Source organism: Fenollaria sporofastidiosus, from assembly GCF_943169635.2.
GTDB lineage: Bacteria > Bacillota > Clostridia > Tissierellales > Peptoniphilaceae > Fenollaria > Fenollaria sporofastidiosus.
On record NZ_OW968186.1, the window covers coordinates 173,014 to 230,684 of the forward strand.

56 protein-coding genes (2 of these 56 only partly in view) are annotated in these 57,671 nt (G+C 37.1%); 8 read left to right on the forward strand and 48 right to left on the reverse strand.

The features are described 5' to 3' along the window. The 8 genes from KO172_RS00915 to KO172_RS00950 all read right to left on the reverse strand — a co-directional run. A protein-coding gene (locus tag KO172_RS00915) for an ABC transporter ATP-binding protein (protein ID WP_215491717.1) crosses the window boundary here: on the reverse strand, positions 1–755 show its 5' portion. The gene continues 265 nt to the left of window position 1, outside the view; 755 of the gene's 1,020 nt are visible here — the first part of the coding sequence; its start codon is at positions 753–755; its stop codon lies off the left edge, out of view. Beyond that, the gene (locus KO172_RS00920) at positions 755–1,780 is read right to left on the reverse strand and encodes an ABC transporter ATP-binding protein (RefSeq protein ID WP_215493357.1); all 1,026 of its coding nucleotides are present in this window, start codon (positions 1,778–1,780) and stop codon (positions 755–757) included. The genes KO172_RS00915 and KO172_RS00920 overlap by 1 nt, the downstream gene beginning before the upstream one ends. A 10-nt stretch (positions 1,781–1,790) precedes the next feature. Then, on the reverse strand, positions 1,791–2,723 hold the full coding sequence (locus KO172_RS00925; protein WP_215491718.1) for an ABC transporter permease: 933 nt from the start codon (positions 2,721–2,723) through the stop codon (positions 1,791–1,793). Positions 2,724–2,736: 13 nt separating this feature from the next. After that, positions 2,737–3,666: an ABC transporter permease gene (locus KO172_RS00930; RefSeq protein WP_215491719.1), complete on the reverse strand. Its 930-nt coding sequence runs from the start codon at positions 3,664–3,666 to the stop codon at positions 2,737–2,739. Between the two features lie 77 nt (positions 3,667–3,743). Then, a complete protein-coding gene (locus tag KO172_RS00935; RefSeq protein WP_215491720.1) occupies positions 3,744–5,522 on the reverse strand; it encodes a peptide ABC transporter substrate-binding protein in 1,779 nt (592 codons plus the stop codon). A 171-nt stretch (positions 5,523–5,693) separates the two neighbouring features. After that, the gene (locus KO172_RS00940) at positions 5,694–7,130 is read right to left on the reverse strand and encodes a 4-alpha-glucanotransferase (RefSeq protein WP_215491721.1); all 1,437 of its coding nucleotides are present in this window, start codon (positions 7,128–7,130) and stop codon (positions 5,694–5,696) included. An 11-nt stretch (positions 7,131–7,141) separates the two neighbouring features. Beyond that, complete coding sequence (locus KO172_RS00945; RefSeq protein WP_215491722.1) at positions 7,142–11,308, reverse strand: AAA domain-containing protein; 4,167 nt, start codon at positions 11,306–11,308, stop codon at positions 7,142–7,144. A gap of 13 nt (positions 11,309–11,321) precedes the next feature. Further along, positions 11,322–12,467, reverse strand: coding sequence for a CD0519/CD1768 family membrane protein (locus KO172_RS00950; protein ID WP_215491723.1), 1,146 nt, complete (start codon positions 12,465–12,467; stop codon positions 11,322–11,324). Positions 12,468–12,925: 458 nt separating this feature from the next. Here KO172_RS00950 and KO172_RS00955 point away from each other — a divergent pair, with 458 nt between their 5' ends. Beyond that, entirely contained in the window at positions 12,926–14,569 is a 1,644-nt protein-coding gene (locus tag KO172_RS00955) for a tryptophanase (RefSeq protein WP_215491724.1), read from the forward strand. 99 nt (positions 14,570–14,668) lie between these two features. Here the strand turns inward: KO172_RS00955 and KO172_RS00960 are convergent, their stop codons facing one another. From KO172_RS00960 to KO172_RS01030, 15 genes are all read right to left on the reverse strand, one after another. Next, positions 14,669–14,872 (reverse strand): DUF951 domain-containing protein, encoded by a 204-nt coding sequence (locus tag KO172_RS00960; RefSeq protein ID WP_215491725.1) that lies wholly within the window; start codon positions 14,870–14,872, stop codon positions 14,669–14,671. Continuing rightward, a complete protein-coding gene (locus KO172_RS00965) occupies positions 14,872–15,087 on the reverse strand; it encodes a putative Se/S carrier protein (protein ID WP_215491726.1) in 216 nt (71 codons plus the stop codon). Before KO172_RS00965 ends, KO172_RS00960 begins: the two co-directional genes overlap by 1 nt. Beyond that, positions 15,087–15,662 (reverse strand): sulfurtransferase-like selenium metabolism protein YedF, encoded by a 576-nt coding sequence (gene yedF / locus KO172_RS00970; RefSeq protein WP_215491727.1) that lies wholly within the window; start codon positions 15,660–15,662, stop codon positions 15,087–15,089. The genes KO172_RS00965 and yedF overlap by 1 nt, the downstream gene beginning before the upstream one ends. An 83-nt stretch (positions 15,663–15,745) precedes the next feature. After that, positions 15,746–16,831 carry a hypothetical protein gene (locus KO172_RS00975; RefSeq protein ID WP_215491728.1) on the reverse strand — a complete coding sequence of 362 codons (1,086 nt, stop codon included), beginning with the start codon at positions 16,829–16,831 and terminating at the stop codon, positions 15,746–15,748. Position 16,832: 1 nt separating this feature from the next. After that, positions 16,833–17,891 carry an S-methyl-5-thioribose-1-phosphate isomerase gene (locus KO172_RS00980; protein ID WP_215491729.1) on the reverse strand — a complete coding sequence of 353 codons (1,059 nt, stop codon included), beginning with the start codon at positions 17,889–17,891 and terminating at the stop codon, positions 16,833–16,835. Beyond that, a complete protein-coding gene (locus KO172_RS00985) occupies positions 17,878–18,519 on the reverse strand; it encodes a class II aldolase/adducin family protein (protein WP_215491730.1) in 642 nt (213 codons plus the stop codon). Before KO172_RS00985 ends, KO172_RS00980 begins: the two co-directional genes overlap by 14 nt. Then, positions 18,520–19,410, reverse strand: coding sequence for a PSP1 domain-containing protein (locus KO172_RS00990; protein WP_215491731.1), 891 nt, complete (start codon positions 19,408–19,410; stop codon positions 18,520–18,522). A 4-nt stretch (positions 19,411–19,414) separates the two neighbouring features. Beyond that, positions 19,415–20,332, reverse strand: coding sequence for a DNA polymerase III delta subunit-related protein (locus tag KO172_RS00995; RefSeq protein ID WP_215491732.1), 918 nt, complete (start codon positions 20,330–20,332; stop codon positions 19,415–19,417). Between the two features lie 10 nt (positions 20,333–20,342). After that, positions 20,343–20,669 carry a cyclic di-AMP receptor DarA gene (darA, locus tag KO172_RS01000; protein WP_215491733.1) on the reverse strand — a complete coding sequence of 109 codons (327 nt, stop codon included), beginning with the start codon at positions 20,667–20,669 and terminating at the stop codon, positions 20,343–20,345. Between the two features lies 1 nt (position 20,670). Then, positions 20,671–21,297 (reverse strand): dTMP kinase, encoded by a 627-nt coding sequence (gene tmk / locus KO172_RS01005; RefSeq protein ID WP_215491734.1) that lies wholly within the window; start codon positions 21,295–21,297, stop codon positions 20,671–20,673. Then, a complete protein-coding gene (locus KO172_RS01010) occupies positions 21,297–22,709 on the reverse strand; it encodes an aminotransferase class I/II-fold pyridoxal phosphate-dependent enzyme (protein ID WP_215491735.1) in 1,413 nt (470 codons plus the stop codon). The genes tmk and KO172_RS01010 overlap by 1 nt, the downstream gene beginning before the upstream one ends. Positions 22,710–22,719: 10 nt before the next feature. Next, on the reverse strand, positions 22,720–23,397 hold the full coding sequence (locus tag KO172_RS01015; RefSeq protein WP_215491736.1) for a hypothetical protein: 678 nt from the start codon (positions 23,395–23,397) through the stop codon (positions 22,720–22,722). A 9-nt stretch (positions 23,398–23,406) separates the two neighbouring features. Beyond that, on the reverse strand, positions 23,407–24,216 hold the full coding sequence (gene ispE, locus KO172_RS01020; protein WP_215491737.1) for a 4-(cytidine 5'-diphospho)-2-C-methyl-D-erythritol kinase: 810 nt from the start codon (positions 24,214–24,216) through the stop codon (positions 23,407–23,409). Between the two features lie 345 nt (positions 24,217–24,561). Beyond that, positions 24,562–24,792, reverse strand: coding sequence for a Veg family protein (locus KO172_RS01025; RefSeq protein WP_215491738.1), 231 nt, complete (start codon positions 24,790–24,792; stop codon positions 24,562–24,564). A 112-nt stretch (positions 24,793–24,904) separates the two neighbouring features. Continuing rightward, positions 24,905–26,482 (reverse strand): S1C family serine protease, encoded by a 1,578-nt coding sequence (locus tag KO172_RS01030; protein WP_215491739.1) that lies wholly within the window; start codon positions 26,480–26,482, stop codon positions 24,905–24,907. A gap of 94 nt (positions 26,483–26,576) precedes the next feature. Here KO172_RS01030 and KO172_RS01035 point away from each other — a divergent pair, with 94 nt between their 5' ends. From KO172_RS01035 to KO172_RS01045, 3 genes are all read left to right on the forward strand, one after another. Next, positions 26,577–27,332 carry an exodeoxyribonuclease III gene (locus tag KO172_RS01035; RefSeq protein WP_215491740.1) on the forward strand — a complete coding sequence of 252 codons (756 nt, stop codon included), beginning with the start codon at positions 26,577–26,579 and terminating at the stop codon, positions 27,330–27,332. Between the two features lie 69 nt (positions 27,333–27,401). Then, positions 27,402–28,235, forward strand: coding sequence for a G5 and 3D domain-containing protein (locus KO172_RS01040; RefSeq protein ID WP_215491741.1), 834 nt, complete (start codon positions 27,402–27,404; stop codon positions 28,233–28,235). After that, positions 28,232–28,801 carry a YdcF family protein gene (locus KO172_RS01045; RefSeq protein ID WP_215491742.1) on the forward strand — a complete coding sequence of 190 codons (570 nt, stop codon included), beginning with the start codon at positions 28,232–28,234 and terminating at the stop codon, positions 28,799–28,801. The genes KO172_RS01040 and KO172_RS01045 overlap by 4 nt, the downstream gene beginning before the upstream one ends. Before the next feature lie 102 nt (positions 28,802–28,903). On the opposite strand, the gene KO172_RS01050 is transcribed toward KO172_RS01045, so the two are convergent. Further along, entirely contained in the window at positions 28,904–30,559 is a 1,656-nt protein-coding gene (locus KO172_RS01050) for an ATP-binding cassette domain-containing protein (protein WP_215491743.1), read from the reverse strand. A 189-nt stretch (positions 30,560–30,748) separates the two neighbouring features. Next, entirely contained in the window at positions 30,749–30,994 is a 246-nt protein-coding gene (locus KO172_RS01055) for a GlsB/YeaQ/YmgE family stress response membrane protein (RefSeq protein WP_215491744.1), read from the reverse strand. A gap of 116 nt (positions 30,995–31,110) precedes the next feature. Here KO172_RS01055 and KO172_RS01060 point away from each other — a divergent pair, with 116 nt between their 5' ends. The 3 genes from KO172_RS01060 to KO172_RS01070 all read left to right on the forward strand — a co-directional run bounded on the left by KO172_RS01060 (position 31,111) and on the right by KO172_RS01070 (position 34,650). Then, positions 31,111–32,688 carry an ATP-binding cassette domain-containing protein gene (locus KO172_RS01060; protein ID WP_215491745.1) on the forward strand — a complete coding sequence of 526 codons (1,578 nt, stop codon included), beginning with the start codon at positions 31,111–31,113 and terminating at the stop codon, positions 32,686–32,688. A gap of 131 nt (positions 32,689–32,819) precedes the next feature. Then, positions 32,820–33,317: a free L-methionine (R)-S-oxide reductase MsrC gene (gene msrC, locus KO172_RS01065; protein WP_215491746.1), complete on the forward strand. Its 498-nt coding sequence runs from the start codon at positions 32,820–32,822 to the stop codon at positions 33,315–33,317. Between the two features lie 124 nt (positions 33,318–33,441). Then, positions 33,442–34,650, forward strand: a complete 1,209-nt coding sequence (locus tag KO172_RS01070; protein ID WP_215491747.1) for a glycosyltransferase family 4 protein — start codon at positions 33,442–33,444, stop codon at positions 34,648–34,650. Between the two features lie 50 nt (positions 34,651–34,700). Here KO172_RS01070 and KO172_RS01075 read toward each other — a convergent pair whose 3' ends face one another. The 7 genes from KO172_RS01075 to KO172_RS01105 all read right to left on the reverse strand — a co-directional run bounded on the left by KO172_RS01075 (position 34,701) and on the right by KO172_RS01105 (position 41,594). Next, on the reverse strand, positions 34,701–35,864 hold the full coding sequence (locus KO172_RS01075) for a Fic family protein (RefSeq protein WP_215491748.1): 1,164 nt from the start codon (positions 35,862–35,864) through the stop codon (positions 34,701–34,703). 221 nt (positions 35,865–36,085) lie between these two features. Continuing rightward, positions 36,086–36,892 carry an Mrp/NBP35 family ATP-binding protein gene (locus tag KO172_RS01080; RefSeq protein WP_251320102.1) on the reverse strand — a complete coding sequence of 269 codons (807 nt, stop codon included), beginning with the start codon at positions 36,890–36,892 and terminating at the stop codon, positions 36,086–36,088. A 7-nt stretch (positions 36,893–36,899) separates the two neighbouring features. After that, positions 36,900–38,009: a M20/M25/M40 family metallo-hydrolase gene (locus KO172_RS01085; protein ID WP_309557696.1), complete on the reverse strand. Its 1,110-nt coding sequence runs from the start codon at positions 38,007–38,009 to the stop codon at positions 36,900–36,902. Next, the gene (locus tag KO172_RS01090) at positions 38,009–38,905 is read right to left on the reverse strand and encodes a DUF7916 family protein (protein WP_215491750.1); all 897 of its coding nucleotides are present in this window, start codon (positions 38,903–38,905) and stop codon (positions 38,009–38,011) included. Before KO172_RS01090 ends, KO172_RS01085 begins: the two co-directional genes overlap by 1 nt. A 77-nt stretch (positions 38,906–38,982) precedes the next feature. Beyond that, positions 38,983–40,461, reverse strand: a complete 1,479-nt coding sequence (locus tag KO172_RS01095; protein WP_215491751.1) for an ABC transporter transmembrane domain-containing protein — start codon at positions 40,459–40,461, stop codon at positions 38,983–38,985. Between the two features lie 227 nt (positions 40,462–40,688). Beyond that, a complete protein-coding gene (locus tag KO172_RS01100; protein ID WP_309557697.1) occupies positions 40,689–40,835 on the reverse strand; it encodes a hypothetical protein in 147 nt (48 codons plus the stop codon). Between the two features lie 189 nt (positions 40,836–41,024). Continuing rightward, positions 41,025–41,594, reverse strand: coding sequence for a redoxin domain-containing protein (locus KO172_RS01105; protein ID WP_215491752.1), 570 nt, complete (start codon positions 41,592–41,594; stop codon positions 41,025–41,027). A gap of 133 nt (positions 41,595–41,727) precedes the next feature. Between KO172_RS01105 and KO172_RS01110 the strand changes: the two genes are divergently transcribed. After that, the gene (locus KO172_RS01110; RefSeq protein WP_215491753.1) at positions 41,728–42,990 is read left to right on the forward strand and encodes a DUF1576 domain-containing protein; all 1,263 of its coding nucleotides are present in this window, start codon (positions 41,728–41,730) and stop codon (positions 42,988–42,990) included. 66 nt (positions 42,991–43,056) lie between these two features. On the opposite strand, the gene KO172_RS01115 is transcribed toward KO172_RS01110, so the two are convergent. The 16 genes from KO172_RS01115 to KO172_RS01190 form a co-directional block, all read right to left on the reverse strand. Continuing rightward, positions 43,057–44,640: an ATP-binding cassette domain-containing protein gene (locus tag KO172_RS01115; RefSeq protein ID WP_215491754.1), complete on the reverse strand. Its 1,584-nt coding sequence runs from the start codon at positions 44,638–44,640 to the stop codon at positions 43,057–43,059. Positions 44,641–44,745: 105 nt separating this feature from the next. Further along, complete coding sequence (locus KO172_RS01120) at positions 44,746–45,702, reverse strand: heterodisulfide reductase-related iron-sulfur binding cluster (protein ID WP_215491755.1); 957 nt, start codon at positions 45,700–45,702, stop codon at positions 44,746–44,748. Continuing rightward, positions 45,692–46,378: a TIGR04283 family arsenosugar biosynthesis glycosyltransferase gene (locus tag KO172_RS01125; RefSeq protein WP_215491756.1), complete on the reverse strand. Its 687-nt coding sequence runs from the start codon at positions 46,376–46,378 to the stop codon at positions 45,692–45,694. Before KO172_RS01125 ends, KO172_RS01120 begins: the two co-directional genes overlap by 11 nt. Then, positions 46,350–47,024 carry a TVP38/TMEM64 family protein gene (locus KO172_RS01130; RefSeq protein WP_215491757.1) on the reverse strand — a complete coding sequence of 225 codons (675 nt, stop codon included), beginning with the start codon at positions 47,022–47,024 and terminating at the stop codon, positions 46,350–46,352. The genes KO172_RS01125 and KO172_RS01130 overlap by 29 nt, the downstream gene beginning before the upstream one ends. Beyond that, positions 46,993–47,688, reverse strand: a complete 696-nt coding sequence (locus KO172_RS01135) for a TVP38/TMEM64 family protein (protein ID WP_215491758.1) — start codon at positions 47,686–47,688, stop codon at positions 46,993–46,995. The genes KO172_RS01130 and KO172_RS01135 overlap by 32 nt, the downstream gene beginning before the upstream one ends. After that, a complete protein-coding gene (locus tag KO172_RS01140; RefSeq protein WP_215491759.1) occupies positions 47,666–48,382 on the reverse strand; it encodes a TIGR04282 family arsenosugar biosynthesis glycosyltransferase in 717 nt (238 codons plus the stop codon). The genes KO172_RS01135 and KO172_RS01140 overlap by 23 nt, the downstream gene beginning before the upstream one ends. A 77-nt stretch (positions 48,383–48,459) precedes the next feature. Then, entirely contained in the window at positions 48,460–49,155 is a 696-nt protein-coding gene (locus KO172_RS01145; protein ID WP_215491760.1) for an HAD family hydrolase, read from the reverse strand. Then, positions 49,145–50,551, reverse strand: coding sequence for a CehA/McbA family metallohydrolase (locus KO172_RS01150; RefSeq protein WP_215491761.1), 1,407 nt, complete (start codon positions 50,549–50,551; stop codon positions 49,145–49,147). Before KO172_RS01150 ends, KO172_RS01145 begins: the two co-directional genes overlap by 11 nt. Before the next feature lie 55 nt (positions 50,552–50,606). Further along, positions 50,607–51,962 (reverse strand): ABC transporter substrate-binding protein, encoded by a 1,356-nt coding sequence (locus tag KO172_RS01155; RefSeq protein WP_070600515.1) that lies wholly within the window; start codon positions 51,960–51,962, stop codon positions 50,607–50,609. Positions 51,963–51,986: 24 nt separating this feature from the next. Next, positions 51,987–52,814 (reverse strand): carbohydrate ABC transporter permease, encoded by an 828-nt coding sequence (locus KO172_RS01160; RefSeq protein ID WP_019214085.1) that lies wholly within the window; start codon positions 52,812–52,814, stop codon positions 51,987–51,989. 5 nt (positions 52,815–52,819) lie between these two features. Further along, the gene (locus tag KO172_RS01165; protein ID WP_215491762.1) at positions 52,820–53,752 is read right to left on the reverse strand and encodes a carbohydrate ABC transporter permease; all 933 of its coding nucleotides are present in this window, start codon (positions 53,750–53,752) and stop codon (positions 52,820–52,822) included. After that, positions 53,739–54,821 (reverse strand): ABC transporter ATP-binding protein, encoded by a 1,083-nt coding sequence (locus KO172_RS01170; protein ID WP_215491763.1) that lies wholly within the window; start codon positions 54,819–54,821, stop codon positions 53,739–53,741. Before KO172_RS01170 ends, KO172_RS01165 begins: the two co-directional genes overlap by 14 nt. 230 nt (positions 54,822–55,051) lie before the next feature. Then, positions 55,052–55,519, reverse strand: coding sequence for a rhodanese-like domain-containing protein (locus KO172_RS01175; protein WP_215491764.1), 468 nt, complete (start codon positions 55,517–55,519; stop codon positions 55,052–55,054). Positions 55,520–55,617: 98 nt separating this feature from the next. After that, positions 55,618–56,088: a 2-C-methyl-D-erythritol 2,4-cyclodiphosphate synthase gene (gene ispF / locus KO172_RS01180; protein WP_309557788.1), complete on the reverse strand. Its 471-nt coding sequence runs from the start codon at positions 56,086–56,088 to the stop codon at positions 55,618–55,620. Between the two features lie 5 nt (positions 56,089–56,093). After that, positions 56,094–56,822, reverse strand: a complete 729-nt coding sequence (ispD, locus tag KO172_RS01185; RefSeq protein ID WP_215491766.1) for a 2-C-methyl-D-erythritol 4-phosphate cytidylyltransferase — start codon at positions 56,820–56,822, stop codon at positions 56,094–56,096. Positions 56,823–56,835: 13 nt separating this feature from the next. Further along, positions 56,836–57,671, reverse strand: partial view of a PIN/TRAM domain-containing protein gene (locus KO172_RS01190; RefSeq protein WP_215491767.1) — the 3' portion only. Its footprint extends 229 nt past the window's final position; only the last 836 of its 1,065 coding nucleotides appear in the window; its start codon lies off the right edge, out of view; the stop codon is at positions 56,836–56,838.

Here is a 57,671-nt window from a genome sequence, read left to right on the forward strand (position 1 = left end):
AAAGCTTGTGTATATGGATGAAGTGATGCTTCATAAATTTGTGAACTTTCTGCAAGTTCAACGATTGAACCAAGGTACATTACTGCGATTCTGTCAGAAATGTGCTTAACCATGGACAAGTCGTGAGAGATGAACATGTATGTTAAGCCAAGTTCGTCTTGAAGCTTGTTTAGTAGGTTAACGATTTGCGCTTGTATAGATACGTCAAGAGCTGAGATAGGTTCGTCGCAGACAATGAATGATGGCTCTACAGCAAGTGATCTTGCTATACCAACTCTTTGTCTTTGTCCACCTGATAACTCGTGTGGATATCTAAGAGCATGTTCCTTGTTAAGACCTACCTTATCAAGTAACTCATTTATCTTTGCTTGTCTTTCTTCTTTACTATAGTGGAAGTGAACATCCATACCTTCAGCAATGATGTCACCAACAGTAATTCTTGGGTCAAGTGATGCATATGGGTCTTGGAAGATGTATTGAGCATTCTTCTTAAAGTCAATAGCTTCCTTACCTCTAAGTGAGTGTATGTCCTTACCATTAAATAAAGCTTCGCCTTTAGTAGCTCTGTACATACCAAGAACTGTTCTACCGCAAGTTGTCTTACCGCAACCAGATTCACCTACAACGCCGAATGTCTCGCCTTTGTAGATATCAAAGCTAACATTATCAACAGCTTTAAGAGTTTTACCCTTACCAACATTGAAGTGTTTACTTAAGTTTTTAACTTCTATAAGTTTTTCAGTAAATTTAGCCATTAATATGCTCCTCCTCTCATTGCATCCCAGTCAATATCTCCAGCTAATTCGTGTTCTAGCCAGCACCAGTTGTGGTGTGTTGGAGAAAGTTCAGTCTTTGGAGGGTGTACCTTTCTACAGATTTCCATTGCTCTTGAGCATCTTGCTGCAAATGGGCAACCTGGTAGTGGTAACAATAAGTCTGGTGGTGTTCCACCTAGAGCTCTTAGTTCAACGTTTTTAGCGTGAACCTTTGGTATAGAGTTAAGTAGTGCCCATGTGTATGGGTGTCTTGCATTGTAGAAGATTTCATCAGTTGTACCTTCTTCAATTATGTCACCAGCATACATTACTTGTATTCTTTCAGCGAAGTTGGCAACAACACCAAGGTCGTGAGTTACAAGTATGATAGCAGTATTTAATCTAGTCTTAAGGTCTTGAAGTAAGTCAAGTATTTGTGCTTGAATAGTTACGTCAAGAGCTGTTGTTGGTTCGTCAGCTAACAATAACTTTGGATTACAAGAAAGTGCAATCGCAATCATAACTCTTTGTCTCATACCGCCTGATAACTCGTGTGGATATGATTTAAGTCTGTTCTTTGCTTCTGGTATTTGAACAAGTTCAAGTAAGTCAGTAGCAACCTTGTCAGCTTCTGTGCCATTTAAGTGTCTGTGTATTCTTAATGCCTCTTTGATTTGGTCACCTATACGCATAGTTGGGTTCAAAGAAGTCATTGGGTCTTGGAATATCATAGATATGTCGTTACCTCTAAGGTCAGTTAACTCTCTAGAGTTCATAGCTAGGACATTCTTACCGTTAAACATTATTTGTGATTCTTTTTTTATTTCACTACTTCCCTTAGGTAGTAGTCTCATTAGTGATTTTGCTGTAACGCTCTTTCCGCATCCACTTTCACCTACGAAAGCCAATGTTTCACCTGGATAAAGGTGGAAGTCTAAACCTCTAACAGCCTTTACTTCTCCAGCGTAAGTATGGAAAGAAACGTTAAGATTTTTAACATCTAATAGTTTTTCTCTATTTTCCATCATTAGCCTCCTACTTTCTTAGTTTTGGATCAAGTGCGTCTCTAAGTCCGTCGCCAAGTAGTGTGAAGCATAACATAGTTATAGCTATCATTAGCGATGGGAAGAACATTTGATGTGGTAAATACATGAAGGTAGTTGTTGCTTCAGAGCACATAATACCCCATGAAGTTGCAGGTGGTTTCAAACCTATACCTAAGTATGATAGGAAGGCTTCTGAGAATATAAAACCTGGCACGTCAAATGTAATACCTACTATAAGTATAGGCATAGCATTTGGTATCAAGTGCTTAGTAATTATCTTCCAGTTGCTAACACCCAAAGTCTTAGCTGCAAGAACGAACTCTTGAGCCTTTATTCTTAGTACTTCGGCACGAACTATACGAGCAGTACCTGTCCAACCTGTTATAGTTAGTGCAAGTAGTAGTGTTGAGAGGCTTCTTGAGTTAAGTCTGATTTGTAGTATGATAACTACAAGTAGATAAGGTAGTGATGCAAGAATTTCTAGAATTCTCATCATTACAATATCCACAGCTCCACCAAGGTAGCCTGAAACAGCGCCATATAGTAGACCAACTACTGTTGAAATCAAAGCACCAGAAAGTCCTATGAATAAAGAAGTTCTTCCTGCATAGAAAACTCTAGTGAATATATCACGGCCGGAACCATCGGTACCGAACCAGTATTGTGCATTTGGTAATATGTCTTTTGTTTTTGATGATATCTTTGTAGGACTGTAACCATTAAAGTATGGTCCGAATAAAATCAAAAATACAAGTAGTCCAAGTAATATAAGTGCTAACATAGCAACTTTATTTTCTTTTAATCTTCTCCATGCGTCTTGCCAAAAAGATATTGAAGGTCTAGCTATTAATTCAGCTTCTTCATCGTTTTTTGGTATCCTTTTGAACATCTCAGGAGTAAGTTTTAAATCTTTTTCTTCCATTTTTACCTCCTGATTAATCGTCTGTTAATTTAATTCTTGGGTCGATGAATACATATAGAACGTCTACAACTAATGTAGCAACTATAAATAAGAACGCAAAGAATATAGTTGATGAAATTATCATTGGATAGTCTCTGTCGTTAATTGATGATACTAAGAAGAATCCTAAACCTGGTATAGAGAAAATCTTTTCTATAACGAAGGAACCTGCGAAGATACCACCAATTTGTGGTCCAAGTATTGTTAGTGACGGAATGAATGCATTTTTAAACACGTGCTTTCTTACGATATTAAACTCGCTTACACCTTTAGCTCTTGCTGTAAGGATGTAGTCTGAGTTTACAACTTCTAGTACAGATGATCTCATGTACCTTGCGTATGTTGCTATAGTACCAAAGCTTAACGCGATTACCGGCATAACAGCATGTTTTACTGTTCCCCAGCCCATAACTGGTAGTATTGCTAACTTGTTAGCAAAAACATATTGTAGTAGTGTAGCCAATACGAATGAAGGTAGTACTATACCTATGATTGCTAGGAACATTACTAAGTAATCTGGCCACTTTCCTCTGTTTAAAGCTGCTATAATACCAAGGGTCATACCTAGTACGAAGCCTATAACAAGTGCGCTTCCACCTAAAGAACCTGATATTGGCGCATTTTGGAATATTCTGTCCGCTATCTTTACACCTGGATATGTAATTGATTCACCAAAATCTCCATGGACAGCATTTTTTAAGAACAATGCATATTGCTCTCCTACCGGCTTATTTAATCCATACTTTTCCTCGTAGTTTTTTCTAACTTGTTCAGGTAAGTTCTTTTGTACTCTGGCAGTTAAAGGGTCTCCTGGGATAGTATGCATTAGATAAAATGTTGCCGTAGTTATGATAAAAAGAGTAAGCATTAAGTAAATGACTCTCTTTACGATATACTTTATCATAATATCCTCCTATATCTTCTATCTAATTTAAGAAAAGGGGAAGATTCCCCTTCCCCTAAATTAAATTTTGCAAGTAATTATTTTCTTCCGCTAGTGTATATTCTAGACATACCCATAGAGTCGAAGAAACTGTAAGCTGCGTTTCTAATGTAAGCTCTTCTGAATGTTTGAGAAATTCTGTGAACTACTGGCATTAGAGCTGGATCATCATGAACTACAACTTTTTCTGCGTTGTGAAGTATTTCAGCACGTTTGTCTGGATCTTGTTCAACTTTAGCTTGTTCGATTAGAGAGTCGAATTCATCGTTCTTGTATTCAACTGCTGGATAAGCTAATGTCTTTGAGTAGCATGTTTCTAGGAAGTTAGATGGGTCGTTGTAGTCAGCGTTCCATGCTAACCATGCTAAGTCAAAGTCCTTACCAGTTTTAACGATGTTGATGAATTGTGACCATTCTTGGTTATCAACTTCAACGTTACATCCTAAAACTTCTTGGAAGTTTTGTTGAACGAATTCTGCTGATGTTCTAGCATCTTGGTCAGTACCTGAACCAAGTAATCTTACTGTTACTTTTGATGGATCATCACCAAGATTTGCTTCTTTCATACCTTCGATGAATAGAGCCTTAGGATCTGGATTTTCGTCCATTAATGTCTTAACCCAACCTTCACCAAGTTTGTTGAATTCTTTACCTTGGCAAGTAAGTGCTGGTGGTACAAAGTCATAAGCTGGTGTAGGAACACCGTTGTAGCATGCATCAATTAATTCTTGTCTGTCAAGAGCTATTGATAAAGCTTGTCTCATCTTAGCACTTGGTATATGAGAGTCTGAACTTAAGTTAAACATCATATAAGTTGTGTCTGGTCTTGATCTAACTAGTGAGTAGTAATCTGGATTGTCAAGGAATTGAGATTTCCACTTAGGGTCACTTACGTTAGCGTAGTCGATTTCACCTGTCTTAAGTGCGTTATAAACAGTGTTTGTGTCTTGGATTATAGATACTTTATATTTACTTAATTTTACTTCGTCTTTATCCCAGTAATTTTCATTCTTTTCGTAGTTTTGTTCTGAGTTAACTACCCAGCTCTTAAGGATGAATGGTCCACATTGTGGAGATGTTTCTGGGCTTGTTGCATATGTGTCTCCATATTTTTCAACCCAGTCTTTTCTTTGTGGGAAGAAAACTCTTTGAGTTACGATGTCTAAGAAGAATGCTGTTGGGCTTTCTAGAGTTACTTCTAGAGTCTTATCATCTAAAGCTTTTACGCCTACTTTTGAGAAGTCTGGTTCTTGACCGTCAGCTAATTTTTGATTGTTAGCTGCTTCTGCACCCTTGATGTAGTAGCAAAGGTTTGCATATGGACAAGCTGTTCTTGGGTCGATACTTCTTAAGATACCATATTCGTAATCTTTAGCAGTAACTGGCTCTCCGTCATTCCACTTGTTTCCTTCTCTGATGTGGAATGTATAAGTAAGTCCGTCTTCTGAAAGATCCCAGCTTTCAGCTCCTGCTGCGAAGTATTCAGTTTCGCCTTGTTTTCCTTCAACGTCTTGAACTCTGATAAGTGGTTCAACGATGTTAGTAAGGATTGTGTTACCGTACATATCACTACCCTTTGATGGGTCTAGTGTGTTTGGATGAGAGTTATCAAATGTGTTGATAAATTGATCAGCATCTGGTTCTCCACCTGTAGGTATTTCGTCTGAACTTGCAGTTTCAGCTGGTTTTTCAGCTTCTTTGCCTTCTTCAGTCTTAGCTGGTTCTTCAGCTGGTTTTTCAGCTGGTTTACAACTTGCTAGTACGCTTATAGCCATTACTAATACAAGTAATAAAGCTAAAAACTTTTTGTTTTTCATTTTAATTTCCTCCTTAAAATAAAATTAGTATCTACAATTACTATTATAAGCTTTCTTATTATAAAAGTCAAGTTATTTGATTAATAAGCTTATAAATAGGCCTCGACGTTGAACATCTCTGTTCACATATCAAGGCCTTAAAGACGTATATATGCTATTATTATTTTTTACTTAACGCGAGAACTGCACCATGTATTGTTTCAATATCGTTTCTAAATTCTCTCCTAGTTCTTCTATATCTACTTCATCTGTCTTCTTAGTAATATCATTTACTAAGTCCCATATAGCTACTACTACCTTAGATGCGTTGGAGCTATACATCCTCTCAACTATGTCAAGCGTTGTAAAGTCTTTCTTGTTTGTGTAGTCTTGCACTCTTAGTTTCATATCGCTTGACGAGTTTAAATACTTATCAAGCTCTTTCATATCGAAGTCTGAACTGTAATATATGGTCATCTTGTCAAGGTTCAGTGGCAAGCTCTTGTTGTTTGGATTGATATCAAAGGCGTCTTGTATAGTTCTTGCTTCCATAATTTTATTGTCCTTCACTATCTTTCTAATGACTTTCGAGTTGCAAGTAATATAATCAGTGAAGACTTTATCCACTACAGAGTTCTCTTTTAGCACGGCAAATATTTCTTCGATAGGGTTCTTTTGCGCGCTTATCGTATCTTGATCTAGAGTCTTAGCATCAACTTTGATTGTTGTCTCGTAGTCTTCTATATCGACTAGTCTTATATAGTCAAAGAGCCTTGCATAATAAAGATACTTTTCTTTTACATACTCATAGTTATCAAAGGCTATGAAGTCAAAACTATACACCAATCTCTTGTCAATTTTACTTAAATCTCCATCTTGATCCTTAGCATTAATTGCGTAATTAAGTGGTCTTAGCTTGTTATCAACTTCGAAGTAGTCCTTCTTTGCCCACACGTCTGAAGAAAATTCACTTGCGTACAATGGCACGTCGCAAAGCACTTTCACGCCAAGACCATTGGCATAGTTCTTTAAGTTTAGATACTGTCTATATAAAAGGAACTGAACAAACTCTTGAAACTTCACTTCGTCCTCTACTTCTTCTGTGATGCTCTCCTTATATATATTTATATTAATCTCATTAGCATCAAAATCTTCGAAGGCTTTCTTGTCTTTGGCTAGGCTCATAAATAGCGCGAAGTCCTTTAGCCAATATGCGTTATCCTTTATAAAGTCTTGGTATATGGTCTCTTTTGTGAAGTCTTGGTAGGCTCTCTTATATACAAGGCGAAGTGCTTTAAGTTTTTCTGACTTGATTAGCTCTTTGTCGTGCATTTCAAACTTTTTCTCTGCTTCTTCGTCAAGCTTAAATATCTCTGCTGTACTAAGCAAGCCCATATTTATAAACTCATCTAGGTCTGCATATATTGGGTCAAGTGCAAAGTGTGATAGCACCTTGTATGGATTAAAGTCCTCGTCCATATACATAATTGGTTCTATATGCCAAATTTTTTGTTTTGACTTGTGCAAAAAGTCTACTGCCTTCATCGCATCTTTAAAGGAGCCATGTTTATGCTTGCTCTTTAAGATCCTAATTGGTAAAAGCACACCTGCTTCTCTAAGTGTATCCAAAAAATCACCTTCTACTTCATATCGTTTAGTAAATCATCTATCGCTTTAGATGGGTCGAAGTAATACTTCGTACTTCTGATGCTAGCAAAGTTCCAGCCAACTCTTTCCAAAATATCTCTCTTTTCCATCTGATTAATGATTGTCTCGTCATCTATATCAAATTCTGATCCTTCCGCCTCAACTATGAACTTCTTATCGTCCTTTATAGCAAGTAGGGCTATGTTATAAAGACCTGCTTCTACGTTAGTCTTTACTTCTACATCCCTTGCTTCAAGCTCTTTCTTGATGTCTTCTTCAAAGGATGATAGCTCGTATCTGTTTAACTTATCAAAGACCATCTTGTCCTCGGGATTTATAAAGAACTCGATTAAAGTTCTCCTAATATCGCCAAGCTTTAGGTCCTTCTTGTAATCAAGTGATGTTACTAGTACGACTTGGTCCTTCGCTCTTGAAACTGCAACATTGTACTTTTTCTTGTTCACATCGTAGGCACCCTCATTTAAGACCTTAAGTGCTTCGTCCTTGTCGTTCGAATCAACTGTTGTTAAGAAAATGATGTCTCTTTCGTCTCCTTGGAAAGCTGCGGGTCTACCGCATAGTATGTTGAGCCTGTCATAATCTTGCAAGCTTAACTTTTCTATAAGAAGCTTATCTATAAACTTAGCTTGATCTTCGCTAGCTAGCGATATCACGCCTATGGTCTTGCCTTCGTAATCAGGCTCGTCCTTTATCCTTACAATTTCATCTACTATATAATTTGCTTCAGCTTCGTTGACTCTATCTTCATCTTTTGTGCCATCAAGTTCAACTAATTTAAGTGCAGGCTGAACCTTGGTAGATGAAGACTCTCTAAGCGGCTTTATAATGCCGTCGTATGAAATAAAGTTTGAATAGGCGGCTATCATTGGCACGCTTCTAAAGTGTTCTTTTAGAGTGAGTACTGGGAAGCTTGTCTTAAGTATATCGTACAAGGATGAGTTCAAGTCATATAAGTGGCTGTTTGCAACCTTGTCCTTGATATACATATCGATAAGCTTGTTTTGTTTGTCTTGGTCAATACCGACTGCTTGCGGACTAACTTGCTCATCGTCACCGACTATGATGGCCTTCTTTGCTAATTGCAAGATAGGTATAGAAGATATATCTGCTTGCGATGCCTCATCAATGATTAAGTAGTCGAACTTTTGATTGTAATCAAGACTTTCAAGCGCCTTGTCTATGGTCATAATCCACGCAGGTACACATCTTTGGCACTTCTTCATAAGCTCTTTTGCTTTCTTCTTTAAGCCAACAGCTTGCTTACCTGTGCCCTTGCCTATCTTCTTCATAGTTAACTGCCAGCCTTGTAAGGCTTGCTTCTTCTCTATATCGTCCTTGATCTTAAGCATAAACGAGTGCCATGCCATGTTTGAAGCAAGCTCTTTTGTGATGTCGTAGAGCTGCTTTTTGTACCAAGTCATCATCTTTTGATACTTTTCATATGGCGTTCTATTTATCTTAGAGATGATACCATCAAATTGCTTGTAATACCAGTTCTCTTCGATGTTTTCAGGTGCATCCTTAAGCCCATGTATATCAAAGCGGTTGTATATAAATTCCTTCCATGTAGGTGCTACTTCAGCTAATTTATCAAGTAGCTCATTTCTCTTTCTAAGTATCTTAATCTTCTCGTAAGTCTTTTTAAGATTTTCAAAGCTGTCCCTGTAGCTCTCGTAGTACTTAGTCTCTATCGCAGTGTTCATTAGTAAGAGCAAGTCGGACTTATTATCTTCATCTACTTTAAGTTTTTCAAGTGTATCATCAAGCTTTTCTTTCGCAGGAATATATTTTAAGTCATACTCATCAACTAGCTCGATGTACTTTCTTAAGTCGTTTTTAATAAGTGTCATCTCTTTAATGAAGGCGTCCTTAGGAGCTAATACCTTGTTATTAACAAAGATGCTGTTTATATTGAAGCCCTTGTCTTGCATTAGCTTAAATAATGCTTGAACGTTCTCATCGTAGAACTTCATAAGCTTAGTTATAAGTGGTAAGTAGCTTAGTAGCTCTTTACCCTCAATAAGCTTTTCTCTGTCGAAGTCATATCCTGTTTTATATATAAGTTCGTCAAAGAGTGCCTTTAGCTCAGATATCTTGATATCTAAGTTAATATTAACTATCGCGTCATCCATATCCTCAACCGTAACAAGTCCTTGTCCGTTTATGCTAACGCTCGCAAGTACCTTCTTCCACGCGTTCTTAAACATTGCCGAAATGCCTTTGATCTTCTTGCCTTCAACAAGTCTTGCTCTCATCTCTTCAAGTGACTGTCTTAGCTCTTTTTGATTCATCTCAGCTGGGTAGATAAGTCTTTTGCCTCTTAAGTGTTCGATGTTTCTATCGTAGTACTCGTCAAGGTCAGTAATCAGTTCAGCAAGTCTAATGTAGCTCTTCTTATCCGCATTACCTGCCTTGGCACTAACTATGACCTTAATTTGCCAATCCTCTAGCTTGTCGAGACTATTAAGGTAGTCAATCTTTTCGTATATATCTCTAAAATCTTCATCTTGCTTACCACTGTAAAGAGCATTTTGATCAAGGTAGACCTTCTCCTTCAAAGTGATGTTGCGTCTGATCTCTTCCTTAAGAGTCTTTGCTCTAAGTAGCGCTGCGTCCATTGCCTCCACTGTCTTCTCTAAATCCTCTGGATTGAGTATGGAGTTTGGATCAGGTAGACCAATGTTTAGCTCCTTCTCGTCCTCTCTAGTAAGCGCCTCGTTTGAGTAGTACAAAAAGTCTATGTCGCCTTTTGATATAGGCAGCTTCTCATACAGTTTTACCTCGCCAGGTATCTTGTTTAAGCCGTCATGGTCGTGAAGAAATCTCGCCGCGTCTATGGGACTGAAGACTTCCTCGCCTATAGTAATGCTCTTTAGCTCGGATGACTTGATGCTAAAGATCTTCTTTCTTGTTTCGTTAAGTCTCTCTAGCAATATGTTTCTGTCCATATTGAGCTTTTGTATCTTTTCTTTAAGCTCTTCTATGGAGTGATTGCTTATATAATCAGTAATTGAGTCGATGGACTTCTCCATGTCCTCGTTGTTGTCGTCTATAGTCGATACGCAAAGTGCTCTGATCTCTTCTTGAGTCATGCTCTTAAGTACCGAAAGCGCCTTCTTCGTTTGCGAAGCGACCAAAACAGTCTTGCCTCTTGCTAAGATATCTCCCAAAAGGTTCGCTATAGTGTGCGTCTTACCTGTGCCAGGAGGTCCTTGTACCAAGACAGTGTCGTAGTTTGCAATTCTCTGTGCTACTTCAAGCTGCTCCTTGTTCGCTTCCTTTGTGAATAAAACGCTTTGTGAGATGCCTTCGATGTTTCTAATCTTGTCTTCGATAGTCTCGGCTCTCTCTTCTGTTTCCTTCTCTTTGATGTTGACGCCGCATAAGTTAAGTAGGCTCTTGTTTACTTCAGAACCCTTTTCTATGGACTCAATCATCTCGTCAAGGTTTTGTATAAAATCAGTTTCTTTATTTCTTAAGTATAGTAGTGGTCTATTGATTATGGTGAAGGCCTTGTCGGTTTCGCTCACATTTGCTTCTTCGTATGAGGAGTCTGTATGCAGCCTCTTCGCCATGGACTTCATAAGCTCAGCCATTGACACCGTATCGAATGGATGGTAGTAGTTCATAGAGATGTGCTCCATGATGTTCTTAAGCTCTAAGTGGTTAACGTTCTCAATTAGAGATATTAGCTTTATGTCAAGCGTCATATCCCTGTTTGTATCGCGTATTGCTATGCTGTCCTTTCTTGAATCAAAATCAATAGATGCCCTCTTTATTAGTATAGGATGGTAGATACTTGGGTCGTACTTTGAGATCAAAATACCATTGGCAAAGACTAATTCATAAAGGTGAGACTCGTTCTCAAGCTTGTAGAAAAGCTCTCTAAACTCCTTAAATAAATTTTGCACTCTAATATCTTCTTGCGTCTTTTGCGAGTAAGGTCTTGTAATCCTAAGAATCACATCACTTGTTGAGTCGCTGCCGCAAGAAAAGTAGAGGAATTTATTATTAAGGTTGATATCGTCAAGGTACTTTGTCCATAACTCGTCCTTAACATTTAATATAGGCTTGTACTTGTCGTCAATAGTTTGCCTAATATACTTAAATAATGAAATTACTCTTTGTCTTTCGTCCATTTCTTCTCCTATCCTATCCTAAGAAAGTAAATAATAAATTTGCTGAAAAACCAGCTACTAAGCCACCAATAGTGTGTGCAAATATCGATTTGCCTGCTAAGTCGTTGTAGCCTAGCGCGTCCATCATGGCGATGTGTGTAGAAAGGTAGCCTGACCAGCACATGCATATAGCAGTGAAGACTGCAACGTCTGATGCACTTGCTGCACCTGTGCTAATTAGTTCAGGTACTAAGCCTATAGCTGCGCCTGCTGAGCCAAGTGCAGTGATTGGAACAGCTATGCACTTGCCTGATGTGAAACCGAAAATCGGTTTTATTATGAAGCTTAATTTATCTGCAATAAATGGTAGCAGCTTCACGCCTTCCTTTGCAGCTCCTGTATATAGACCCTCTGGTCCCGGTCCGTTTGTTAGTATAAGTACAACTGTACAGATAAGTATAACGCCAGGTACTATCGACATACCCATCTCAACACCAATCTTGCCTCCTTCAAGTAAGGAGTCGATGAATCTGTTGAAGATAGATCCGTCTCTAACTGGTCTTAGATCCATAGTTGTCTTTTCTGCGTCCGCATCACCTACGGCAACTGCCTCAACGCCAAACTTCTTTTTTGTGAAGAGCATCATTATCCTAACACTCACAATAGAGCCTATGATAGCTCCTAAGTTACCAATAAGCGCTGCCTTGATGCTGCCGTCAATCTTTAGACCCATCATAGTTGTTGTTGTGATAAAGCCCATACCGAAAGCTGTACCAATGTTTGTTAGTACAGGCACTTGATACTTCTTGAAGTACCTTAAAAAGTTTTTATCCTTCGCAAGTGCAAGTATCGATGGATTGTCTGATAAGTAACAAGTCAAAACACCAACAGATGCCGCGCCCGGTAAGTCGTAGATTGGCTTCATTAGTTTTGACAAGAGCTTATTGATTAGGGATATAACACCAAACTCGCTTAGTATAGATGATAATCCTCCCGCAACGACAGCTATCGCCATTATGTAAAAGCACACTTCCATAAGCAAAGAATAAGCAGTGTTCATGAAGGTATTGATTAAGTTGATAGCCCCCATCTTAGATGATAGGTAGTAAAAAAAGGCAAATAAGACTGCCAAAAAGATGAATGTCTCTAAGCTTATAGCTTTTTTAAATCTTCTTTCCATAGTTCTTACCCTTATGTCTAAATTAATCTTTGAAGCGTCTTAGCGCTCGTCTTTACACTTGAGCCTTCTTCTCTAGCTTTAAGAAGCTCTTTTTCATCATTAGTCATAGTATCACTCCTAAAAATAATCTAAGTTGATTATAACATAAAAATTCCTTTACTTCAATGATTTTAAAAAGGACAGAATGATTTTTTTGTAAGTTATATGGCACGTGAAATGTTTTGTGCGCGTGGAACTATATATGAAGCCATGTACTATATAGGAAGCCACCTACTATATGCGAGGTCTCTCACTATATGAGAGGCGAGGTATATGTAAGGAGCCTTGCTATATATAAAAATCAAGCTTATGATGCCCATCACCATAGCTTAGCAAGATATAAAGCTCTTGACTTTGCTATGCTAAAAGCTTATACTAGAATTGATGGACTATGCTTATTAAATCAAAGGAGGTATATTATGAGTGAGAAATATCCATTAAACGTTCCAACTCCAACGCACTTTACATACGTTGTTAAGGATTTACCAAAGGTTACAGTTGAGGAGCGTGAGAAGGCTCTTAAGGCAACTCACTACAACGAGTTTGCTTTCCCATCTGGTCTATTAACTATAGACATGCTAAGTGACTCGGGTACTACTGCCATGACTAACACTCAATGGGCATCACTGTTCTTAGGAGACGAGGCTTATGGTAGGAACACTGGCTACTACGTTCTTCTTGATACTTTTAGAGACATATTTGAACGTGGCGGAGAAAAGAACTGGAAGAAGACTCTAGATCTTGTGAGAACTGACTGCAGAGATGTTAAGAAGATGATGGACGAAGTTTACTTATGCGAGTACGAAGGCGGCCTCTTCAATGGCGGCGCAGCACAAATGGAAAGACCTAACTCCTTTATCATTCAACAAGGACGTGCGGCTGAATCTGTACTTATGGAGATTGTTAAAAATATCTTAACTGAGCGTCATCCTGGTAAGGTCTTCACTATACCATCGAACGGTCACTTTGATACAACTGAAGGCAATATCAAGCAAATGGGCTCTGTGCCAAGAAACTTATACAATAAAAAACTATTATATGAAGTGCCTGAAGGCGGCAAGTACGACAAGAATCCATTCAAGGGCAACATGGACCTTGAAAAGCTTGAAGAGCTAATAAACGCTGTTGGTGTCCAAAACGTTCCACTTATCTTTATGTGCATCACTAACAACACTGTTTGCGGCCAACCTGTTTCCATGGCAAACATAAGAGAAGTAAACAAGATTGCTCGCAAGTATGATATACCGCTAATCTTTGACGTGGCTCGTTGGGCTGAGAACTCTTACTTCATAAAGATGAATGAAGAAGGTTACGAAGACAAGTCCATCGCCGAAATCGCTACAGAGATGTTCTCATACTGCGACGGCTTCTGTATGTCAGCTAAGAAGGATGGCCATGCGAATATGGGCGGCATGCTTGCCTTTAGAGACAAGGGCCTGTTCTGGCAAAAGTTCTCTGACTTTAATGAGGATGGAACTATGAAGATGGATGTCGGCGTAAGACTTAAGGTTAAGCAAATCTCTTGCTACGGCAACGACTCCTACGGCGGCATGAGCGGCCACGACATCATGGCACTAGCTGTTGGTCTATACGAAAGCTGCGACTTTAATTACATGGACAGCCGTGTTAAGCAAGTAGAGTACCTTGCTCAAGGCTTCTACAAGGCAGGCGTTAAAGGCGTTGTACTTCCTGCTGGTGGACACGCAGTCTACATCAACATGGATGAGTTCTTCGATGGCAAGCGCGGTCATGATACCTTCGCAGGTCAAGGCTTCTCCTTAGAACTTATTAGGCGCTACGGCATAAGAGTTGCTGAACTTGGCGACTTCTCTATGGAGTATGACCTAAAGACTCCTGAGCAACAAGCTGAGCTTGCAAATGTTGTGCGCTTCGCTATAGATAGAAGCAGACTTACTCAAGAGCACCTTGACTATGTCATAGCTGCTGTCAAGGCACTTTATGAAGACAGAGAGAGCATTCCAAACATGCGTATACTTTGGGGCAAGAACTTACCTATGAGACACTTCCACGCATTCTTGGAGCCATATAAGAACGAAGACTAATGTCATATATGAATATATGAATATATGCAAAAGGCGACACTTTAAGTGCCGCCTTTTTTGATGCGCAAAAATAGAGATGTGAAATTAATCACATCTCCATCATCTTATACTTATAAATTTTCCGTCTCTATAAATTTTTCTTACGTACTTTTCAAAGTCTTTTGCTGTGAAGTCTAAAATCCTTTCGCAGCCTGTGCACTTAAGAGTGACCCCTTCACCCACGCTGATGATTTTAAATTCATCTGTGCCGCAAGGGTGTGCCTTCTTCATCTTAACAAGATCATCTACCCTGTACTCAAGCATTAGTAATCAAAAACCTCGCCTTCAATTGTCTTATCTTCGATAAGTTTATTAACTCTATCAAGGTCGTCCTTGTTAAAGACTATGGACAAGCCGCAAGATAAACTTACGTGTCTTGGTGTTGGTATCATCTTGTACTCTATAGCTTCCTTCTTGAACACGCCTTCAGCAAGTATTGCGTGGTGTGTCGAGTTGAAGCTTAAAACGTATCTTTTCATTATGATAATACTATGTTCTTATCAGCCTTTTCTAATGTTTCGTATATAGTGTACATATTAGAAATTTCGCCAACTGCAAGTTTTTCTTTTAAGCCGTAGAAGTCAAGACATGTTCCGCATGAGATGATCTTAACGCCATTAGCTTCCATGTTCTTAATGTCTTCAAGCACTTCGCTGCCTTCAGATGTTAGTTTAACACCGCCATTGAAGAAAACTATAGTCTTTGGTAGTGGTGCTGTTTGTGAAACTGTATATAAGAAGCTCTTGATAAGTATAGCGCCAAGCTTTTCGTCGCCGTGACCCATAACGTTAGTTCCTATACCTATAACGAAGGATTCTTCTTCAGATTTCACTGCAACTATGTGATCTTTATTGATAGTTACCTTGTAATCACCCTCTACTTCTTCAACTGTAGCCTTAAGTCCCATAGACTCAGCTAGTCTTGATAAGTTTTCAGTAGCAACCTTGTTGTCAACAAGTGTGCATACAACTCCTGTTTCCATTGCGTCCAATTCTTTCTTTGTTAATATAACTGGCTTTGGACATGCCAACTTTCTTGCATCTATTTCTTTCATAAATACCGCCTCCTAAGTATAATCTATACTTAAAGTATAGCTTTGTCAAGTTAAATTGTCTTATTATAAATAAATCTAATACTTTACTTAATATTTATTGAATAAATTGTTATGTTCTCATCACTTACTATAGCTATGCTGTCCTTGCTTAAGAATATATTTCTGATGTCTTCTTGAAAATCCTTCATATAGTACTTATCTTTAGATGGAATATATACTTCTCTCTCTGAGTAGACTATGAAATCGTCTTTGTACTTAAGAAGGCTTCTAACGTTTTGGTTGAAGCTGTGCTCTTCTAAGACTTCAGCCTTGTCGTTTAAAACCATAAGCCTGTCGTCACATAAAAGATATACCTTGCCACCACTTATAACTATATCCTTAAGTGTGTTGTACTCTTTTTTGAAGACTATTGATGACTCTTGCATATAGTAGATTCCCTTGTTCGTTGCAACTAGCTTCATACCCTTTAGCTCACCTATAAAGGCAATGACTTCGCCGTTGAACTTATATAGAAGCTTGTTCTCGCCCTTTCTATTGATCTCTTTATACAAGGATGCCTTGATCTCACTTGAGAACGGATCAAAGGACGCTATCTGCATAGTTTTGAAGTCCTTATCTACATTGTATGTTAGTATAGGGTTCGTTGCCTTATATCTAAAACGTTCTGTGAACTCGTCGTCATAAGTACGAAGCGTTTCATTGAAACCATCACTAAGCCATGCAGTGAATCTACCGTTCTTTTCATCAACAAAGGCGACATCTTCATCATAGTTAAAACTCTTTACATCCTTAAGGTCATCATAGCTTAAAATATTAACAATGCCACTTGGTCCATCAGTTGCATAGATGTATTTATCCTTAAATTGAACATTTGCAGCTCTCGCTTCAAAGTCCCTTCTAAGTACATCTTCATCGCTCATCTTAGTCATAACTAGAGTGCCATCTTTATGATAATAAATCTTATCATCTCTAAAAAAGACCTTCATATCACTAGTTAAGTTTCTTGAATAAAGTTTCTCAAGTGTAAGCATCTTCTCTCTATGTGCGCTAAGCTTACTTACAAGGCTCACAACTTTCTTTGGAAAAGCAAATGTCGCTAGAAGTATAAGAAGCAAAACCACAATTATGGCTATGAGTATTTTTTTGTAAACATTCATTTCTTTAAACATATTAATAATAATCCACTTCTCCCATCTTGCCATATGAAGCTAAGTCATATGGTGCAAAGACGCCTCTATCAGTAACAACTGCTGAAACTAGTTCAGGAGGCGTTACATCGAAGGCTGGGTAGTAACCCTTGACGCCCTTCATTACATGGCTCTTGCCCATGAAAGATGTTGCTTCGTGAGGGTCTCTCTTCTCTATGCTTACATCGCCAACAGACTTTCCTAAGTCAGGTATGCCTGTTACAAAGTATGGTATGCCCATGTACTTTGCGCATATTGCGAGCTGCAAAGTGCCGACCTTGTTGACAACGTAGCCTTCCTTAGTAATGCTATCGGCTGCTGATGTAAATAAGCTTATATTCTTCTCCTTCATAGTCCACGCGCCCATATTGTCAGTGATGACAGTCACGTCCTCGCCTTGACTTCTTAAAACTGATGCAGTAAGCCTTGCTCCTTGCAAGTACGGTCTCGTCTCTGGACAATAAACCTTGATCTTCTTGCCAAGGTCTTTCGCTCTAAGCATCATGTAGCCGACTATGGTCTCGCCGAAGCATTGCGTCATTATAGCTCCTTCGTCCGGCATAAGCTTTGCTAAATTCTTTGCCACCTCGTTTATGGCTGAGTACCTTCTCTCTAATGACTCAAGTGCGCCCTTGAATATCTCTTCATATGGTACAAGATCCTTCTCTATCGCATCCTTGGCTATGTCATATGCCCTTTGAGTTACTTGCAACATTCTAAAAGATGTTGTCTCTCTAGCATTAGCAAGTGCCATCTTCGCTTCGTTCATGTGCTTAATGAACTTACCTTCAGTATAGTCCTTCGCTTCGTATGCAGCCAGTGCCATGCCCATGAAGGCTGCTGTATATGGACCTGCGCTTTGCGTAACCATGTTCTTGATAGCATCTCTTACTTCTTTATAGCTCGAGCATACTTCGTAGCGAGTCTCTATTGGGTAGACTCTTCTGTCTAGTATCCTTACCTTGCCATCTTCAAACCAAGCAACGTTTTCGTACTTGAGCATGAAGCCAAGGTCCTTATCCATCCTATCATTTTTGTCCATAGGACTTCATCCTTTCAATAACCGCGTCTATATCTTTCTTGCTTAGTATGTGTACATCGTCTTCGAAGCGTACTATGTGATACATCTTAGCAATGTACTCTATGGTTCTTGCGTTTGAGTAAGCTTCTTTAACGTCCTTACCTAGTGCAAGTACGCCGTGATTAGCAAGTAGGCAGCCCTTTCTATCTTTAAGTGCAATAAGTGCAGCCTCTGCTAGCTCTTGTGTGCCAAAGACTTCATACTCTGCGCACTTAATATCTTCTCCGCCAAGGTCTGCCATGATGTAGTGAAGTGCTGCTAATGGCCTACGCAAAGTACTGTAGCTTGTCGCATATATCGAGTGAGTGTGAACTATGCTCCTAACATCTTCTCTGTTCTTATATACGAGAGCGTGTAAGAAAGACTCTGTTGATGGTTTGTTCTTGCCCTCTAAGATATTTAGATCAAGGTCCATAACAACTAAGTCATCAAAGTTCATATTGTCATAAGCAATCCCCGATGGCGTGATAACCATCGCCTTTTCAACCGGGTCATATATACTAATGTTGCCTGCTGTACCAACAGTAAGCTCGTCTTTAATCATCTTTTTTGCAAACTCAATAAGTAATTTTTTATCTTGAATAAACATCTAGTCACCTTCTATATTCTTAATGTCTTCTTGATCGTCGTCAGTGTAGGACTCTTGTACGTAGTTTCTGTCAATCTTACCTGTGTTCTTAACTTCATCAGCAAAGGTAAGTATAATCTTACCAACGTTCTCTCCTTCCTTAAGCTCAACCTTTAGTGATTGCTTAAGTATGAATCTATCGATAACAACACCCTTGCCCTTGTCAGTTACAACTATCGCACCTATCTTAGGCATCTTGTCAACAAGCTCGTTGTATTGGTCTGCCTCATAGTTTAAGCAGCACATAAGTCTTCCGCAAAGACCCGATAGCTTGCTACCGTTAAGCGTTAAGTCTTGGTTCTTCGCAAGATTTATGCTAATAGGCGAGAACTCACCTAAGAACGATGAACAGCAAGTCTTCCTGCCGCACTTACCAACTGATGGTATGCACTTTGCTTCGTCTCTAACACCGACTTGTCTAAGCTCAATACGCATTCTAAATATTCTTGCTAAGTCCTTAACAAGCTCTCTGAAGTCAACCCTGCCCTCAGCAGTGAAAAAGAAGATAACCTTGTTTAAGTCGAGAGTAAAGTCAACGTCAAGTAAGTTCATACCAAGACCGTACTCCTCGTTCTTTTGCACAAATATCTCTCTAGCTTCAGCCTTTCTGATGTCGTTATCCATCTTTTGATCTATGTCCTCTTTAGTCGCCTTTCTTATTATCGGCTTAAGAGGTATACCAAACTCTTTAAGGTCTATCTCCTTATCGGCAACAACAACGTCACCTAGTTCAAGGCCTCTCACAGTTTCAACAACAACCTTGTCATTAGTAGTAAATTCTTGTCCCATCGGGTCGAAGTAGAATATCTTGCCTATGGGCTTGAATCTTACGCCAATTATTTTTTTATTCATTTAATCACCTGTCAAATTTTTCTATCATATTTAAGACTAGAGTCTCGAGGTGCAGTCTAAAATTACCACTGTTGCCTAAGTACCTCTTAGTCTCTTCTATCATGTCAATACACTCTACCAAGTCATATAGTGCTAGAGCTTTAAAACTTTTAATCTCATCTTTATAATCAAGATTAACAATCCTACATTCACTCGATGCTATGTCCTTGATAAAGATTTCAAAGTATGTAAGTATCTTTTCAATATTATCTTTTTGCTCTTCTAAGTAGTCAAGTGCCTTGATACTCTCATAGCGTTTCTTCTTTAAGATGTCTATGATTATATCTATACTGTTCTTTCTAAGTATAAGCTCCTTGTCATCTTCTACAAAGGCTTTAAGCGCACCAACGCTTCCCATGGCAATGGATGCATATAGCTCCTTATTTTTAAGCTTAGAGTAATTTTCATCTATATAGTCCCTAAGCTCACTTATGCTAAGAGGCATCACTCTAATAAGTTTGCTCCTTGAGATGATGGTATCAAGTATCATGTTAAGGCTCTTAGTAACAAAGATTACTACAACATAACTTGGTGCCTCCTCAAGTGTCTTTAGAAGAACGTTTTGACTCTCAATTTGTATATCTTCACTATCCAGTAATAAGTAGACCTTTCTATCTAGCTCAAAGGGTCTTACATAGACATCCTTAGCTATAGACTGCGCCTGCTCTTTGTTTATCTTGTCCGTCTTACCAAATACAGTGAAGTCAACTTTCTTATCTGGTTTTTTAGAATTAAGAAGAAGCCCTGCAAATTCCATCGCAAGGCTTTCTACATAATCACTGTCTTTGCCTTCAAAAATATAGGATGATACAAGCTTATTAGTGCTAATATCGTTATAAAGTATTTTCTTTACTTCATCATTGCCAAATATTTTCTCAAACACAAATTTACTCCTAAACTCTTAAAAATTCTTCTACGTTTAATACAAATAATGTTGCTCCACCAACTTTAACTTCAAGTGGATATGGTACAAAAGTATCTCCAGGCATAGTAACTGTTAATAAAGATGTAGTTATCTCTCTTGTCTTGCAGTTGTGATCAACAAGCTCCTTAACTTCATTAACTTTATCATCTTCAACACCTATTAGTAATGTAGTGTTGCCTGATTTTAAGAATCCACCTGTTGAAGATAGTTTTGTTACTCTAAACTTCTTCTCTGTAAGAGCATCCATTAGTGGATTAACATCTTGGTCTTGTACAATTGCTACAATTAGTTTCATACTAACACTCCTTTATTAGTTTTTTTACTTCCTCTAAGGCATCGTGAGCAAGGCTCAACTTGTCCTTAGTGCCATCTAATTTTATTAGCTTCATATCTTCTTCTTTATAAAGCTTTAAGTATGCCTTATGAACCTTCTGTTGAAAATCCTCTCCCAAGGACTCAATCCTATCAAGCTCACCAAGCTTTTCTAATCTCTTAAATGATTTTCTCGCATCCAAGTCCATCAGTATGGTAAGGTCGGGCCTAAAACCTTTTAGGAAGAAATCATTTAGCGCCTTTACCTCTTCTACGCCGAGCCCTCTAACTATACCTTGATAAGCAAGTGAGGATAATAAGAATCTATCTAGTATGACCGAAGTCCCACGTTCCACATTTGGCTTAATCACTTTGTCGTATAGTTCCGACCTCGATGCTGCAAACAGCAGCGCCTCTGTATGATAGTCCATCTCCTTATTAGCCTTGTCAGATAAAATCTCTCTTATCTTCTCGCCAATCTCTGTGCTGCCCGGCTCTCTTGCGCTTATATATGCAAGGCCTTTCTCATCGAAGTAGCCTTTGATTGCATCTATGACAGTGCTCTTGCCGGTACCATCTTGTCCTTCAAGAGCTATAACAACGCCTTTCATTAGTCTACTACAACCAACGAGTCTTGGTCGTCGCCAAGTAGACCTACTATGTTAAGGTCTGATTCCTTTAAGAATTGTATATGTTCAAGTATCTCTTCAGTAATCTCTTCGCCTGGTACTAGTAGTGGTACTCCAGGTGGATAAGGAATTATTGGAGACGTTACTATCTCTCCTAAAGAGTCCTTAAGGCTGATTATCTTCTTTGATGAGTAATATGCATCCGCTGGTCTGATTATGATCTTTGGATCAGGCATATTAACTCTTATATGCTTAACTTCTTCATAAGAAAGGTTCTTTGAAAGGCCTCTGATTGCTTCAAGAAGCTTGTCATAATCAGAATCTTCATTCATTAGAGTTGCAAATATTAGTGCGTAGTAATAGTCACTCATCTCAAGTCTGATATTGTGTCTTTCGTAAAGTTCTTTTCTAAGTCTTGAGCCCTTAACACCTTCAAGCTTAAATAATATCTTAGTATTGTCCTTTGATTTGATAGTCTTGTCAAAGTCGTCGCCTTCGAAGACTTCAACTCTGTCTATCTTCTTAAGCTCTTCGATGAACTCCAAGCACTTAGTTACATTGTGATGAAGCTTCTCTCTACCTTCTCCGTCCATGTATGCACATGCAGTCTCATTAGATAGAGTGAACAGATACGATGGCGATGTTGTTGTATATAGTTGGAATCTGTCTCTAAGTTTGTTAGTGTCTATCCTTTCAGAGCCAACGTGTATCATCGATGTTTGTGTAAAGCCTGTAAGTGTCTTGTGTGTAGAGTGGATAACAATGTCTGCGCCGCACTCAAGAGCTGACTTAGGAAGTCTGTCATCGAACTTCATATGTGGTCCGTGAGCCTCATCAACCATAAGTATCTTGCCGTAATTGTGGCAAATCTCAGCTATCCTTTCAAGGTCTGAAGCAATTCCATAGTAATTAGTGTGAGTTACTACAACAGCCTTTACCTCAGGGTTGTCAAGGATCAAGTCCTCTATCTCATCTGGATCAACACCAGTAAGTACGTGGTAGTCGTCGTTATATTTTGGATATACGTAAACAGGGTTTAGTCTGTTTAGTATCAACGCGTTATATACTGATTTATGGCAGTTTCTTTGAACAATGATAGTATCTCCTGGCTTAGTTATAGTTGCTATGGCAATATATATACTTCCAGTAGAACCATTAACAGCGTAGTAAGTGTTCATCGCTCCAAATACTTTGGCAGCTTCCTTCTCACTCTCAAGAATTACTCCTCTTGGTTCAAGCAAGTTGTCCATACCATAAGTTTCTGTCGTGTCAATAGCTGGGATGTAGTCTCCCCAGTTAAACAATGTGTTCTTTCCCTTATGACCAGGCATGTGGAAAGAAACAGAATTTTCATCTTTTAATTTTGATAATGCTTCAAAAACAGGTCTTTTCATTATAACCTCCTTATACTCTATATATTTCAGTTTTTTTACGTATGGTTCTGTACCATGTGTAAATCATTATTAGTATCAATACCAAGCTTAGTACATAAAGAACGTTCTTCACTCTGGCAGTCTTTAAAATATTAGCAAGGCTGTAAGATATGCCCGCTAAGAAGAACATTAAAGACGCTCTCTGAATGAAAACATTTCTTCTTCTAACAGCATTTTTGAATACGTTAAGAAAGATTAGTGCATTAAGCAAAAGTATGATTATGGTCCTGAAGACTTCCATAAACCTACTTATTCTGTCTTGGAACCAGCCGTTTTGTGGTAGCAAGGTAAGTATAAGTAGTATCGCATCTAGTAAGTAAATCACATTTGAAGCCTCAGGCATCCTCTTTTTGCGCAGCGAGATTGCTGCTAGATAATAAAATATTATAGCTATTATCGGTATCATAAGCGAGCTCATAAACAAGGATATGTTCATAAGCCTTACAATCTTGTCATCATCACTTAAAAACAAGGCATAAGTTCTGATACCTAAGAAGATGGTGACGAAGACCACATAAGTCTTAGTAAATATACTTTGCAGTTTAAAGTCTTTGTCAGTGTAGTTGTATTTATTTATAAAATTGTCCATTACAAAAATTATTACTATATATAAAAATGTAAATATCGGTTCCAATATCTTTTGTAACATAAAATCACCTCATATCAAGTGTACTTTAATCACAAATTGGTAGTGGTTCTTCATAAGCTTGTAAGCCCTATCTAGCTTATCATCACTGTCAAATAAAGTAAAGATACTCGATCCTGAGCCGCTCATCATAGTCTTAAAGCCTCCAAGAGTTTTCATCTCGTCATATAGATTCTTAACAGCTATGTAGTGTGTGAAAACAAAATCTTGCATATTGTTAGTATACTTAGTAAAGTCATCCCTTTTAAGAAGTGCTTCTATCTCGTCAATACTCAAGTGATTACCATCAAAAGTCATGCCCTCATATACATCCTTAGAGCTGATATTAATACCAGGGTTGACTATAAGAGCACTGTGCTTTTTAAGCATATCTACTTCTTTAATTTCTTCGCCCCTACCTGTGCATATGGCAGCCGACTTAGCAGTAAAAAAGTTGCAGTCGCTACCAAGCTTTAAAAGAATATCAAAATATTCTTTCTTTGTCAAGGATAAATCATATAGCTCGTCAAGCGCCTTAACGGTTTCATAAGCATTAGAACTGCCACCAGCAAGACCTGCCCCCATAGGTATATTCTTTTTAAGTGCTATACGAAGTCCCTTTATATCCCTTATGTCAGCTACTAAATCATACGCCCTCTTCATAATGTTGTCCTTGATATCGATGTTTGAGTCAATTATAAACTCGCCCGACCTTTCAAAACTTATCTCATCATAAAGATCAACCTTAGACATAAGAGTAATTATGTCGTGAAAGCCGTCGTCCCTCTTAGAAACGACTTCGAGATGCAAATTTATTTTCGCATAAGATTTTGTTTTTATCATCTCTTCAGATACTCCTCCACTCTTAAGTTAATTATAACACATTTTAATTTTAATGTATAGTTTTATTTTTTGGAGCTGTGTCATTTGAAAATTCTTTAGTCCCCCTGCTTATACATAGCACTCATCTATATATATCTAGGCTCCTAAGACTTATGACGCTTGCTAGTATATAGTAAGCGAAGATATATATGAGAAGCTTGCCACTATATGAAAGGCTTGCATATATATGAGAGACCTCTCTCTATATAGCAAGCCCCATATTATTCAAATAAAAAAGGCGTAAGATTCATTAGCTCTTACGTCTTTTAAAGAAAAAAAGTCCTCACATCGCTGTGAGGATATTTTTTAGATTATTTTTACTACTACCGTCGATGTTAATACATCTGAATAAGTATACGATATAACCTGATCGTTATTTTGTCCATCTTCTAGAGTCACTGTGAATAGATTTGGATATGCTGAGGTAATCACTCCTTGCGCTTCAACAAAGGTATTACGTCCCACGTTTGTTCTTAGATGCACCTTCTTACCTAAAATACTCTCAACACTCTTTCTAATTCTTTTAATCTCATTCATAAGATGAATCCCACCCTTCATATACTTTATCTACATCTATATATAGTATAGCATACTTAATAAGTTTTGTCAATCGTTTATATATATTAATTTTATAATTGTGATAAAGTAATTAGTTCTTGTTCATGCTTGTGAACTTTATTTTGACATCCATCTCCTTGCCATTCCTGTTTATTCTAAGAGTGGCCTCGTCACCTAGATTGTAGCCAAACATTATCGACTTAAGTGTATTGACATCGGTAACTTCTTTATCATCAACCTTTAGTATGATGTCGCCAGGTACTATACCTGCCTTGTCTGCTGCAGTGCCACTTGCAACGCTTAATACGACAACTCCCTTGTCAGTGTTTAGCTTAACTCTAAGAGCTGCTTGGTAGTCCTTTGCGTTGTATATAGACACACCTAGTTGAGCAGTTTGTGCCTTGCCTGTCTTCAAGATCGAGTTTAAAACACCCTTAATCATATTGATAGGTATGCTAAAGCCAAGTCCTTCTGCATTTGTAAGCTTAACTGTGTTGATGCCTATGACCTCGCCTTTTGAGTTTAGTAGTGGTCCACCTGAGTTACCAGGGTTAATGGATGCGTCTGTTTGGATTAGGTTATTGATAACTTTTTTGTCTACTCTTATAGTTCTGTCCTTACCAGAGATAACTCCTGATGTAACAGTTCTGTTGAAGTCAAGACCTAGTGGGTTACCTATGGCGATGGCGATTTGACCGATTTGCACTTTGTCTGAGTCGCCAAGTTCAGCAACTGGTAAGTTCTTTGCATTTATCTTAATGATGGCAAGGTCCATGTCCTCATCCATCCATACTATCTTTGCCTTGTGTGTTGAGCCGTCGTCAAGTAGTACGTTTATCTTGCCGCCCTTCTTGTCAGTATTTTGACTCTTGTCTTTACTGTTGTAATCATATGGGCTGTCCTTATCTTCGCCTGCACTTCCATTATCCATATCATCGTCGTCTTCATCTACATCTTCTTTATCTTCCTTGTCGTTATTAGCTTCTTTCTTAGAGCCCCGGCCTCCACCAAATGGAAAGTCACTTCCGAATGGAAAGTCGTCGAAGCCTTCGTTTGTGTTTTGCACTTCTGATTTAACTACGTGTGCATTTGTGATGATATAGCCATCTGGACTAACTATAACGCCAGAGCCTGTACCCTTGCCTAAGGCTTGTCTACCAAAGAAGTCACGTGATATAACTTGAGTAGTGATACCTACTACAGATGGTATAGCCTTCTTAGTTGCTGCTTCGACTATTTCAGTCGGTTGATCTATGGTGATCTTTTGTGTCTTATCTTTCGCATCCGCATGCATATAGTTGTAAGCATTGTTTGCCTTGTTAAAGATATATGCACCGCCAAAGCCTGTTAGCGTTCCAAAGAATATTGAGAAGATGATTGCCCATGCAAGCACACCTGCTCCATAAGTCTTCTTTGGCTTTCTGTTTACCTCGTTATATGAAAACTTTGCCTTTCTATACTGCGGCCTGTCATATTGCTTGTTCCTTCTGTAAGTCTTCCTTTCATATATAAGGTCGTCATCTGTTCTAAAGTCATCTCCATCAAAGTCGCAATCGTTATCGCTATCGTTGCAATTATCATTGTCATTGTCATTGTCATTGTCATTGTCGTTATCTTCTATGACATCATCCTCATCGATAAACCCATCATTAAATTCATCGTATTTCATAATATCGTCCTCCTTTTGTTTTTCTGTCTTTATTATAAAGGTCTTTTGTGATAGAATAGTGATAAGGATGTGAAATTTTAAAAGAGGTGATTAAATGAAATTTATTTCGTGGAATGTTAATGGTATAAGAGCCGTCCTTAAGAAGAACTTCAATGAGTTTTTAGACGACACTGTGGCAGATATATATGCTTTTCAAGAGACTAAGATATCAGAAGGCATACTTATGATGGAGCGTGAAGGCTACCACGAGTATTGGAACTACGCTGAGAAAAAAGGCTACTCGGGCACTATGATACTTACTAAGACTGAGCCCATAAACGTGACTTATGGTCTTGGTATTGATGAGCATGACACTGAAGGAAGAGTCATCACTCTTGAGTATGACAAGTTCTTCTTTGTCAATGTATACACTCCTAACGCGCAAGATGGTCTTAAGAGGATAAAGTACAGACAAGAGTGGGAGGACGCGTTTAGAGACTACCTTAACGGTCTAAGAAAGACTAAGGGCGTTGTTGTCTGCGGCGACCTTAATGTTGCTCACAACGAGATTGACCTTAAAAATCCAAAAGAAAATAGAGGCAAGGCAGGCTTCTCTGATGAGGAGAGAGAAAAGTTCAACATGCTGCTTGACTCGGGCTTCATCGATACCTTTAGATACTTCTACCCTGACGAAGCTGATAGGTACTCTTGGTGGTCATACAGAACTCGCGCAAGATCAAGAAACGCAGGCTGGAGGATTGACTACTTCCTAGTATCAAAAGAGCTTGAAGAGAATATTAAGGACGCGGACATACTAGACGATGTGATGGGTTCTGACCACTGTCCAGTCTCACTTGATATCGAATTTTAGCTCAGATTTGACAAAACTGTTTTAATTTTGTTATAATGTCATATATTATACAAATGAAAGGAGTAGACTATGAAAAAAATAATTAACTTTATAATATTCTTATGTTTAATATCAAGTCTTTCTTTTGCAAATGAAGCTAAAAATCATGTATATGAGATTGATAACAATGGAGTCACAAAGACATATAAGACATCATGCAAGACAGTTAAGGAGCTTTTAGAAGATCTTAAGTTAAAGCTAGATGATGACGATATCGTCATTCCAGATCTAGAAAGTGAGCTTAAGAGTGAAGGAAAGATAAGCATAATAAAGGTAGAGACTAAAATCGAAGAGAAGGAAGTCGATGTAGCTTTTAAAACAATTAAAAAGAAAAACAAAGAACTAAACCATGATCAAAGCAAAATCTTAATTCAAGGTGTGAATGGCACAAGCAAAGTAAAGTGCAAGACTTACTACGCAGCCGGCAAACTTATCAAAGAAGAGATAATACACGTTGAGACTATAGTTAAACCTGTAGACCAAGTCTTTGAAGAAGGCACTAAGGATGTCTTCATTAACGATAGAGGTGACTTCTCTGCAAGGAAGGCCATCAAGATGGTGGCTACCGCATATGAAGCAGGTCCAAGATCAACTGGTAAGAGACCTGGCGACAAAGGCTACGGCATCACCGCCTCAGGCGCAAGAGCTAAGAGAGGCACTGTTGCTGTTGACCCAAGGGTTATCCCTCTAGGCACTAGACTATATATCAAGAGCTTAACACCAGGTGTGCCTGACTACGGCTACGCAATCGCACAAGATACAGGCGGAGCTATCAAGGGAAACAAGATAGACCTTTTCATGGAAACAGTTTGGGAATGTTTGCAATTTGGTAGGAGACCTGTAATGGTGTATATATTAAAATGAAAAGATTAATTAAATTTTTATTTAAAGCTATTATCCTAATAGCAATAATTTTAGAAATATTAGTACTTGTTAATGCTAATAAGAGCCCTAAGGGCACAGCCCAGTACATTATAGTGCCAGGCGCAAGAGTTAAGGATGCAAATCCTATGCTCGCACTTAAGTATAGACTTGACGCAGCGTATGAGTACTACACTTTAAACTCTGGTGTTAAAATCATAACAACAGGCGCCGCAAGTGAAGGCGAAAGTATTAGTGAAGCGATGGCTGCAAAGAACTACCTTGTGTCAATGGGAGTTGCTGAAGCTGATGTGGTATGTGAAGAGAACTCTAAGAACACTATAGAGAACCTTGAGTTCGCAACAGACCTAGTCGGCAAAGACAAAAACTACTTAATCGTGTCAAACGGCTTTCATATGTTTAGGCTTGACATACTAAGTAATTATCTAGGCATAAAGCACGAGCTATTATCTGCCAAGACTCCAAAAGAGATACTTGTAGTAAACTACTTACGAGAGGTTCCATCTATATTCTACTTGGCATATAAAGTAGTACGTGGTAAAATTTAATAAGATTATATTAGGCAGAACGATATGATTCTGCCTTTCTTTATGCAAAAAATGGATAAGAAATTAAATTCTTATCCATTCTCTTATCTACAGATATATTCATTAACTATTGTTTGCTAAGATATATTCTTGCTTGGTATATACATTTGAAACTTCGCCTTCTTTTACTCGAATTATATAATCAAAATAATCAATATTATCCGTGCCAAGATCGTGTGACACTTCAATATAAATTTTACTATTGTAATTGGAGATAATTTCATCACGAACAAGTTTTTTGGTATTAACATCAATAGCTGACAAGCCTTCATCGACTAAAATAATATCTTTTTTAGCCAAGGCACAGGTCAAAATATTAAGTATTTGCTTTTCGCCACCGCTTAGTTCATTACAATTGCTTGAATTTATTAATCTCTTAACAATAGTCTCAGGTAATTTGTTCAAATAAGAATAAATGTCTTTTTCGTCGTAGGCATTAAAATGTGTAACTTGTTCAAGAAAAGGTACTGAAAAAACATGAGAATTTTGAGTAATATAAAAAACTTTTTCTGAAGCAAATTCAGACATATTATTACTTATGCTTTCATTATTTATATATATGTCCCCTCTATCGCAATCAATTTGTCCAACGATAGTCTTTAGTAGTGTTGACTTGCCACTGCCGCTTTCACCTATGATCAGATATTTATTTCCTGATTTAAATTCAATATTTACAGGGCCTAAATAAAAATCATTTATTGCATATTCTAAATTTTCTAATTTCAAAGACGATATCTCATTATATTCAGGCAATACGCAGCTATCTTCTCTTTCATTTTCTAAATATTCATTTCCTAGTTCTTTTGCTTCTCTAACAATTTCCTTACAAGAATTTATTGCATTTACATCATTTAAAATATACTTAATAGGATAAATAAAGCTTTCAATATAAGCAAATGTTGCAACCCCTGCTCCTATGGTAATTTCACCACTAATAAGCAAATAGCCTACCATTATAAATGCTGTAAGACTGACTAAATCCATAACAAAGCCGTTAACGATATTAACAAAAGTTTTAAATTTGCCAAATGCTAATTTTTGATCTTCTGTATCAGATAATCTTTGATAATGATATTTTCTTATTCCACTTTTTGATGCTTCATCTAGTCCCATATGACCCAAGTAGAAATCGTTTAAAATGTCCGTATAATTACCAAAACTATCTTGATAAAACTTTCTCTTTTTTGCTAATTTCTTAGCAGTTATTTTAGGAACTATTACGCTTATTAGCGATGCTAAAATAATAGAGATGGCTATTCTATAGTCGACAAAAATAACTAATGATAGTGTATATATAAGTAGTTGAACTATAGATTTAATTATATCGACATATGTTGACAAGTATTCATCTTCTATGATTTCAACATTATTATTTGTTATAGTTAAATACTCACCAACGCTTTTTTCTTTAAACACATAGTTAGGTCTTCCGAAAATCGACTTAAAAATAACGTCTTTCGTATACTTAACGAATTCCTTATCCCTCTTCCATTCATTGTATTGTGATATAAATTGAAATATAGCGCTGCCTAATATTAATGCCAAGTATGTAAATGCCAAGTTTATTAATAAATCTTTAGTATTATTACCTATACCGTTAAACAATTCTTTTTGAACATATGGTATCAACGCTATACACATAGTATATAATAGAGAAAAAATAAGTTCTATTATGGTCGATGTTTTTATTTTTTTCAAAATATTGATTTTAAATTTCATAGTTGCCTCCTATTATATATAATGCTTTGCTTAATTAACACTCATTATGATAAATATATTATAACATATTTATTTTCAATAACAACAATTACACTTACTTTTTAACTTTATTAATTTCCACTTACCATTATCTTCTAAAAATAAAAAACTCTTGAGCCACAACCCAAGAGTTTTCATCTAATTAAATATTTATCTTCTTCTTCCAAAAAACATATTAACTAGCCAGATCAACACAACTGCGCCGACAACGCCAACGATAATGTCGTTAATCATGCCGCCCTTTGCTTCAAAGCCAGCAAGTTTTGCAATCCATTTGCCAATTCCACCGCCTATGATTCCAGCTAAAATATTTTTTATCCAACCCATTTGTTTATCCACTTTCATAATTAATGAAGCTATCCAACCTGATAAAGCTCCTACTATAATTGAATACATAATATCTCCCCCTTTTATTACTATTACCCAAAAACAAAAAAATATTAAAATCATATAAAAATTTTATTGCAACCCCCCCCCATAAAATGATATAATTTATTAAAGGAGTGATATCTGTGAATCGAATTTTAAAAAAACATAGCTTTAAATATTTATTAACAATAATATTAAGTATTTTAACATCATTTTTATTTTCTGTGTTTGCCATAAGACTCGGCAAAGTTATTGACGTAGTTGTTAATAAAAATAGCTCACTTAAAGATAAAATTTTATCTTGTATTCTTATTATTTTTTTATGGTTTGTTCTTTCTAGTATCTTTAATTATGTCAAAAGTAAATACGCATCTGATGTAATAAAAGATCTAAAAATGCATCTATACAACTCAATAGGAAAGAAGGAAATATCAGACTATATGAGTGTATCCAATGAGTATTATTTGAATAATCTAACTAAAAACATTGATTTTTATAATGATAACTACTTAGGACCAAAGTGCGATATAGTGTCAAACATTATAAGTGCAATTGTAAGCGTAGGAACTATATTTTTTATTAATTGGAAACTTGGTCTTTCTTTTGTGGCAGTTACTTTAGTAACAATTATTTTATCACAGCTACCTGGTGTAATTATGGCAAAGAAAACTGTTAAGTTTTCAGAAAGAAATGCAGATAATTTAAAACTTATAAATAACAATTTATCAGGATTTGAGCAAATAAAGCTACTTAATCTCTTTGATATTTTTCAAAATATCTTCAAGAAAAAAGATAATGATTTTGAAAATGTAAGACTAGAGTACATGTTTGCCTCTCGTTTCGCAAATACTTTGGGAATATTTTTCAGCTTCTTTGCTCAACTTGCATGTATGTCTATAGGTATCTGGTTTGTTTTACAAGGAAATTTAACAGTAGGTCTTTTAATCTCTTCAATAAACTTATTAAATGGAGTTTTTAGTCCAGTACAAGAATTTGCTCAAAACAAAAATCTAATGGGTACAGTTAAAGATATCGTTAAAAACTTTGAAGATATAATGGCTACAGACAATGAAGAAAGCCTTGACATAAAGCTAAACGATAATGTTAATAGCATATCAGTTAAAAACTTAAGTATGAATTTTAAAGATAAGCATATATTTGACAATTATAATGTTAATTTTGAATGTAATAAAAAGTATGCTATAGTTGGCGAATCTGGTAGAGGTAAGTCAACACTAGTAAAGCTAATAATGAAGTATTACTCATCCGATTCATACAGTGGTGAAGTTTTAATAAACGGAACAAACATTAATAAGATTGATACAGAAAGTCTATTTAATAAAATCGCTTATATACAAAGAAATGATTTCTATGTGGATGGAACTATAAAAGATAACATTGAACTGTATAGAAACTTAAATATTCAACAAAACTTATATAATCAACTAAAATTTACTGAAGAATTTTTAAATAAAAATATTGAAGATGGAAGCAGAAACTTAGTTTCAACTGGTGAAAAGCAAAGGATAGATATACTTAGATTTTTAGTAAAAGATTATGATGTTCTTATTTTTGATGAACCAACATCAAACTTAGATAGAGAAACAAGTAAAATAATTTTTGATTTAATATTTAAAATAAGTGGCAAGATAGTAATAGTGATAACTCATACAAGTAATGAGGAAACACTAAATAAATTTGACGAAGTTATTAGATTGTAAATCATCATATATTAGTAAAAAGTAAATATAAGTACCCTCTTAATCCAAACATGGAGATAAGAGGGTATTTTAATGTAAAATTTAATTTACAAAATACTATATATATGATAATATTTCTATGAGGTGATTAAATGATTGACATAAGTAGAACAAAAAATTTAAATAAAGAAGATAAATATAAAATTGCCTTTGAGATGATTAGACGCCAATTTCAAGAAGAAACTAATTTTATAGCAAACCTTGCGAATACCTCTGCCATCATCTACCACTTGATTGACGGTGTATCGTGGTCAGGCTTCTACTTATATGACGGAACTAATCTTGTGCTTGGTCCCTTCCAAGGCAAGCCCGCTTGTAACAGGATCATGCTCAGTAAAGGAGTCTGTGGCACTGCCTACTCAAGCAAAAAGACTATTGTCGTTGACGATGTTAATAGCTTTGCTGGTCACATCGCATGCGACTCTATGAGCAAAAGTGAAATTGTCGTTCCTATATATAATATGACGCGCGGCGTTGGCGTCTTGGATATTGACTCTTATGAGTATTCTAACTTTGATGCCATTGACAAAGAGTATTTAGAAAAGATAGTGGACTACATTGTAAAGCACAGTGACACATCATTAAGATAAAATTAATATAAGATTATTTTATTTATATAGGCCTAGTCATTAGAATGTTTTATATGTATTGATAAATTATTAGCTCTTTGTTACAATCGCTTTAGAATGCTTAAATATGAAATGGAGGATTTAGATGAGAGTACTACACGTCTTGACACAGCTTCCTGCTAAAACTGGTAGCGGTGTTTACTTTGCAAATTTAATATCTGCCTTCAAGGCTGCTGGTGCAGAAAATGCTGCCATATACGGTGCTGAAGAAAAGCATAGGGACCTTATAGATGTCAATACAGACCGCACGTATGAAGTTTTGTACGACACAGAAGAAGTACCCTTCCACATCTGCGGCATGAGTGACGAGATGCCATACAAGTCGACTATATATAGCGAGATGAGCGAAGATGAGATAGATACTATGCTGGAAGCATTTCGCAAGAGACTTCTTAAGGCGAAGGAAGAGTTCAAGCCAGAGCTTGTCATCTCTCACCACCTAATGTTCTTAACAGACCTTGTTCGTGAAGTCTTCCCTGACGTGAAGGTAGTAGGCATAAGCCACGGAACTGACATGAGGCAAATTATGCAGCACAGGCGCTTCTTAGCAAGGCTCACTCATCTAAAGGAGCTTGATCAAGTGTTGACAGTAACTCCTGCTGAGCATGAGCAAATTGAGGATATACTTGGCATAACTAAAGAAAAAATTCACTTGGTTGGCGGTGCATACAACGACAAAGTCTTCTATCCTAGCACAAAGGCTAAGAGCGATAAGACTATTAGGCTGATGTTTGCAGGAAAGATTACAGAGTCAAAGGGAGTCTTTGCTCTTGCGGCTGCACTTCCATACTTAGAGAAAAATCATGATAATATCGAACTGCACATCATAGGTAACGCGTCTAAAGATGACAAAGAAAGAATGATGATTGAGGCGAAGCGCTCCAAGAATTTATATATACGCGATGCAGAGAATCAAATGCTCATGGCAGAAGACTTAAGGCGCTCCGATATATTCATACTGCCTTCATACTTCGAAGCCCTTGGCTTAGTTGCGATAGAGGCACTTGCCTGCCACAAATTAGTAGTTGCCTCCGAGATAGATGGACTAAAAATGCTGCTAGGTGAAAAACTTGTGCATAGCGGCATCATCGAGTTTACAGAGCTTCCGCGCATCTACGACGTCGACAAGCCATATAAAGAAGATGTGCCTAGCTATGTAGAAAGACTTGCTGCTAAGATAGAAAAGCAGATAGCAAGACTTGATGAAAACTTATTCACAGAAGAGATATCAAGAGATTTGCATGAATATTCATGGGTAAATTTAGGTAAAAGAATTCTAAGTATAATTAAATAATTACTCACAGATAAAAACGCCTCATCACTGAGGCGTTAATTTTTGTGTGTTTAAATTATTTCTGTTCCTTCTCTTAATACAGCTAAGTAAGCTTCATAGGAAAAAACTTTATTTCTTTCTTGATTATTATCTTGTTTAAGTATGCATAGGTCTATCAGCATATCAATAGCAGACTTTGCTGTGTTATAAGCGAGTCCAAGCTCTTCTGAGGCACCCTTGATATCGATTATTGGCTTTGCTAAAAGATGTTTGTATAGCTTTAAAATATTTGCTTTTCTTCTCTCACTTATCTCAGCATTCTTAATTTTTTCTTCATCAGAATTTTTAAGTTCAATAAGCTTATCGGCGCTTTCTATTGCTGATTTTGACGATATATATACACCGCGCACAAAAAATTTAATCCACTGCTCATAATTACCACTATCTCTCACTGACGTCATCCTATCATAGTACTCAATTCTATGCTCCTTTAAATAATACGATAGATACAAGGCTGGCGTCTTGATAGTGCCTTTATATAGTAGATACAAAACGATAAGTAACCTGCCTATCCTGCCATTGCCATCTAAGAATGGATGTATGCTCGCAAACTGATAATGCACAAGAGCCGCATTTATCAACGCATCGTATGGTGTATCGTCATTGATAAACTTTTCTAAATCCGATAAAGCTTCTTTCATATCGTCAATATTTGGCGGTATATACCTCGCCGTAGTGATATTTGAGCTCTTTGAGCCAATCCAGTTTTGACTGCGTCTAAACTCGCCTGGATTTTTCTCGTTTCCTCTTACACCTGAAAGCAAAATTTTGTGCGTCTCCAAAAGAAGTCTATTGCATAGTGGCAAGGTATTTAGCCTATCTATAGCGTAGTTCGCAGCTCTTACATAGTTAACGACTTCTTCGACGTCTTCGTTGATGCTCTCAGTGCGATTCACTTCTAAGATGTCCTCAAGAGTCGCCTGTGTGCCTTCTATTTGCGATGAAAGGAGCGCTTCCTTCTTCACATACATCGATATAAATAAATTCATATCAGGGATTTTCTCTGCCCTATCGTCCAAAATAGCAAGCGTCTTGTGTGCTTCTATTATTAAATTGTTAAGCTCATTGTCAATTGTAATAGCAGGCTCTGGTGGCAGTGGACTTGGTCTGAATGAATAGTACTCACTTTTCCCAGAAAGATTTTTTATTAATTTACCTGCTCTTTCTTTACTCATATGATCAGCTCCAATTTGAAATAGTGACTACATTATATAACTCTTATTTCAAAAAGTCAAGAGTTTCTGAAATAAGAATCATATTTTTATTTCCTTATTTCAAATAAACGCAATTTTCTGAAATAAGAACTCATTTTCCCCTTTCTTATTTTAAATAAAAACAGAGTACGAAAATCATACTCTGCTATATCTTCAATAATATTTACAAATATATCCTAAAATTATTGTTCTAGCGCTTTAACTATACCATCTAATTCTTTTTCTATAATTATATCTGCTTGGCCTAGGTCAACTAGTCTTGTGTTCTCCGGCTTCAAGGCAAGTGCCGCATAATCTTTCACACCGAACTTCTCAGCAAGTGCTGCTGCCTTTGGCTCACCAAAGATGTAGTGCTTCTTGTGACACTCGTCGCAGATGAAGTATGCCATGTTCTCAACTAGACCATATACCTTGATGTGCATTAAGCCTGCCATCTTGAAAGCTTTTTGCACTATCATATCAACAAGGTCTTGGCTCGATGTAACTATAACTAGTCCGTTTAATGGATATAGCTGATATATGCTTAGCTGTATGTCCGATGTTCCTGGTGGCATATCAACTAAAAGGTAGTCCAAATCTCCCCAGTTAACGTTCTCATAAAACTGTCTTATCACGCCCATTAGCATAGGTCCTCTCCAGATAAGTGGATCTGTCTCGTGCTCCATAAGTAAGTTCATGGACACTACCTTGACACCGTTGGCTGCCTCAGCTGGTGTTATGTTTACTCCGTCATCAGATGTAACCATGCCATATAGTCCGTAAGACCTCGGTATCGATGGTCCTGTTAGATCCGCATCAAGTATGCCGACCTTGTAGCCCTTCATGGCAAGCGAGTTTGCAAGTAGTGTTGTTACATAGCTCTTGCCAACACCGCCCTTCGCGCTTACAACGCCTATCACCTTTTTTATATTTGATTTATCATTTGCTTTTAATTTTTCAAAAGCACACTTGTCCTTGCATGCTTTGCAATCGCTATCGCAGCCCATCATATCCCTCCTAAAGTCTATATGCTATAGATAGAAAAGCTCTCACACCGCCCTCTATAGCCTCATCATTAAATTCATATGCCTCATCGTGAATGTCCTTGTGATCTTCGCCCACGCCTAGTAGGAAGAATAATTCCCTCGCCTTACGCCTGTAGTAGCCGAAGTCCTCACTGCTTCTGATGATATCTTTTCTCTCTTCGAATGGAAGTCCATCCGCATCAATGGCTTTAACAAAGTCCTCATAAAGCTCTTCATCGTTCACGACCGACATAAACTCATCCGTACTCTCTAATTCTACCACAAAACCCTTCTCTTCTAAAAACTTTTTATACTTATCTTCAAAAATATTTTTAAGTTTTGCTAGGTCATCATCATTATATGCTCTCAAGGTTAAGTCGAGCTCCAAACTTGCTGGCGAAACGCCAAAATTCTCTCCGCCAAGCTTTACGCCAACAACAGTTATGAAAATGTTATCAGAGAATTTTTCGCCTTGAAGAGTAAAATCTTTGTAAGCGTCTCTCTTTATGAATGGCTCTATGTCTTTAATAATCTCGCTGCAAGCGTATATCGGATTTAGCGAATTTTCTGGTATAGACGCGTGCGACTGCCTACCAAGTATATTTACTTTTAAGCCAAATGACGATAGGAACAATAGTCCCTTCTTTGTAGATATAGCTGCCGTCTTGATTCCAGCGTAGTTATGAAGACCATAAGCTTCAGTAATTTTGTATTTATCAAAGATCTCAAGAGCCTTAAGTGCTCCATAACCAGTCTCTTCAGCCGCTTGAAACAAAAAGTAAACGTTCTTATCAAGCTTAGATGCGTCCATCGAAAGTATAGTGCCAAGCATTATCGCCATGTGGCCATCATGTCCGCAGCCGTGAAAGCGCTCCTTCTTACTATTTACAATGCTGTCCATATCACAGCGCAATACTATTGACTTCTTGTCATCACCCTTAAAGTATCTATAAAGCAAATAAGATTTATCTTCCACAAGCTCAAGACCATTGACACCACTTAAAACATCTTTAATAAAAGCCCTAGTCCTATCCTCTTTAAAAGCCTCCTCGGGCATCTTGTGAAGCTCTTTTCTAAAACGAATAAACTTTTCTATATCCATTATCTATTTATAGACGCAGCCATAAGTTTAAATGTGTGTCTATCTCCTCTTAAGGTTCTTGAAAGTTCAAAAATGTTTTCGCAAATGGCAAGGCCACCGTAACCAGAGTCGCCTATATGCTGAATGTCAGCGCCTAAAATTTTATTTCTAAGTGCAATGTCCCTAATGACTTCCTTTGGCGAACTTTCTTGCGAAGTGCCGATGGTAGTCATCACAAGAGCACCGTTTCTGTGAGCAAGCTCTACGATAGCTCTTACATCTTCATCGAAAACGCCTGGACATGTGCCAACAGCTGGAACAGAAAGAACGTCAGCGCCCGCATCTAAGAAGCCTTTGTAAACATCAAGGTCTGCAATTTTCTCATCAACACCCGATGAATGCATCTTGCCAGCAAAGATAAGTCCGTGGAAATATTTTTTCGCAAGCTTTATCGCCTCGTTAATGCCCTCGTTGTCAACGCCAGTACCAGGGTTTCCAGTAAACATAACGAAGTCGAATCCCATCTCATCAAGCTTTTTAATATTTTCTTCGCTTGCCTTTCTGCCATCACTAATTGCTTTCTTTTCGCTAAACATATTCTTGTCTTGAACTGGTTCTAGATTTACTCCGATAGGTCTCTTGACAAGATTTTTAAGCTTTTTAATGATGCCCACGCCGCTATAATCAAGGCCCTTAATTTTCTTTTCATTCACATCAAAAAAGTTAAGCAGAATTAAGTCAGCGCCAAAAGCCTTAGCAAGCTCAGACGATGTCACGCCATAAGTCGCAGGCTCTTGAACCACAACATTCTCAGACAAAACAATCCTTGCTTCACAAGACTTAATCGCTTGTTTCAATTCATCTTTATTTAAATTAATGATCTCGTCGCCACTAAGATCAAAAAATCTCTTTAGCATATAATCACCTCTTGTATATATGTACCCATTTAGATAATAAAATAGGTGAAGATTTCTCTCCACCTATAGTCAATTTATTAAGCTACGACTTTTCTTTCTAAATATATAGTCTCTACATTATTTAATTTATTCATAATGTCCTTGTCATGTGTAATCATTATAATTATCTTGCCATTATCATATAGATCCGATATAAGCTTTGCAATTGCTTCTTTATTCTCAAGGTCTAAGAAGTTTGTTGGTTCGTCTATAATATACACGCTTTTATCTGTTAGTAGTGATAAATCAAATTGAGCCTTTTTTCTTTGTCCTGATGACATCTTAGCTTTGTCCTCAAGCACGCCAAACTTTGATATCAAGTAATCTGCTGGTATATAAACTATGTCTGAGTATGAAAGATCTTTTACTTCTTCACCGTTAATATATATCTTGCCATTATATCTCTTGTTATAATTAAGTATTGCCTCGACTATGGTTGTTTTCCCAGTACCATTGTCCCCGCAGATAATATTGATATGTGACGCATCAAAAGAAGTGTTTACTTTTTCGTTCAAAATCGTATCATCTTTACTTAAACACTCAAAATCTTTTAGTTCAATAGTTTTTATTTTATCATCTTTATACTTAGCTGCTTCTATCTCTAAAAATTCCGCAAAATTATTGATAGCTGGTTTATCGCTTAAATACTCATTTCTTATATCAAATAGCTCTTGCACTGGTCCCCAAAATTGTGAAACATAGAGCTGTGAAGCAAAGAATGCACCTATACTTATACTGCCATTAAATACAAAGTAGCCTGATAGTATAGTCATCATAAGTATGACACCATTTAAAATAAAATATATCATCCAGTTTTCAACTAAGGATTGTAATTTAAATTTTTTAAACAAAGTGTTCTTATACTTTTCCAAATAATCTTTTATATTAAAGAGCTGCTTCTTATCTAAAAGCCTTTCTGACTTGTTTATCTCGTACTTATCCAGAATGTAACCATTGATATTTTGTGTGTTTTGAATATTTTCTTCAGAATAATCAGAAATCTTATCTCCTAACTTGTATGAAACGTAAGCACCTACCGGCACGCTTATAAGCATGACAAAAGCAAGTGTTACCGATATAGTAAGCATAATCACAAAGATGCAGATCATAGTGATAAATTGAAAGACTACATTGACTGGTGTCTTGAATATGTATTTACTCACAGCATCAAGGTTATGTGTAATCTCTTGATTAATTTTGTCACGGCTAATATTATTAGTTTTGAGATTGTATCTTAAAAGATTGTCATCAAGCTTTTCATAGATATTAATGGTCGAGCGAGTACTTGCCTCTCCCTCAATGATGTCAAAAAAGTACATAACTCCCTGTCCTGCCACAAATAAAACTATATTGTATATAGCATATAAAATCATTTTATCAAAGTCCTTAGCAACTGATGCGTCTATAAATATACCTGATAGATATGGACTTAAAAGAAAAGTTATTTTATATAGTATGTATATGATAATGTAGCTAAAGAAGTCTTTATTGGAAACATATTTTCTTAACTTCCACATAGTTTATCACCCCCCTATATTATATATATAATATCATGTCCTTAGATAGAGTGCAATACCTTTATTATTCAAGAAAATAGGTGAAGATTTCTCTCCACCTAAATAAACTATTTACTTCTTTACTTCTTTGTATATCAAATAAAGTAGTACTATCTGTATAATTTCTGGTATTATAACGAACAATATTGTATTAGCTAAATTAACGCCTGCTTGTGCTCCATTCATAACTATGCCCCCTTCTTTTCTCTCAACGCCGCATATATTTTGTATAGCAAGACTAATTTTGCCACTACAAAAACAATCCTTAATATATTATTGAAGCTAAACAACAATATATTTTTTGATAATAAATATATCATGAGTAAATTATTCATAAGAGACTCCTTTCTTAAACTTTTATCCGAGACTTCTTTATATCTTACTTTAATTATACATCATCAATCATTTTTTTAAGTGCTTAAGTACTTATTTCTCTTGATAAAGCAAGTGATTGTTAAAAAAACGCCAAGATAAGCTCAGCGTCATTATGTAAAGAGTAGAACTTGTCTACTCTCGTAAATATCTTAGATTGTGCCTACTAGGTCCATGCCTGGAGTAAGTGTGTCTTCGCCTGGCATCCAGTTTGCTGGGCAAACTTTGTCGCCGTGCTCATTAACAAATTTAGAAGCTTCTAGCTTTCTTAGTAATTCCTTAGGGCTTCTGCCTATGCCCATATCGTGGATCTCATATGCAGTTATAACTCCGTCTGGATTGATTACAAATGATCCTCTGTAAGCTTGTCCTTCTTCTTCGTTTAAAACTCCTAACATTCTAGAAAGTTCAAATGCTCTGTCAGCAATCATAACGTATTTAGCTTTTGAAACTGCTGGAGATGTCTTTTGCCACTCCATGTGAACAAATTCAGAGTCAGTTGAAACTGAATATACTTCGCAACCAGCCTTCTTAAAGTTTTCATATTCTTCAGCAAGTGCTTCTAGTTCTGTTGGGCATACAAATGTAAAGTCTCCTGGGTAGAAGAAAAGTACGCTCCAGTGACCCTTAAGGTCTTCGTTTGTTACTTGGAAGAAGTCCTTACCTGCTTGAAATGCATTTACCTTAAATTCATCTAATTTTTTACCTATTAAATTTGTCATTTTTACCTCCTTTATTAAGCTTCTTTCGCTCAGTTCATATATACCCAAAGCACATAGATAAATAACAAAAAATCCTATATTAATTTCACCAATTATATGGTAAAATATATTTAATACAAAGGAGGCGCAAACAATGATTAAGCTAAGTGACTATAGAAACAAGTATTTGTTACTGTACTTGTATGCAATATTTTTATTTATTACGGGCTTCGTCTTTAATACACCTGATGAAATTGTTTATGGCTTAAAAGTCATCTCTGTTTCATCTGCATCACTAGTTACAGACTATATGAAGCTTGCAAATATCGGTGCTGCCCTTGTAAATAATTCTATCATAACTTTGTTTTCCATTATGATACTTAATATTAAGAAAGTCGACCTAAAAGGTATACATATAGCAGGCATCTTTGTAGTATCAGGCTTCTCACTATTTGGTAAGAATGTACTAAACTCTCTACCGCTTATGCTGGGTGTCATAGCATATACAAAACAGTACAATATTAAGTTCGAAGACAATATTGCAAATGCGCTTTTTGTTACATCGCTTGCGCCAATGGTTACAAATGTCTACCTACTAGTTGGCGGCTCCTTAGGAGTTATCTCTGCCTTTGCAGTAGGCTTTTTAGTCGGCTTTATATTCACGCCGCTACTAAAACCATTTAAGGCCTTCCACAAAGGCTTTAACCTTTACAATGGCGGCTTCACTGCAGGCATCATCGCCATGTTCTACTCGGGCTTTCTAAAGACCATTAACATAAACTTGCCACAAAAGAGCATAGTCTTAAAGGGCTACAACGACAAGTTCTTTCCGCTACTAATGTCGATGTTCATATTCTTCATAGTGCTTGGACTTTGCGAAAAAGATGCGCTTAAAAACTACTTCAAACTGCTTAAGAGGACTGGACTACTTCTGCAAAATTACGAAGCAGAGTTTGGTAATGGAGCTTGCCTTATAAACGCAGGAACGCTTGGTATAGTCTCAACGCTTTATGTCTTGCTCGTTGGAGGAGAGTTAAATGGACCCATCATAGGTGGCATACTAACAATCATCGGCTTCTCATTCATTGGTAAGGACATAAGAAACGCACTGCCGATATTCCTAGGCATATACGCCGCGAGCCTAATTAATATGTACAACCCACACGACACGGCGCTACTACTTGCAAGTCTCTTCGGTACAACACTTTGCCCGATATCAAACTACTACGGAAGCCTCGCAGGCTTCTTGGCAGGCTTCTTGCACATGGCGCTTATAAACAACGTAGGTGGTCTGCACTCAGGACTGAACCTTTATAACAATGGCTTCTCAGGCGGCTTTATCGCTGCATTTATGGTGCCACTACTAGATACATTTTATAAAAGGCCAAAGTACTTGCAAGGAGAAAAAGAAATCTAATATATACTTACACATAAAAGAAGCAGGTGCACTAATGATGTGCATCTGCTTTTGTATTAAGCTTATCTATTTAATTCTTATCAAATTTTTATTCTTTATCTCATATACTTTATCGGCAATTTTTTCTATGCTCTCATTATGAGAAACTAAAATTACTGTTTTATCTTTAGTAAAATCTTTTATGCAATCTATGACTAGCTCCGAATTATTTTTATCTATATAATTAAGCGGTTCATCAAAGATAAATACTTTTCCTGTGCTTTGAAATGCTCTTTCAAGCTCTATAAGCTTCTTCTCTCCACCAGACAGATTATTCATGCTTGAAGAAAGAACTGTATCTAAGCTAAGATTGTTTTTCTCTAGGAGCTTGATTATCTTTGTATCTGTATCAACACTTTTATTTGAAAACATATTGATATTTTCTTCTATAGTCCCATGGAATATATCTGCCTTATCAGGAACTAGCCTGATCATCTTATTTAATAAATTTGCTTCTTTATTGATTTTCGCTCCATTTAGATATATCTCTCCAGTATAATCAGTCTCAAGACCTGATACAACTCTAAGTAGGCTTGTCTTGCCTGAACCATTGCTTCCCTTTATCAGTATCTTCTCGCCTTTTTTTATCTCTAAATTAATCTTATCTAAAATAAGTTCATTGTATTCTATGGATAAATCTTTTAGCTCTAGTCTTTCAAAATCTTTTGCATCCTCATCTATAAGTTTGCTTTCAAAATTAATTACGCTAGCTAATCTTTCTTTGTGCATTTCATACAAGGACTTCTCTCTTGGATATGACATGTAAAACTCTATCGGGTTCCAAAGCTTTGAGACATATTGGCTAAATAAAATCAAAGTTCCTATACTGACTGAGCCTTTAAAAACTAAAAAGCCGCCGAAAATGTATATGATTAGATCAAGCACGTTTAAAAGGCCATTTGACATAAAGTAATCATAAACTATATCAATCTTAAGTCTTTCAAAAACTTTTTCTAAATATTTATCTAGGCCCGCTTCATTTTTTATAATTGTATCTTCACTTGAATTAAATGCTTTTATAGTGTAATTATAATTATAAAACTCTTCGATATTGCCATTGAGCTTTTCATTTGCTTCTTCTATCGCTTTGTTAACTACAGCTTCTTTCTCGCTCATCTTGTTTTGTATGAAGTAAAATATTGGTAGTATTATAAGTATAGATGCACTTAAAAGGGCGTTTTCTCTTAGCATAAGCAAAATAATCAAAACTAGGTAAATGCCTTTAACAATTCTTTTGTACGGTATTTCAATTATAAAGCTTCTAATGCCTTCAACATCTGAGTTAAAAAGCTGTATAATAGATCCTAAAGATTTGCTCTTTAAATTATTTAAACTTTCAAAGCCAAGATAATTGTAAAACTTGCTTCTAAGCCTTCTTAATTCCTTCTCTTCATAATAAATCATGAAGTAATATGAAAGAGCTAATGTGCTTATGAAGGCTAATATCAAAACACAAAATATTATGGCGTTAAATTTGAACAAAGTATAATCTTTATCACTAACTGTATCGACTATCCTTTTAATATAGATGGGCAGCGCAAGTGATATGAGCATATTCATGCTTTGAAATATGTAATATAAATATTTAAGAAGTTTATTATTTTTCTTCATATAAATCACCTCTTACTGTGAACTAATTTAATTATATACCTTGAAGGTAATTTTATCAAGATTAGCACAAAAAAAAGATAAGCTCCATTGAACTTATCTTATAATCTATCTTCCGCCATAGAATTTCATCTTTATTAATCTAGCTAGGCTTGTTGGAACAACTTTTTCGTCTGTACCAAGTATCATGGTAAGTGCGTGCTGATTAGCTATGCCGTTTTTTGTGAACTGTATCGAGCAGCTTGCGCAATATGTTGTGACCATGCTCTCATAATTTTTTAGTCTATCTAAGAAGGCTTTCGCTATCTCGGGTTCGCCCTTGCTTGCAAGTCCTCCTAGGCCGCAGCATAAAACGTCTTTGTAGTCACTTTTGGCGTTTGGCATAAAATATTTTAAATCTTTAAACATCTCTTTGTGAACTTTGTCTGGACAAGGGTGGTAGATGTGAAACTCATCTTCTAAAACCTTGCCTACGCCTAGCTCATAAAGCTTTTCATATATCGTTATAACGTTTATGTCTGTATAATCTTTAAAAAAGTGGTAGCAGTTTGGGCAGCATGTAACGACTCTCTTCACTTTTTTCTTAAGTAGAAGCATTTTGACGTGGTCAATGTTATTTTGCGCTCTGTCCTTGTCGCCACTCTCAAAGACTGGCTTACCACAGCAGTCGATTGAGTAATCGCATCCATCTTCTCTAAATATCTCTATCATCTTCTTAGTTGTTTCTGGAAAAGCTCTCGGAAAAGCGCAGCCAAGCCATAAGAGATCCTTTGTTTTCTTATTGGAGTTGTTTCTAAATTTATATAGGGACTTCTCAAACTTCATCATTCCGAAGCCCTCATTTTTTCTATGTATAAGTGAGATCTCTCTGCCATCTAAATCAACGGGACAGACCTCGTAGCAGCGTCCGCATAAAAAGCATGAGTAGGCTAAGTCATCTCTAGATGCGAAATCTGCTAAGTCAAGGCCATACTTCGTTAGAAAATCACAGTTTTGCGTACATAGTGAGCAGTCGAGGCAGGTCTCTTTGACATATTCTAAATAATTTTTCTTATCATCTTTCATCTCTGTATCTCCTTGTGATCTCTTCAATCGGGTAGCCTAGTAAGAACATAAATTTTAATTTTTTCATTAGTATTATGGTCCTAAGTATACCCATCTGTTCAAAGCGTCTTGCGTCTGTCGTAAGGTATGAGTCTATAGCCTTTATCTTTGTTCCTTCTTTTTTGAGTTTTCTGGACATATCATAGTCTTCCATAAGAGGAATCTCTTTAAACATGCCCATTTGGATAAATTTTTCGCGTCTAAATGACATGGCTTGATCACCGTAAGCAATATTATATAGCTTTAGTCTCACATTTGATCTAAAGGCAACGAGCTTCATCAAAAGCTTCTTGCTAGTGAAGCGTATCTTAATGGCTGCGGCGCTGTATTTATCAAGCGCCTTATCCATCTTGACTATGGCGTCCTTATCCAAGTACGAATCCGCATGCAAAAACATTATTTTGTCCTCTGTAGTCTCTTTAAAGCCTGTATTCATCTGTACTGAACGTGATTTTTCGCTGTGAACTATCTTAAATGGAAATTCATTGTTTAGTTTATGAAGCACATCAAGCGTTTTGTCACCGCCATCAGCGTATGCTATATAGACCTTGAACTCGCCATCTAAGCTATAAAGATGCCTTATAAAGCGCTCTATATTTTTTTCTTCATTATATACTGGAACTACTATTGCTATCATGTTTTTTATTCATATACTTTGTAAGCAAGATGGAAATAATTACAAGAGCGACCATGATTAAGACTGCAATCAAGAACTCTTTGGACTTGTAATCTTTGATCTTGTCGCCTAGGTTTAAGTAAACAAGCGTGCCTGGCGCTATACCTACGAATGAAACTATCAAATATTTCCAAAAGCCTATGTCAGTTAGTGGATAAGCGTAGTTAAGTATATTGTATGGAATGATTGGTGTAAGTCTTACTAAGAATAGTCCTGAAGCGATATTGGCGTCTTTTGAAAAATATCTATCGTAAGTTTTTTTGCTCACGTGCTTGTGAACCATGGCGCTAACGAAGTCCCTGCCGATGTATCTTGCAATCACAAACATGATTGACATATTTAGAAGTGCTCCAACCATGGTCAAGAGGCTGCCCTTCACAAAGCCGAATAAGGCTGCAGCAATAAGTGCAAGCACTGGCACTGGGAAGAAAAATACTGGAAGCACTGCAAAGGCTGCCACGTATAAAACTTCAGAAAGCTCTCTTCTCTCTTCGATAAAGGCCTTGAGCTTTGCCATAGGCACGTACTTTATAACTAGAACGGAGCCTATTATTATGAGTAATAGGCTCAGTATCTTAATTGGATTTATTTGCTTTTTTCTTGTCATTATATATCTTGCCTATCATGTAAACTAAGGCACTTAAAGCAACTACACACACTATAGAAATAAATATAGTCTTTGTGGAGCCTGCTAAATTGCCTAAGTATGAGTAAACGATAGTTGCAGGAAGTTGTCCAAGGCCTGTTGCAATGAAAAAGTCCCAGAACTTGATTGGTGTAAGTCCTGCCGCGTAACTAACTATGTCGAATGAAACGAAAGGTAGTAGTCTGCAGATAAGTATTGAGTTTTTGCCGTATCTTTCGAAAAATTCGTCAACTTTAGCAAGTCCTGTCTTAGTCGTAATCTTTTCAACAACGTCTCTACCTAATGTTCTAGCGATGTAGAAGCATAGTGCAGCTCCTGCCATTGCTGACCAGAATGATAGAAGTGCGCCCTTCCACCAACCAAAGATTGCTGCGTTTGAAAGCGTGATTAAAAGTGCTGGTATTGGTGATAAGATTGATTGAAGTATCATTAAAAAGAACGAAACGACTGCTGCATAAGCACCGTAGCCCCTGATTAACTCGATAACTGCATCAAGATTTAAACTTCCTAGCTTTGAAACAAAATTGTTTATAGTAGCATGAAAGCTTGGCACTACAAAGTATAATAAGACTGTTAATAATATAATGGCAATAAGTACTATTTTAGATATTGTTTTTTTCTTCATTATTATTCCTCCAATTGTTGAGATTGATTAAGTCGTGAAATATATTATCATCGAGCTTAAGATGCTTTCCTTCAAGCAAAATCTCATCTTTGCTTATAAATTCAACATTTTTACCATAGTAATTATATAATAGATCCTCCTTAGTGTCAATATCATCAATGACTCTAAGGCATTTAACGCGTGAACTATTATAATTTTTAATAGTTTCATCAAGTATCATAGATTTATCTTTAAAGTCAATATTGAGCTTGTCCTTTATATTTACTTTTGACGCGACTAATGAGTAGCCTCCATCTGACGAAGGGTTAAATACAAGGTCCGCCTTATCAAGTGCATCGAAGGCAGCCTTTATATCGCACGCGTATATATCATATATATCCGAGCCAATGATGGCAACCTTCTTGTAGCTTTGAAGCGCAGTATCGATTGCCAGCTCCATCTTCTCAAAGAGGTTTGCATCAGCTTGAGATTTGTACACTTCATTTGGTAAAAATTCTTTAAGTATCTCTACCTTCTCTATAGGCGTCGCATGAATCTCAAGGTCCCACTCCTTAGACGCTACATCACTAATAAGTCTTCTTATTAGCTTTTTGTGAAAAGTCACTATGTCCTTCTTTGAAAGGAAGCCTTCAAGGCGCGTTTTTGTGTGTCCCTCTATAGGCACTCTTGTAAATATAATAAGTAAATTTTTCAATTGATATCTCCTAAACAATAAAAAAGTGTAAAGATTTATTCTCTACACTTTTCTTATACCCAAATAGTATTTTTTACTTATCTTAATTCACTTATTAAATCAAGTGGCGTATCCAAAACAATATCCGCATCCTTCATAAGCATCTCTTTTGTGCCTACGCCGCATGTGACGCCAACAGCAAGCCCAGCTACTTTACCTAGCTCTAAATCTATTAGTGAGTCGCCTACAACGGCTACTTCTTTTCTACTTAGTTCAAAGTTTTTACAAAAAGCATCTAATGATGATGGATCTGGTTTATTTGGATAAAAATCAGCTGCTGCTAAAAAATCTATTTCATCATATACGCCAAGCATCTCAAAACTTAGTTTTGCTTGCTTAAAGCTATCAGCTGTTATGACAGCTACTTTGATATCAAGTTTCTTTAGCGCGTCAAAACATTTTTTAACATCACACGTCCCCACAATCAATTCTGGATGCTTAGCTAAGTAAGCTAAAAAGAAATCACTTATCTCTTTATCAAGAGCTTCTTTACTTTTGTTAACATATTTACTAAATACTTCTGCTAAATCAGCTATAGTGCCTGAGGCAAGTATAGAATTTTCTCTAATACTGCGGTCTTCATTCACTCCTACTACCTGTCTTATCTCTATCTTATCAGCTTCACTAAGCTCATAATAATCAAAGAGATCTTCTAAGCTAAGTCTCCAAATGTCAGTAAATTTTAAAAGCGTTCCGTCTTTATCAAATATTACGCCTTTTATATTATTTTTCATTTGACATCTTCTCCATCAAATCGCCCCAGACTTTCATCTCGTGCTCCTTAGTCTTTCTATTGAAGAAAATGGGATTAGTGTATCCATAAAGATTGCCATCTTCGTCCCAAACATCTACTCTTATCCAGTGATAAGCGCTGTCTATTTCAATACTGAACATCGACTCTTTAGCCTTTTCATCTTTAACGCACTCGCCATCGATTAGACAAGATATATGAAGAGCTGATGAATGAAAATTGTTTTCGAGCAACTCCGCTCTTAGGCTTGCTCTTCCAGTGAAGTTTTCATTTTCTCTTGCTAAGCCATTGGCGCTAAGCTTTATCTCTTTTGATCTAGTCACAGACACTTCTCCAGCCAGCATCGCGTCTTTAAGCGCTTCGGCTGTGTTCTCTTTTGCGTAAACTATGGTTTTTGGATCTCCTAAGAGCGATGGATAAGCTGAGCCCTCATATTTTTCTTCTGGAAGTAAGTGTGAGTCGCTTCCACCTATGGATATGACTCTGTAGCCATCGTTCAATAAGTAGTTCCAAGCTTTTATGGCATCTTTGATTGCCTTTTTAGATGTCATATACGTCGGGTCGTTGATCACTTCCATAAATGTGATTAAGTCAAGCGGAAATGATTTTGCGTGAAAATCCCATGGCGGCATACATGGATGGTTCACTGAAATCAGTGAGTAGCCCTTTGCCTCTTTTATTATCCTTACAAGTGCTTCTTCGTCTTCAATCTCATATATTGCATGCTCTGCAAATGGCGTTTTTTCTGTAAATAATAAGTTGATGTGACCAAGGCTAGATGTTATCTCTATACCCGGGTAAACTTTTAAGCCCTCATGCTTTGGCCATGTGTAGTGATAGACATTGTGATCCGTAGGCACAAAGAAGTCTAGTCCTTGCTTTATCGCCACATCATTATTGGCTTCTCTAGACATTTTACCGTCTGAATATATGGTGTGAGTGTGGAAGTCCGCCGCATAAAAAGTTTTCTTAGGTCCATCGTCCTTCATCTTTATGCTATCAAATAAATTTACTTCATTAAATCTATTTTCTTCACTATCTAAATCTCCTTCATAAATTTCAAGACTGATATCATCTGCGTCACACATATTTAGAACGCCATATTCAAGACTCCAAACGCCCTTAGCTATATTAGGCTTAAAGCTTTGGCAGCAAGGCGAACAGCTAGATTGGATAGTTGCTATGTGCCTTTCGCCGCTATCTTTCGCAGCTATTACCTGTGCATAAAGCTTATTATCTGGGCCGAAAACGTAGGCGCTAAAAAACTGTTTGTTATTGCTCCACTTAATTGTTAGGGCCTTGATATCTTTATCAATAGTGAAATTTACTACGTCATAAGCCTTATTTAACTTTATATTTAAAAATTTCTCTCTTTGCATATATACCTCTCATTAAAAAATAAGCGTCTCATATAGAGACGCCCAAATTATAATCTTACTTATTTAGTACTTCATCAAGTGCTTTTTGAGCTACTTTTTGTGCTTCGTCAAGTGCTTCCTTAGCTGGAACGTTTTGTAATTCAACTTTATCTGCAGCTATCTTTAAAGCGTCTATGATTTGTCCCTTAGTCGGGTCTACAAAAACTGGTGTAGCTGTAAGTGCTTGTTCATATGGTACCTTTGCATATGGACTTTCTTCTATAAACTTCTTGTACTCTTCGATATCCATAGTACTCTTTCTAACAGGTATATAACCAATCTTCATTGACCACTTAGCAGATATTTCAGGACTTGTGAAGTATGCTATCCATTCATAAGCAGCTTTCTTTTGTTCTTCTGATACAGCTTCTGGAACTAATAAGCTATGTGCGCCTGCTTGAGCTTTACCATTTTTATCATGTAATGATGGTTGAGGAATTGAGTCAATCTTTGTAAAATCAAGGTCGCCCTTATCCCCTGATGAACCAGTATAGCTCATTGCAGTACCATTCATAACGTTATCGATAGTTCTGTACCAATATTCCCAGCCTTGTCCGCCTGATTCAATCTTAGTAGTTTTATCGTCAAAAATTTGCTTTCTAACAAAGTCCCAAGCCTCAACCCATTCAGGCGAGTTGATAGTTACTGTCTTACCATCTTCTGACAAGACAGTTCCGCCATTGCTATAAGCAATGTCTGATAGGTTATCTGGGCCCCACATAACTAGGTGACCCCAGTCAGCTATGCCTTTTTCTTGCATTGTCTTTGATGCTTCAAAAACTTTGTCCCAAGATGAGTATACATCTTGAGGATCTAATCCAGCTTTTTCAAGTAAATCTTTTCTATAGTAAATAACTTGAGTTGTGCCATAAGCTGGGAAGGCATATACTTTGCCATCGATTTGATCTGGCTTCATGAATACATCTAGATAATCATCAAGAGGTGTTCTTTCGTCTATATATGGTGTTAAGTCAGCCAATAGACCCGCTTCACCCATTTCTTTAATCTTGCTACCTATGAAAACTGCTGGTGCTTGATTAGCTGCAATAGCTGCTTGAACCTTTTGATAAGTTTCGTCGTAGTCGGCTTGTTGGACGCCTGTTACCTTTACCTTGTCTTGTGAATTGTTAAAATCATTAATAATTTCTTCCATAGTTTCTCCAGCTACAGAGCCTAATCCATACCAGAATTGAATTTCAACTGGCTTATCGCTAGCTGTTTCATCTTTCTTTTCTTCGCTCTTCGACTCATTTGCTTCAGCGCTTGTAGTCTTATCTCCTTCGTCCATAGCTTCCTTAGCAGCTGGTGAACATGCTGTAAATACTAGTGATAATACTAAAAGTATTACAGCTAAACTTCTTAATTTTTTCATTTTTTTCCTCCTATAATGATAATTTTAGCCTTTTATGCCGTTGTCACTGATGCCTTTGATAAACCACTTTTGTAATACTAAAAATAATATTAACAGCGGAAGTACCGCAATCGCATTAGCTGCCATGAGCATAGGTAGGTTTTGAGTGAAATTTCCTCTTGAATTAAAGAATATATTTAAACCAACGCTTATTAGATAATTCTTTTTGCTGTTAGTTATAAGTGATGGCCACATGTAGTTATTGTACATCGCCACGAACTGAATTAAAGCAGTTGTAAGTATTGTAGACTTTGCTACTGGTACCAAAACTCTCCAAAGAATCTGCCAGTTATTTGCTCCGTCCATCTCAGCCGCTTCGATAAGCTCCTTTGGTATGGATGAAAATGTTTGATAAATCATATATATGGCAAAGACGCTCGCCGCGTTTGATATTACGATACCAGTAAGTGTATCTATTAAATTCATCTTAGCAAGTATTACATAGCTCGGTACATAAGTCGCCGCAGCTGGCAGCATATACGTTAATAGTATTGCCCCAAATAAAACTTTCTTTCCCTTGAACTTAAAGCGTGACAAGCCATATCCCATGAGTATAGAAGTTAGCATTTGAAGTACAACTATCGCGATGGATGTGATTATACTGTTAAAAATATATAGGTCAAATGGTGCTTGCTCTAAAACTCCTCTAAAATTTCTTAAGTCAAAGAATTCTGGAGCTAATTTCATCGGCTCTCTGATTATGCTTTCCGCACTCTTAAATGAGTTTGAGAACATCCATAAAAGTGGGAAGAAGGTAATGATACTTACTATTGTAACTATTATTATATTTACTGATTTAATTTGTTTTTTCATCTTTATCACCTATTTGCGAACTTCTTTTGCAAGATAAACATAAGTCCAGCGAGTATACCAGTAATGACGACCATAATCATGGTTACCGTTGTCGCCTTCCCCATGTTGAATTGCTCGAAGGCCATTTGATAGAATAAATAAAGCAGTGTTCTTGTTGATCCTGCTGGGCCGCCACGTGTTAGTACACTGATTTGGTCGTAGGCTTGTATTGAGTTAATTAGGCTTATAACCGCTAAGAACAGTGTTGTCTTTGCTGTCATCGGCATATAGATGTACTTTATCTTTTGCCAAACACTTGAGCCCTCAAGCTCATATGCTTCGAATAAATCCTTTGGTATCTTGCTGATAGCGTCTGCGTAATAAAGCATGCACCAGCCCGATGTCTTCCATACGGTTACTATCATTACAGCGATGAGCGCTGTGTTTGAGTCTGTTAACCAGTTTGGTCCACTTATGCCAAAAATAGCTAGCCCTCTATTGATAAGGCCGATATCTGGTCTAAACATCCAGCTCCATACTATAGACATAGCAACCATCGGTGTAATCCATGGTGCGAATAAAAAGCCTTGTATAAGCTCTTTGCCGCGTCTAAACTTATCTATGAGTATTGCCATCAAAAAACCAAAGATAAGTGTCGGAACTACTGTTCCTAGACCGAATAACAAAGTATTTTTAAGTGCTTGCCAAAAGGCATCACTACTAAGTATGTCCTTGTAGTTTTGTGCGCCAACTACATTAAATGTCGGGCTGACATAGTCCCAATCTGTAAAACTTAGTAAGAATGACGCTATCATTGGGATGAACCAAAACACCAAAATCGGTATTAGTGGCAAAACTATATAGACAAGAAAGCCTGAAAAGCTTATACTTTTTATTCCACGAACTCTTTTTGCTTTGCTTTTATCTTTTGCTTTGCTTACTTCTCTACTTAGCTCCATCTATTGCCTCCCAGAAAATTCTGTTTTCTGTCTTAGCATCAAATAGCAAGATATTTTCTGTCACAAAAGCAATATGTATTTCGCTTTTTGACACGATATCAAGCTTTGCATCTACTCTAAGAGTTATCTCATCTCCATCTAGCTCGCCATGTATATGGTAATCTGCTCCTAATAGCTCTACCATCTTAATCTTTAATGCTAAGTCATCTTCATTATCAGTAATTCTAATGTGCTCAGGCCTAATGCCCATGATTACATCTTTATTGTCAACTTTAGAATAATTTGCAAGAGCCCTTCCTTTGCTATTATAAAGTTTTCCGTATCTAATTTTTCCTTTGATAAAATTCATTGGCGGTGCTCCTAAAAAGCCCGCAACAAAGACATTGCTAGGGTTTTCATAAAGCTCCTTTGGAGTGCCAACTTGTTGAATCACGCCATCTTTTAAACAAACTATCCTTGTAGCCATAGTCATAGCCTCTGTTTGATCGTGAGTTACGTATATAACAGTTGATCCCAGCTCCCTTTGTAGCTCAACAAGCTCTTCTCTCATGTGTATTCTAAGCTTAGCATCAAGGTTCGATAGCGGCTCATCCATTAAAAAGATTTCAGCGTCTCTAACTATGGCCCTGCCTAAAGCTACCCTTTGCTTTTGTCCGCCTGATAGCTCAAACGGCTTTCTCTTTAGGTACTCAGTTAAGCCAAGCTTTTCCGCAGTTTCTCTAATACTTTTATCTCTAATATCCTTGTCAACGCCACGAATCTTTAGCCCAAAGCCAATATTGTCATAAACATTTAAGTGTGGGTATAGAGCATAATTTTGAAAGACCATTGCGGTGCCTCTGTCTTTTGGCGCTACCTCGTTCATTCTCTTGCCATCGATTAGTAGCTCACCTTCACTAATATCTTCAAGTCCAGCTATCATCCTAAGTGTTGTAGACTTGCCGCAGCCTGATGGTCCAACAAAGACTATGAACTCTTTGTCTTCTACTTCAAGATTAAAGTCTTTAACAGCGTTATCGATTCCATTCTCATACTTTTTATATACATGTCTTAAAGAAATCTTACTCATACATCCTCCTAAATAATTTTCATATCTCAATTACTTGTTTATAATACATGAGCTTTGTTAATGTTGTATGTGCAATATGTTAAGTGTGAGTAAAGTATTTGGTTTTTATTTAATATAATTTTACAAAGAAATACCCTCCTTACTCATTCATCAAGTAAAGAGGGCGCATATAAAAAATTCCCACAAAAAAAGAGCGATCGCTCGCTCTTCTTCATTCAATAGATTAAATACTATTCAGTTACTAAATCGTATTGGAAATCTTTAACGCCTGCTGCGTTAACTACGTCAGTGTAGCCTGCTGCTAAAAGAGCGTCTTGAGCTTGTCCGGATTTTTTACCAGAGTTGCAATATAAAACGATCTTTTTGTCTTTTTCAGCATCTAGAACTGATGGATCATTCTTAATATCATCTAAAGGAATGTTCTTTGCATCTTTGATGTGACCTGCAGCATATTCGTCAGCGCTTCTAACGTCGACGATAACGTATTTGCCTTCTTGTTCAGCATCAGCTTGTAATGCTACTACTTCGTCACCAGTCATAGTTGCTTTTTCTCCTGTTTGAACGCTATCAGCTTGTTCTGCTGGTACGCTTTCTGTTCCTTCTGCAGCTGGTTCAGCTGGTTTTTCTTCTGCTTTCTTGCATGCTACTAGTGAAAATGCTAATACAAGCACTAAAGCTAATGATAATAATTTTTTCATGTGTATTTACCTCCTTAAATTTTTACCATAGCTATTATACCACTTTTAAGCATAAATGTACAATAAATTTATTTTATATTAGTATTCACTAAATTTTACTACTTTAGTAGTAATGCACTCGCCATACAGCTAACGCCCTCTTCCCTTCCTTCGTAGCCAAGCTTCTCTGTTGTAGTGGCCTTCACGCTCACTCTGTCCACACTTAGCTCAAGATCTTTCGCAATATTTGCCCTCATCTCATCGATGTGTGGTCTTAGCTTAGGCCTTTGCATCATTATAGTCGCGTCTATGTTTGATATACAGTATCCTTCTTTCTTGACCATCTCGTATACCCTTCTAAGAAGCACTCTCGAGTCGATGTCAAGGTAGTCGTCGCTCGTATCTGGGAAGTGGTAGCCTATGTCTTCCTTCGCCATGGCACCCAAGATTGCATCCATGATGGCGTGTATCAGTACGTCAGCATCGCTGTGGCCTAGTAGACCCTTCTCATGCTCTATCTTAACTCCGCCTAGTATAAGGTCTCTGCCTTCAACTAGTTTATGAACATCATAACCGTTACCAATTCTTATATCCATTAGAATACTCCTGTGCTTTTAAGCTTTTGCTCCCAATTCGTATTGAAGATCTCCGCTATGACTAAGTCTTCTGGTGTAGTTATCTTGATGTTATCGTAGTGGCCTTCAAGCATCTTTACTTCAACTCCAGCAAACTCAACAAGTGCCGAATCATCTGTCGCAAGTATCTTCTCCTTTATGGCGTGCTCGTAGCCCTTAAGCAAGATCTCTTTCTTGAAGCATTGCGGACTTTGTGCCTGCCACAAAAGCGACCTCTTAGGTGTGTGGTGAACTGTGTCATCCTCGTTAACTGATTTGATCGTGTCCTTAACCTTAACTCCAACAACGCAGGCGTCGCAGTTTAGCACTGTCTCTACAGCCTTGTTTATGGTATCTGTTCTTATAAAAGGTCTCGCTCCATCATGTGTTAGGACAATGTCAGCATTTATGTTAATAGCTTTGATACCGTTGTATACTGAATCCTGTCTTTCTTTTCCACCTTTAACTATGTTCACGACTTTTGTAAATTTATATCTGTTCACAATTTCTTTTCTTGTGTAATCTATCTCGTCTTCTTTGCAGACAATAATTATCTCGTCAATGTACTTTGATCTTTCAAATTTCTCTACAGTATGAGCAAGTATAGGCTTGTCGTTTATACGCAAGAAGGCCTTGTTGACCTTGGATCCCATCCTGTTACTCATGCCTGCAGCAGCTATAATGACCGAGACAAATTTATTCTCTATCATAAATATCCTCCAACTACTCTTTAATTTTGGCAAACATCATCTTGCCTGCAGCTGTTTGAAGCACTGTTGTGATCTCGACTTTAAGCTTTTCGCCTATCCTCTTCTTTGCTTCTTCAACAACTATCATAGTGCCGTCAGAAAGGTAGGCAAGGCCTTGGTTCTTCTCCTTACCTGCTCTAACTATCTCAACTTCAAGCTCCTCACTTGGAAGTATAACCGGCTTAACCGCGTTAGCAAGCTCGTTTATATTTAAAACTTCTATGCCTCTAACTTGTGCAACCTTGTTTAGGTTGTAGTCGTTAGTAAGAACTTTTGCACCCATCATGGCTGCAAGTTCAAGTATCTTGTCGTCTATCTCTTCAACTGTGTCTATCTTCTCATTTGAAACTTCTATATCAACTCTCGCTTCATTTTGCATTTGCTTAAGTATATCAAGTCCGCGTCTACCTCTTTTTCTTCTTTGGTCGTCTGCGGAGTCTGCTATGTGCTGAAGCTCTTGCAATACAAACTTAGGTATTACTAGCGTGCCTTCGATAAAGCCCGAGCTAGCAATATCTTTGATTCTGCCGTCTATAATTACAGACGTGTCAAGTATCTTGTAGCTAGTTTGTTCTTTCTTCTTAGGCTTTTTAGGCGTATTCTTTGGTATAAACTTCTCGCCTAAGCTTGATATGTCCTTTCTTCTAGTCGCAACTACAATCCCTATATATGGGAAGAGTATATAGAATATAACAGACAAAACTGGTCCAAGTACTGGTATACCTATGTTGATAGCAAGCTGCGATAGCAAGAATGCTATAACAAGTCCAAATATCAAACCTAGTAAGCCTAAAATAAGGTCCAAACTAG

Coding starts and splice junctions, on each gene's coding strand:
- KO172_RS00920 (WP_215493357.1), bottom strand. CDS start 1,780: ATGGAAAATAGAGAAAAACTATTAGATGTTAAAAATCTTAACGTTTCT.
- KO172_RS00925 (WP_215491718.1), bottom strand. CDS start 2,723: ATGGAAGAAAAAGATTTAAAACTTACTCCTGAGATGTTCAAAAGGATA.
- KO172_RS00930 (WP_215491719.1), bottom strand. CDS start 3,666: ATGATAAAGTATATCGTAAAGAGAGTCATTTACTTAATGCTTACTCTT.
- KO172_RS00935 (WP_215491720.1), bottom strand. CDS start 5,522: ATGAAAAACAAAAAGTTTTTAGCTTTATTACTTGTATTAGTAATGGCT.
- KO172_RS00945 (WP_215491722.1), bottom strand. CDS start 11,308: ATGGACGAAAGACAAAGAGTAATTTCATTATTTAAGTATATTAGGCAA.
- KO172_RS00950 (WP_215491723.1), bottom strand. CDS start 12,467: ATGGAAAGAAGATTTAAAAAAGCTATAAGCTTAGAGACATTCATCTTT.
- KO172_RS00955 (WP_215491724.1), top strand. CDS start 12,926: ATGAGTGAGAAATATCCATTAAACGTTCCAACTCCAACGCACTTTACA.
- KO172_RS00960 (WP_215491725.1), bottom strand. CDS start 14,872: ATGCTTGAGTACAGGGTAGATGATCTTGTTAAGATGAAGAAGGCACAC.
- KO172_RS00965 (WP_215491726.1), bottom strand. CDS start 15,087: ATGAAAAGATACGTTTTAAGCTTCAACTCGACACACCACGCAATACTT.
- yedF (WP_215491727.1), bottom strand. CDS start 15,662: ATGAAAGAAATAGATGCAAGAAAGTTGGCATGTCCAAAGCCAGTTATA.
- KO172_RS00975 (WP_215491728.1), bottom strand. CDS start 16,831: ATGTTTAAAGAAATGAATGTTTACAAAAAAATACTCATAGCCATAATT.
- KO172_RS00980 (WP_215491729.1), bottom strand. CDS start 17,891: ATGGACAAAAATGATAGGATGGATAAGGACCTTGGCTTCATGCTCAAG.
- KO172_RS00985 (WP_215491730.1), bottom strand. CDS start 18,519: ATGTTTATTCAAGATAAAAAATTACTTATTGAGTTTGCAAAAAAGATG.
- KO172_RS00990 (WP_215491731.1), bottom strand. CDS start 19,410: ATGAATAAAAAAATAATTGGCGTAAGATTCAAGCCCATAGGCAAGATA.
- darA (WP_215491733.1), bottom strand. CDS start 20,669: ATGAAACTAATTGTAGCAATTGTACAAGACCAAGATGTTAATCCACTA.
- tmk (WP_215491734.1), bottom strand. CDS start 21,297: ATGAAAGGCGTTGTTATAGCTCTTGAAGGACAAGATGGTACCGGCAAG.
- KO172_RS01010 (WP_215491735.1), bottom strand. CDS start 22,709: ATGAAAAGACCTGTTTTTGAAGCATTATCAAAATTAAAAGATGAAAAT.
- KO172_RS01015 (WP_215491736.1), bottom strand. CDS start 23,397: ATGTTACAAAAGATATTGGAACCGATATTTACATTTTTATATATAGTA.
- ispE (WP_215491737.1), bottom strand. CDS start 24,216: ATGATAAAAACAAAATCTTATGCGAAAATAAATTTGCATCTCGAAGTC.
- KO172_RS01025 (WP_215491738.1), bottom strand. CDS start 24,792: ATGAATGAGATTAAAAGAATTAGAAAGAGTGTTGAGAGTATTTTAGGT.
- KO172_RS01030 (WP_215491739.1), bottom strand. CDS start 26,482: ATGAAATACGATGAATTTAATGATGGGTTTATCGATGAGGATGATGTC.
- KO172_RS01035 (WP_215491740.1), top strand. CDS start 26,577: ATGAAATTTATTTCGTGGAATGTTAATGGTATAAGAGCCGTCCTTAAG.
- KO172_RS01040 (WP_215491741.1), top strand. CDS start 27,402: ATGAAAAAAATAATTAACTTTATAATATTCTTATGTTTAATATCAAGT.
- KO172_RS01045 (WP_215491742.1), top strand. CDS start 28,232: ATGAAAAGATTAATTAAATTTTTATTTAAAGCTATTATCCTAATAGCA.
- KO172_RS01050 (WP_215491743.1), bottom strand. CDS start 30,559: ATGAAATTTAAAATCAATATTTTGAAAAAAATAAAAACATCGACCATA.
- KO172_RS01055 (WP_215491744.1), bottom strand. CDS start 30,994: ATGTATTCAATTATAGTAGGAGCTTTATCAGGTTGGATAGCTTCATTA.
- msrC (WP_215491746.1), top strand. CDS start 32,820: ATGATTGACATAAGTAGAACAAAAAATTTAAATAAAGAAGATAAATAT.
- KO172_RS01070 (WP_215491747.1), top strand. CDS start 33,442: ATGAGAGTACTACACGTCTTGACACAGCTTCCTGCTAAAACTGGTAGC.
- KO172_RS01075 (WP_215491748.1), bottom strand. CDS start 35,864: ATGAGTAAAGAAAGAGCAGGTAAATTAATAAAAAATCTTTCTGGGAAA.
- KO172_RS01080 (WP_251320102.1), bottom strand. CDS start 36,892: ATGATGGGCTGCGATAGCGATTGCAAAGCATGCAAGGACAAGTGTGCT.
- KO172_RS01085 (WP_309557696.1), bottom strand. CDS start 38,009: ATGGATATAGAAAAGTTTATTCGTTTTAGAAAAGAGCTTCACAAGATG.
- KO172_RS01090 (WP_215491750.1), bottom strand. CDS start 38,905: ATGCTAAAGAGATTTTTTGATCTTAGTGGCGACGAGATCATTAATTTA.
- KO172_RS01095 (WP_215491751.1), bottom strand. CDS start 40,461: ATGTGGAAGTTAAGAAAATATGTTTCCAATAAAGACTTCTTTAGCTAC.
- KO172_RS01100 (WP_309557697.1), bottom strand. CDS start 40,835: ATGAATAATTTACTCATGATATATTTATTATCAAAAAATATATTGTTG.
- KO172_RS01105 (WP_215491752.1), bottom strand. CDS start 41,594: ATGACAAATTTAATAGGTAAAAAATTAGATGAATTTAAGGTAAATGCA.
- KO172_RS01110 (WP_215491753.1), top strand. CDS start 41,728: ATGATTAAGCTAAGTGACTATAGAAACAAGTATTTGTTACTGTACTTG.
- KO172_RS01115 (WP_215491754.1), bottom strand. CDS start 44,640: ATGAAGAAAAATAATAAACTTCTTAAATATTTATATTACATATTTCAA.
- KO172_RS01120 (WP_215491755.1), bottom strand. CDS start 45,702: ATGAAAGATGATAAGAAAAATTATTTAGAATATGTCAAAGAGACCTGC.
- KO172_RS01125 (WP_215491756.1), bottom strand. CDS start 46,378: ATGATAGCAATAGTAGTTCCAGTATATAATGAAGAAAAAAATATAGAG.
- KO172_RS01130 (WP_215491757.1), bottom strand. CDS start 47,024: ATGACAAGAAAAAAGCAAATAAATCCAATTAAGATACTGAGCCTATTA.
- KO172_RS01135 (WP_215491758.1), bottom strand. CDS start 47,688: ATGAAGAAAAAAACAATATCTAAAATAGTACTTATTGCCATTATATTA.
- KO172_RS01145 (WP_215491760.1), bottom strand. CDS start 49,155: ATGAAAAATAATATAAAAGGCGTAATATTTGATAAAGACGGAACGCTT.
- KO172_RS01150 (WP_215491761.1), bottom strand. CDS start 50,551: ATGCAAAGAGAGAAATTTTTAAATATAAAGTTAAATAAGGCTTATGAC.
- KO172_RS01155 (WP_070600515.1), bottom strand. CDS start 51,962: ATGAAAAAATTAAGAAGTTTAGCTGTAATACTTTTAGTATTATCACTA.
- KO172_RS01160 (WP_019214085.1), bottom strand. CDS start 52,814: ATGAAAAAACAAATTAAATCAGTAAATATAATAATAGTTACAATAGTA.
- KO172_RS01165 (WP_215491762.1), bottom strand. CDS start 53,752: ATGGAGCTAAGTAGAGAAGTAAGCAAAGCAAAAGATAAAAGCAAAGCA.
- KO172_RS01170 (WP_215491763.1), bottom strand. CDS start 54,821: ATGAGTAAGATTTCTTTAAGACATGTATATAAAAAGTATGAGAATGGA.
- KO172_RS01175 (WP_215491764.1), bottom strand. CDS start 55,519: ATGAAAAAATTATTATCATTAGCTTTAGTGCTTGTATTAGCATTTTCA.
- ispD (WP_215491766.1), bottom strand. CDS start 56,822: ATGATAGAGAATAAATTTGTCTCGGTCATTATAGCTGCTGCAGGCATG.